The 57,380-nt window shown below is 37.3% G+C and carries 57 protein-coding genes, 2 tRNA genes and 2 rRNA genes; 60 read left to right on the top strand and 1 reads right to left on the bottom strand.

Going from position 1 to position 57,380, the window contains the following annotated elements; all coding sequences use genetic code 11:
• The 13 genes from WQ54_RS14015 to rsmI form a co-directional block, all read left to right on the top strand.
• A 23S ribosomal RNA gene (locus tag WQ54_RS14015) occupies positions 1–230 on the top strand; the annotation flags it as partial.
• A 79-nt stretch (positions 231–309) separates the two neighbouring features.
• A 5S ribosomal RNA gene (gene rrf, locus WQ54_RS14010) occupies positions 310–425 on the top strand.
• Positions 426–591: 166 nt separating this feature from the next.
• Positions 592–810 carry a sigma factor G inhibitor Gin gene (locus WQ54_RS14005; RefSeq protein ID WP_046517540.1) on the top strand — a complete coding sequence of 73 codons (219 nt, stop codon included), beginning with the start codon at positions 592–594 and terminating at the stop codon, positions 808–810.
• Between the two features lie 148 nt (positions 811–958).
• Positions 959–2,395 carry an aminotransferase class I/II-fold pyridoxal phosphate-dependent enzyme gene (locus WQ54_RS14000; RefSeq protein WP_046517539.1) on the top strand — a complete coding sequence of 479 codons (1,437 nt, stop codon included), beginning with the start codon at positions 959–961 and terminating at the stop codon, positions 2,393–2,395.
• 5 nt (positions 2,396–2,400) lie between these two features.
• On the top strand, positions 2,401–3,030 hold the full coding sequence (gene tmk, locus WQ54_RS13995) for a dTMP kinase (protein WP_046517538.1): 630 nt from the start codon (positions 2,401–2,403) through the stop codon (positions 3,028–3,030).
• Positions 3,031–3,112: 82 nt separating this feature from the next.
• On the top strand, positions 3,113–3,442 hold the full coding sequence (locus tag WQ54_RS13990; RefSeq protein WP_046517537.1) for a cyclic-di-AMP receptor: 330 nt from the start codon (positions 3,113–3,115) through the stop codon (positions 3,440–3,442).
• Between the two features lie 49 nt (positions 3,443–3,491).
• Entirely contained in the window at positions 3,492–3,932 is a 441-nt protein-coding gene (locus WQ54_RS13985) for a YaaR family protein (protein ID WP_046517536.1), read from the top strand.
• 16 nt (positions 3,933–3,948) lie between these two features.
• Entirely contained in the window at positions 3,949–4,941 is a 993-nt protein-coding gene (holB, locus tag WQ54_RS13980) for a DNA polymerase III subunit delta' (protein ID WP_046517535.1), read from the top strand.
• A 2-nt stretch (positions 4,942–4,943) separates the two neighbouring features.
• On the top strand, positions 4,944–5,771 hold the full coding sequence (locus WQ54_RS13975) for a stage 0 sporulation family protein (protein ID WP_046517534.1): 828 nt from the start codon (positions 4,944–4,946) through the stop codon (positions 5,769–5,771).
• A 13-nt stretch (positions 5,772–5,784) separates the two neighbouring features.
• The gene (gene yabA, locus WQ54_RS13970; RefSeq protein WP_046517533.1) at positions 5,785–6,156 is read left to right on the top strand and encodes a DNA replication initiation control protein YabA; all 372 of its coding nucleotides are present in this window, start codon (positions 5,785–5,787) and stop codon (positions 6,154–6,156) included.
• Positions 6,157–6,370: 214 nt separating this feature from the next.
• Complete coding sequence (locus WQ54_RS13965; RefSeq protein ID WP_046517532.1) at positions 6,371–7,132, top strand: tRNA1(Val) (adenine(37)-N6)-methyltransferase; 762 nt, start codon at positions 6,371–6,373, stop codon at positions 7,130–7,132.
• Positions 7,133–7,144: 12 nt separating this feature from the next.
• The gene (locus tag WQ54_RS13960) at positions 7,145–7,417 is read left to right on the top strand and encodes a GIY-YIG nuclease family protein (protein ID WP_046517531.1); all 273 of its coding nucleotides are present in this window, start codon (positions 7,145–7,147) and stop codon (positions 7,415–7,417) included.
• Positions 7,418–7,424: 7 nt separating this feature from the next.
• Positions 7,425–8,306, top strand: coding sequence for a 16S rRNA (cytidine(1402)-2'-O)-methyltransferase (gene rsmI / locus WQ54_RS13955; protein ID WP_046517530.1), 882 nt, complete (start codon positions 7,425–7,427; stop codon positions 8,304–8,306).
• 38 nt (positions 8,307–8,344) lie between these two features.
• On the opposite strand, the gene WQ54_RS13950 is transcribed toward rsmI, so the two are convergent.
• Complete coding sequence (locus tag WQ54_RS13950; RefSeq protein ID WP_046517529.1) at positions 8,345–8,626, bottom strand: AbrB/MazE/SpoVT family DNA-binding domain-containing protein; 282 nt, start codon at positions 8,624–8,626, stop codon at positions 8,345–8,347.
• 669 nt (positions 8,627–9,295) lie between these two features.
• On the opposite strand from WQ54_RS13950, the gene metG reads away from it, so the two are divergent.
• From metG to lysS, 47 genes are all read left to right on the top strand, one after another.
• Positions 9,296–11,281, top strand: a complete 1,986-nt coding sequence (gene metG, locus WQ54_RS13945; RefSeq protein ID WP_046517528.1) for a methionine--tRNA ligase — start codon at positions 9,296–9,298, stop codon at positions 11,279–11,281.
• A 162-nt stretch (positions 11,282–11,443) separates the two neighbouring features.
• On the top strand, positions 11,444–12,214 hold the full coding sequence (locus tag WQ54_RS13940; RefSeq protein ID WP_046517527.1) for a TatD family hydrolase: 771 nt from the start codon (positions 11,444–11,446) through the stop codon (positions 12,212–12,214).
• Positions 12,215–12,456: 242 nt separating this feature from the next.
• Positions 12,457–13,650 carry a G5 and 3D domain-containing protein gene (locus WQ54_RS35290; protein WP_046517526.1) on the top strand — a complete coding sequence of 398 codons (1,194 nt, stop codon included), beginning with the start codon at positions 12,457–12,459 and terminating at the stop codon, positions 13,648–13,650.
• 167 nt (positions 13,651–13,817) lie between these two features.
• Positions 13,818–14,375: a ribonuclease M5 gene (rnmV, locus tag WQ54_RS13930; protein WP_046517525.1), complete on the top strand. Its 558-nt coding sequence runs from the start codon at positions 13,818–13,820 to the stop codon at positions 14,373–14,375.
• Positions 14,375–15,259 carry a 16S rRNA (adenine(1518)-N(6)/adenine(1519)-N(6))-dimethyltransferase RsmA gene (rsmA, locus tag WQ54_RS13925; RefSeq protein WP_046517524.1) on the top strand — a complete coding sequence of 295 codons (885 nt, stop codon included), beginning with the start codon at positions 14,375–14,377 and terminating at the stop codon, positions 15,257–15,259. The genes rnmV and rsmA overlap by 1 nt, the downstream gene beginning before the upstream one ends.
• A 237-nt stretch (positions 15,260–15,496) precedes the next feature.
• Positions 15,497–16,375, top strand: coding sequence for a sporulation peptidase YabG (gene yabG / locus WQ54_RS13920; RefSeq protein ID WP_046517523.1), 879 nt, complete (start codon positions 15,497–15,499; stop codon positions 16,373–16,375).
• Positions 16,376–16,760: 385 nt separating this feature from the next.
• Positions 16,761–17,030 carry a biofilm formation stimulator Veg gene (veg, locus tag WQ54_RS13915; protein WP_046517522.1) on the top strand — a complete coding sequence of 90 codons (270 nt, stop codon included), beginning with the start codon at positions 16,761–16,763 and terminating at the stop codon, positions 17,028–17,030.
• Between the two features lie 146 nt (positions 17,031–17,176).
• Complete coding sequence (locus WQ54_RS13910; protein WP_046517521.1) at positions 17,177–17,365, top strand: small, acid-soluble spore protein, alpha/beta type; 189 nt, start codon at positions 17,177–17,179, stop codon at positions 17,363–17,365.
• Positions 17,366–17,830: 465 nt separating this feature from the next.
• On the top strand, positions 17,831–18,700 hold the full coding sequence (gene ispE, locus WQ54_RS13905) for a 4-(cytidine 5'-diphospho)-2-C-methyl-D-erythritol kinase (RefSeq protein ID WP_046517520.1): 870 nt from the start codon (positions 17,831–17,833) through the stop codon (positions 18,698–18,700).
• A 59-nt stretch (positions 18,701–18,759) separates the two neighbouring features.
• Positions 18,760–19,605: a pur operon repressor gene (purR, locus tag WQ54_RS13900; protein ID WP_046517519.1), complete on the top strand. Its 846-nt coding sequence runs from the start codon at positions 18,760–18,762 to the stop codon at positions 19,603–19,605.
• Position 19,606: 1 nt separating this feature from the next.
• On the top strand, positions 19,607–19,981 hold the full coding sequence (locus tag WQ54_RS13895) for a RidA family protein (RefSeq protein ID WP_046517518.1): 375 nt from the start codon (positions 19,607–19,609) through the stop codon (positions 19,979–19,981).
• A gap of 261 nt (positions 19,982–20,242) precedes the next feature.
• Positions 20,243–20,533, top strand: coding sequence for a septation regulator SpoVG (gene spoVG, locus WQ54_RS13890; protein ID WP_046517517.1), 291 nt, complete (start codon positions 20,243–20,245; stop codon positions 20,531–20,533).
• Positions 20,534–20,774: 241 nt separating this feature from the next.
• The gene (gene glmU / locus WQ54_RS13885; RefSeq protein ID WP_046517516.1) at positions 20,775–22,151 is read left to right on the top strand and encodes a bifunctional UDP-N-acetylglucosamine diphosphorylase/glucosamine-1-phosphate N-acetyltransferase GlmU; all 1,377 of its coding nucleotides are present in this window, start codon (positions 20,775–20,777) and stop codon (positions 22,149–22,151) included.
• 19 nt (positions 22,152–22,170) lie between these two features.
• The gene (locus WQ54_RS13880) at positions 22,171–23,124 is read left to right on the top strand and encodes a ribose-phosphate diphosphokinase (protein WP_046517515.1); all 954 of its coding nucleotides are present in this window, start codon (positions 22,171–22,173) and stop codon (positions 23,122–23,124) included.
• 426 nt (positions 23,125–23,550) lie between these two features.
• Positions 23,551–24,177 (top strand): 50S ribosomal protein L25/general stress protein Ctc, encoded by a 627-nt coding sequence (locus tag WQ54_RS13870; protein WP_046517513.1) that lies wholly within the window; start codon positions 23,551–23,553, stop codon positions 24,175–24,177.
• Positions 24,178–24,410: 233 nt separating this feature from the next.
• Complete coding sequence (gene pth, locus WQ54_RS13865; RefSeq protein ID WP_046517512.1) at positions 24,411–24,968, top strand: aminoacyl-tRNA hydrolase; 558 nt, start codon at positions 24,411–24,413, stop codon at positions 24,966–24,968.
• 98 nt (positions 24,969–25,066) lie between these two features.
• Positions 25,067–25,297: an anti-sigma-F factor Fin family protein gene (locus WQ54_RS13860; RefSeq protein WP_046517511.1), complete on the top strand. Its 231-nt coding sequence runs from the start codon at positions 25,067–25,069 to the stop codon at positions 25,295–25,297.
• Positions 25,298–25,432: 135 nt separating this feature from the next.
• The gene (gene mfd, locus WQ54_RS13855; RefSeq protein WP_046517510.1) at positions 25,433–28,966 is read left to right on the top strand and encodes a transcription-repair coupling factor; all 3,534 of its coding nucleotides are present in this window, start codon (positions 25,433–25,435) and stop codon (positions 28,964–28,966) included.
• A 270-nt stretch (positions 28,967–29,236) separates the two neighbouring features.
• The gene (gene spoVT, locus WQ54_RS13850; RefSeq protein ID WP_046517509.1) at positions 29,237–29,773 is read left to right on the top strand and encodes a stage V sporulation protein T; all 537 of its coding nucleotides are present in this window, start codon (positions 29,237–29,239) and stop codon (positions 29,771–29,773) included.
• 202 nt (positions 29,774–29,975) lie between these two features.
• Positions 29,976–31,553, top strand: a complete 1,578-nt coding sequence (locus tag WQ54_RS13845) for a polysaccharide biosynthesis protein (RefSeq protein WP_046517508.1) — start codon at positions 29,976–29,978, stop codon at positions 31,551–31,553.
• 14 nt (positions 31,554–31,567) lie between these two features.
• Positions 31,568–33,037, top strand: a complete 1,470-nt coding sequence (gene mazG, locus WQ54_RS13840) for a nucleoside triphosphate pyrophosphohydrolase (protein ID WP_046517507.1) — start codon at positions 31,568–31,570, stop codon at positions 33,035–33,037.
• 2 nt (positions 33,038–33,039) lie between these two features.
• Complete coding sequence (locus tag WQ54_RS13835; protein ID WP_046517506.1) at positions 33,040–33,303, top strand: RNA-binding S4 domain-containing protein; 264 nt, start codon at positions 33,040–33,042, stop codon at positions 33,301–33,303.
• Positions 33,304–33,788: 485 nt separating this feature from the next.
• Entirely contained in the window at positions 33,789–34,100 is a 312-nt protein-coding gene (gene yabP, locus WQ54_RS13830) for a sporulation protein YabP (RefSeq protein WP_046517505.1), read from the top strand.
• The gene (gene yabQ, locus WQ54_RS13825; protein WP_046517504.1) at positions 34,097–34,732 is read left to right on the top strand and encodes a spore cortex biosynthesis protein YabQ; all 636 of its coding nucleotides are present in this window, start codon (positions 34,097–34,099) and stop codon (positions 34,730–34,732) included. The genes yabP and yabQ overlap by 4 nt, the downstream gene beginning before the upstream one ends.
• A gap of 11 nt (positions 34,733–34,743) precedes the next feature.
• Positions 34,744–35,112: a septum formation initiator family protein gene (locus tag WQ54_RS13820; protein WP_046517503.1), complete on the top strand. Its 369-nt coding sequence runs from the start codon at positions 34,744–34,746 to the stop codon at positions 35,110–35,112.
• A gap of 87 nt (positions 35,113–35,199) precedes the next feature.
• On the top strand, positions 35,200–35,652 hold the full coding sequence (locus WQ54_RS13815) for a S1 domain-containing RNA-binding protein (RefSeq protein WP_046517502.1): 453 nt from the start codon (positions 35,200–35,202) through the stop codon (positions 35,650–35,652).
• Positions 35,653–35,828: 176 nt separating this feature from the next.
• A tRNA-Met gene (locus WQ54_RS13810) sits at positions 35,829–35,905 on the top strand.
• Positions 35,906–35,997: 92 nt separating this feature from the next.
• Positions 35,998–36,069 (top strand) — tRNA-Glu (locus tag WQ54_RS13805).
• Positions 36,070–36,428: 359 nt separating this feature from the next.
• Positions 36,429–38,912 (top strand): stage II sporulation protein E, encoded by a 2,484-nt coding sequence (gene spoIIE / locus WQ54_RS13800; protein WP_046517501.1) that lies wholly within the window; start codon positions 36,429–36,431, stop codon positions 38,910–38,912.
• A gap of 109 nt (positions 38,913–39,021) precedes the next feature.
• Entirely contained in the window at positions 39,022–39,759 is a 738-nt protein-coding gene (locus tag WQ54_RS13795) for a VWA domain-containing protein (RefSeq protein ID WP_046517500.1), read from the top strand.
• The gene (locus tag WQ54_RS13790) at positions 39,725–40,768 is read left to right on the top strand and encodes a protein kinase family protein (protein WP_231597531.1); all 1,044 of its coding nucleotides are present in this window, start codon (positions 39,725–39,727) and stop codon (positions 40,766–40,768) included. The genes WQ54_RS13795 and WQ54_RS13790 overlap by 35 nt, the downstream gene beginning before the upstream one ends.
• Before the next feature lie 141 nt (positions 40,769–40,909).
• Positions 40,910–42,295, top strand: a complete 1,386-nt coding sequence (tilS, locus tag WQ54_RS13785) for a tRNA lysidine(34) synthetase TilS (protein WP_231597530.1) — start codon at positions 40,910–40,912, stop codon at positions 42,293–42,295.
• Between the two features lie 22 nt (positions 42,296–42,317).
• Positions 42,318–42,854, top strand: a complete 537-nt coding sequence (gene hpt, locus WQ54_RS13780; RefSeq protein ID WP_046517497.1) for a hypoxanthine phosphoribosyltransferase — start codon at positions 42,318–42,320, stop codon at positions 42,852–42,854.
• Between the two features lie 106 nt (positions 42,855–42,960).
• On the top strand, positions 42,961–44,895 hold the full coding sequence (gene ftsH, locus WQ54_RS13775) for an ATP-dependent zinc metalloprotease FtsH (protein ID WP_046517496.1): 1,935 nt from the start codon (positions 42,961–42,963) through the stop codon (positions 44,893–44,895).
• Between the two features lie 315 nt (positions 44,896–45,210).
• On the top strand, positions 45,211–46,002 hold the full coding sequence (locus tag WQ54_RS13770) for a type III pantothenate kinase (RefSeq protein WP_046517494.1): 792 nt from the start codon (positions 45,211–45,213) through the stop codon (positions 46,000–46,002).
• A gap of 49 nt (positions 46,003–46,051) precedes the next feature.
• Positions 46,052–46,927: an Hsp33 family molecular chaperone HslO gene (gene hslO, locus WQ54_RS13765; protein ID WP_046517492.1), complete on the top strand. Its 876-nt coding sequence runs from the start codon at positions 46,052–46,054 to the stop codon at positions 46,925–46,927.
• A 24-nt stretch (positions 46,928–46,951) separates the two neighbouring features.
• The gene (locus WQ54_RS13760; protein WP_046517490.1) at positions 46,952–47,866 is read left to right on the top strand and encodes a peptidyl-prolyl cis-trans isomerase; all 915 of its coding nucleotides are present in this window, start codon (positions 46,952–46,954) and stop codon (positions 47,864–47,866) included.
• Between the two features lie 94 nt (positions 47,867–47,960).
• Positions 47,961–48,884: a cysteine synthase A gene (gene cysK, locus WQ54_RS13755; RefSeq protein ID WP_046517488.1), complete on the top strand. Its 924-nt coding sequence runs from the start codon at positions 47,961–47,963 to the stop codon at positions 48,882–48,884.
• Positions 48,885–49,082: 198 nt separating this feature from the next.
• A complete protein-coding gene (locus tag WQ54_RS13750; protein WP_046517486.1) occupies positions 49,083–50,498 on the top strand; it encodes an anthranilate synthase component I family protein in 1,416 nt (471 codons plus the stop codon).
• Between the two features lie 11 nt (positions 50,499–50,509).
• Positions 50,510–51,094 (top strand): aminodeoxychorismate/anthranilate synthase component II, encoded by a 585-nt coding sequence (pabA, locus tag WQ54_RS13745; protein WP_046517483.1) that lies wholly within the window; start codon positions 50,510–50,512, stop codon positions 51,092–51,094.
• Positions 51,095–51,099: 5 nt separating this feature from the next.
• Positions 51,100–51,960 (top strand): aminodeoxychorismate lyase, encoded by an 861-nt coding sequence (gene pabC / locus WQ54_RS13740; protein WP_046517481.1) that lies wholly within the window; start codon positions 51,100–51,102, stop codon positions 51,958–51,960.
• Between the two features lie 23 nt (positions 51,961–51,983).
• Positions 51,984–52,817, top strand: a complete 834-nt coding sequence (gene folP, locus WQ54_RS13735; protein ID WP_046517542.1) for a dihydropteroate synthase — start codon at positions 51,984–51,986, stop codon at positions 52,815–52,817.
• Position 52,818: 1 nt separating this feature from the next.
• Entirely contained in the window at positions 52,819–53,181 is a 363-nt protein-coding gene (gene folB / locus WQ54_RS13730; RefSeq protein WP_046517541.1) for a dihydroneopterin aldolase, read from the top strand.
• Entirely contained in the window at positions 53,178–53,705 is a 528-nt protein-coding gene (gene folK / locus WQ54_RS13725; RefSeq protein ID WP_046517479.1) for a 2-amino-4-hydroxy-6-hydroxymethyldihydropteridine diphosphokinase, read from the top strand. Before folB ends, folK begins: the two co-directional genes overlap by 4 nt.
• Entirely contained in the window at positions 53,657–53,875 is a 219-nt protein-coding gene (locus tag WQ54_RS13720) for a helix-turn-helix domain-containing protein (RefSeq protein WP_046517477.1), read from the top strand. Before folK ends, WQ54_RS13720 begins: the two co-directional genes overlap by 49 nt.
• Positions 53,876–53,886: 11 nt before the next feature.
• Positions 53,887–54,888, top strand: coding sequence for a tRNA dihydrouridine synthase DusB (dusB, locus tag WQ54_RS13715; protein ID WP_046517475.1), 1,002 nt, complete (start codon positions 53,887–53,889; stop codon positions 54,886–54,888).
• Between the two features lie 95 nt (positions 54,889–54,983).
• Positions 54,984–56,483, top strand: coding sequence for a lysine--tRNA ligase (lysS, locus tag WQ54_RS13710; protein ID WP_046517473.1), 1,500 nt, complete (start codon positions 54,984–54,986; stop codon positions 56,481–56,483).
• Positions 56,484–57,380: the final 897 nt, after the last annotated feature.

Here is a 57,380-nt window from a genome sequence, read left to right as displayed (position 1 = left end):
ATGGACGCACCGCTGGTGTACCAGTTGTCTTGCCAAAGGCATAGCTGGGTAGCTATGTGCGGAAGGGATAAGTGCTGAAAGCATCTAAGCATGAAGCCCCCCTCAAGATGAGATTTCCCTGTTACTTTGTAACGTAAGATCCCTGAAAGATGATCAGGTTGATAGGTCAGAGGTGGAAGCGCGGTGACGTGTGGAGCTGACTGATACTAATCGATCGAGGACTTAACCTAATACAAATGCGTATGCTCAGTAAATGAATTGAAAAATCGTTATCTAGTTTTGAAGGAACATGCCTTCAAACTTAATATATCTGGTGGCGATGGCGAAGAGGTCACACCCGTTCCCATGCCGAACACGGAAGTTAAGCTCTTCAGCGCCGATGGTAGTTGGGGGTCTCCCCCTGTGAGAGTAGGACGTTGCCAGGTAAGAAGAGAAAAGATCAGTAGAGATACTGGTCTTTTTTATATTTAAAATCAAAGGTTTATTTAAAGACAAACACAAAACAATTAAAAAAACATAAGGTATTAAATACAAGATTAACGAAATTCTAAATTGTGTATACAATAGGTGATTCTGGGCAAACTTAAAAGTATGGAGGTGGAGAAAGTGAATTCTAATAGAATACCAAATTCCGAAGGAGAAACATGTATAATTTGCGATGTGGAAAAAAGTGCAGGAATTCATCTCTATACGAGTTTCATTTGTGTAGACTGTGAAAAAGAAATGACAAGTACACAACCATCTGATCCGAAATACACCTATTTTTTAGAAAAGTTAAGAAGGATAAAAAACTCGCCACTTTATTCATAGTATTGTATAAAAACATAGTATTAAAAGAAGCTGACATGTATCAGCTTTTTTTTATGAAAAAATAAGGTGATAAATGATAATTTTGTTACTCAAGAACTTAAGTATTGCTATAATTATTTTATATTAATTAAAGGACGTTGATAAATATATGGAAACACCCCTCTTTACCGCATTGATGCAGCATACAAAGAGGAGCCCAATGTCCTTTCATGTTCCAGGACATAAAAATGGGACGATCTTTATGGACAAAGCTAAGCAGGTCTATCAGGGGATTTTACCATTGGATGTTACAGAGCTTACTGGCTTAGATGATCTGCACCATCCTAAAGAAGCAATCCGCCATGCTCAGGAGCTTACAGCTTCCTTATATGGCGTTCAAAATACATACTTCTTAGTAAATGGGACAACAGTTGGTAATTTAGCGATGATTTTAGCTTGTTGCGGTAAAAATGACATTGTGCTAGTTCAACGAAATTCACATAAATCAATTCTAAATGGAATTCAATTAGCAGGAGCTAATCCAGTTTTTTTATCGCCAAAGGTAGATGAAGATTATCAAGTGCCTTCTTATATTGAGCTAGAGACAATAAGAGAGGCAATCGCTTGTTATCCGAGGGCAAAGGCATTAATCTTAACGAATCCAAATTATTATGGGCTAGCTATAGATTTAACTGAAATCATTCGATATGCACATGACCACAACATACCCGTCCTAGTGGATGAGGCGCATGGTCCACATTTTATAGCAGGCGATCTATTTCCTGTCTCTGCTGTCCGTTCTGGTGCAGATATCGTTGTTCACTCTGCTCATAAAACATTGCCGGCAATGACAATGGGTTCTTATCTGCATTTTAATAGTAAGATAGTTGATAAAGAAAAACTATTTTATTACTTATCACTCTTGCAAAGCAGCAGCCCATCCTACCCAATTATGGCATCTTTGGACTTAGCAAGGGCTTATCTGGAAAAAATAAAGAGTGAAGAAAGACAACATGATATTTTGCAAGTGATCGCAGACTTTCATGAGCAAATAAACTCTATTAATGAAATAAACATTGTTACATCAAGAGATCAACTTGTTAGAACTGATCCTTTAAAGCTTACTATAAGGGCGGCAAATGGATTAACTGGTTATGAGCTTCAGGACTACTTAGAATCAAAACAGATCTATACCGAACTTGCTGATCCTGCAAACGTGCTTTTTATTTTACCCCTTGCCTATGATAAATTAATAATAAAGCATCTAGATAAGATCAAAAGAAGATTTCCTACTCCCTCTCATCCGATAAAACAACTGGTTCATATGAGTAATCGTCAGACTAAAAGGATTCAACCTATAGAAAAATCATATTCATACTTAAAAACATGTAAAAAGAGAGTGGTAACCTTAAGTGAAGCTATAGGCCATTATGCAGCTGAGGCCATTATTCCTTATCCACCAGGAATACCTTTTATTATGATTGGTGAAAGAGTTACGAATGACTTAATCGAACAATTAAAGGAACTAATGGAGACCGGCGCAACGATTCAGGGAGATGATCATATTCAACAAGGGAAGATTGCTGTATTCATGAAAGGAAGCTGAGTATATTGAAGGGAAAGTTTTTTACGTTTGAAGGTCCAGAAGGAGCAGGAAAGACTACTGTATTGGAAATATTAATGAAGGATTTGGAAAAATCCAGTATTGAGGCTGTTTTTACAAGGGAGCCTGGTGGGATCAATATCGCAGAAAAGATACGTGAAGTCATTTTAAATAAGGAACATACAGAAATGGATTCAAGAACTGAAGCCCTTCTCTATGCAGCTGCCAGAAGACAGCATCTAGTAGAGAGGGTTATACCTTCAATAAATAAAGGCAAACATGTATTTTGTGACCGATTTATTGATAGTTCCTTAGCCTATCAAGGATATGCCAGAGGTTTAGGAATCGATGAAGTTTTTTCTATAAATGAATTTGCGATTAATGGTTTTTTACCGGATGTTACCTTTTATTTTAAAATTGATCCAAAAGCAGGTCTTCAAAGGATCGCAAATAATGCAGAACGAGAGAAAAATCGCCTCGATATGGAAGACTTATCCTTTCATTATAAGGTTCAAGAAGGATATCAGCAAGTTATCGAGAAATTTCAAGATAGGATCATTATTATTAACGCTGATAAACCAGTTGAAGAGGTTGCAGCTGAAATTAAAGGGATATTAAAGAAACACATTGATCTATAATGTTCTGTGAACAGTAAATTACCATTAAACATGCAATGAATCACATTGGTTAAACATGTTACAATATAAGGGGGATTTCATAATGAAATTAATAATTGTTGTTGTACAGGATCAGGATAGCAATAAGCTTTTAAATGCTCTAATGGAGCACAATTTCCGTGTAACTAAATTGTCTAGTACAGGAGGATTCCTTAAATCTGGCAATACGACCTTTATGATAGGGACAGAGGATATAAGGGTTGATAAGGCTTTGCAGATTATCAAGGATAATTGTAAATCGAGAGATCAGCTTGTTGCACCAGTTTCACCAATGGGAGGAAATGCGGATTCGTTCATCCCTTATCCTGTTGAGGTAGAGGTTGGCGGGGCAACTGTATTCGTCCTTCCTGTAGAGCAATTTCATCACTTCTAATAAATAGTAGTTCTAACAGATATGGTGATCTTTCGCCATGGAGGTTTCTATGAAAATCAGTTCAGACATACGTACAGTTATGGATAAACGAGATATAGAACAGAAAACATCAATAAATTCTCCAAAGGGTTTTCAGGATTTAGTCATGAAGCAGGATAATAAGCTTCAGCTTGAACAATTAAATAAGTTACTTATTAACCTTGAAGACGCAGGTCGCAGATTATCAAGATCAAGAAATTTTAGCGAACTTGCAAAATATAAATTATTGATTAAGAAGTTTATCCACGAGGCCGTCAAGTATGGAATGACGATGAAACAGACAAGAAGCTGGGATTATAATGGAAATAGCAGGTCATTAAAAATCATAGAACAAATTGATCAGTCACTCGTTGAATTAGCTGACGAAGTCGTTAACAAGGAAAGCTCAACGATTGATATCCTTGCAAAAATAGGTGAGATAAAAGGATTATTGATTAACCTTTATACGTAGAGAGTGATGGAGAGCAATGGTGAAAAATTGGCAAGAGCTCGCGTCGTATCAGCCGCGTGTTATGAAGTTACTAGCAAATAGTATACAAAAGAATCGATTAGCACATGCCTATTTATTTGAGGGGAAAAAGGGAACGGGTAAAAAAGAGATAGGATTTTTGCTTGCCAAAAGTTTCTTTTGTGAAAATCTCCAAGGCTTTGAACCATGCGAGAAATGTAGAAATTGTAAAAGGATTCAATCTGGAAATCACCCTGATGTTCATCTAGTTGAGCCTGATGGACTTTCGATTAAGAAAGGGCAGATTCAGGCATTGCAAGAGGAGTTTTCTAAATCAGGTGTTGAATCGAATAAAAAACTTTATATGATTATTCATGCTGATAAAATGACTGTAAATGCTGCAAATAGCTTATTAAAGTTTTTAGAAGAACCGAATGCGAATACAATTGCTCTTTTAATAACTGAGCAGTATCATAGAATGTTGAATACGATTTTATCCCGTTGTCAGTTGTTATCATTTCAACCATTACAGCCTAAATCTATTGAGGAAACACTAACTCAAAGCGGGATTCCTAAGCAATTTGCGGCACTCGCTTCACAGTTAACAAACGATAAAGAGGCTGCAATGGAGATTGCACAAGATGATTGGTTTGCGCAGGCTAGATTGAAAGTGATAAAATTATATGAAATGGTATCAGATCGAAATGGACAGGCACCTATATTTGTTCATACAGAGTGGATGAACCATTTTAATGATAAGGAAAAGCAAGAAACAGGTTTAGACTTGTTATTATATATATATAAAGATGTTTTATCGGTCCAATTAGGAATAGACGAACAAGTAATTTTTCAAGACATAATTCAGCAATTAAAGCAGCATGCCCTTCAAATGACACAAAGAAGTGTGACTGAGAAGATGACTTCTATTTTAGAGGCTAAAAAAAGGCTTCATGCCAATGTGAGTCCACAATTAATGATGGAGCAATTGGTGTTAACATTGCAGGAGGGATAAGTTTGTATGATGTTGTAGGTGTTCGTTTCAAAAAAGCGGGCAAAATCTATTATTTCGACCCAAACGGTCTTCATATAGAAAAAGACGACTTTGTTATTGTTGAAACCATTCGTGGAATAGAATATGGGAAAGTCGTACTAAATAATAAAAAAGTTGAGGAGAATGATATTGTACTGCCGTTAAAAAAGGTCATTCGACTTGCTGATGAGAAAGATAAATTAATGGTTCAGGAAAATCAAGAGGCTGCAGAAGAAGCATATCATGTATGCCAAAAGAAAGTTTCTGAGCATGGTTTAGATATGAAATTAGTAGATGTTGAATATACATTCGACCGTAATAAGGTGATCTTTTATTTCACAGCAGATGGACGCGTTGATTTTCGTGAATTAGTTAAGGATTTAGCAGCTATTTTTAAAACGAGAATTGAGCTCCGACAAATTGGCGTTCGGGATGAAGCCAAAATGCTGGGCGGTATAGGACCTTGTGGCCGTATGTTATGCTGTTCTACATTTTTAGGCGATTTTGAGCCTGTCTCTATTAAAATGGCAAAGGATCAAAACTTATCGTTAAATCCTACGAAAATTTCCGGTCTTTGCGGTCGTTTAATGTGCTGCTTAAAGTACGAAAATGATGATTATGAGTCTGCAAAGGAACTTTTACCAGACATCGGCGAAATGATCGGTACGCCTAAGGGGCTTGGAAAAGTTGTTGGATTAAATATATTAGAGCAAATTATACAGGTTGACCTGGTTGAACAAGAACGCGTGGTAGAATACACTTGGGATGAATTGCAGAAAGAAGGCGTAGTTCCAATGCAATCCACAGATTGATGAGGTGGAACAAGTGGATAAAAAAGAGATATTTGAGTCTGTCAGCAGTATGGAGGAACAGATAGGATCTTTATATACTCAATTGGGTGAATTGAAACAGCATTTAGGCGATCTTATTGAAGAGAACCAGCATTTGAAAATCGAAAATGAGAATCTACGCCGAAGATTAGACTCAACAATAACAAGTGCAAATGCTGAAAAAATAAAGAAACCGAAATCGAAGGAAAAAAAGGAAACAAAGCAAAATCAAATTGATATAGGTGAAGGATATGATAATCTAGCAAGATTGTATCAAGAAGGCTTTCATATTTGTAATTTGCATTATGGCAGCCTTCGGAAGGATGGAGATTGCTTATTTTGCTTATCATTCCTAAATAAGAAGTAAAAATGGCTGGCTCATAATCATTTGCCCCTCTCAAAAAACACTAAGAGAGGGATAATATCTTTTGATTATGTGTCAGTTTTTTTATGCTTTATAGGGATAGAAAGGCATTCGTGTATTTCTTACGAAGGAAAGTATTTAAATATAGTTTTTGTGTCTAGCTCGCTTTAGGCTGATCATGGCCCTTGAGCTTTTCTTATAAAGGAGTCATATATTTATGGTTAAATTAATAGGTGATGAACGACTGGATTATTTGTTAGCCGAGGATCTTAGAATTATACAGAGTCCAACGGTCTTTTCATTTTCTCTAGATGCTGTCTTACTATCTAGATTCGCTTATATGCCAATTAAAAAGGGAAATATCCTTGATTTATGTACAGGAAACGGAATTATCCCATTAATACTTAGTACAAGAACAAATGGTAAGATTACTGGAGTTGAGATACAAGAGCGACTTTATGATATGGCAATGAGGAGTATTGCCTATAATAATTTGGAGCAACAAATTAACATGATTCATGGGGATCTTAAAGAGATGCCGAAGCAGTTAGGATATGGAAAATATGATGTCGTGACGTGTAATCCTCCTTATTTTGCAACACCTCACAAAGGAAATCAGAACCCAAATGAATATCTTGCGATTGCGCGACACGAGATTCTATGTACGTTAGAAGATGTAATCCGTGTAAGTAGTCAGCTTGTGAAACAAGGTGGTAAAATAGCGCTAGTCCATAGACCGGGCAGACTGGCTGACATTATTGAACAGATGAGGAAACATCGGGTTGAACCGAAACGAATTCAACTTGTTTACCCTAAACAAGGGAAAGAAGCAAATACTTTGCTAATTGAGGGGATTAAAGATGGCCATGCGGATTTAAAGCTGTTGCCTCCTGTATTTGTTTATAATCATGATAATGAATACACAAAAGAGATAAAGACAATATTATATGGAGATAAGCAGGAGGATATGCAAGCCTAATAAGGAGTTTTTATGGAAAATACAAATCACTATTTTTATGTCCTTGAATGTAATGATGGTAGTTATTATGCCGGATATACAGTGGATTTGAAGCAACGTGTAAAAAAACATAATGATGGTAGAGGTGCCAAATATACAAGAGGGAGAACACCTGTTAAACTATTGTATTCGGAAATGTATGAAACAAAGAGTGAAGCTTTAAAAAAAGAAATTTCCTTTAAAAAGCTGCCTAGAAAAGCAAAGGAGAAATACATAAACGAATATAGATCTAATACAGAAGGGTGAAGGGAGCATGTTACAACAACAAAAAAGTTTTCATCATGAAGAAAAAGAATTAGGGGATTTATATCTTGTTCCAACGCCAATTGGAAATTTAGAGGATATGACATTTCGTGCTATAAAGGTGCTTAAAGAAGTCGATTTAATTGCTGCTGAAGACACCCGCCAAACCAAAAAGCTTTGCAATCACTTTGATATCAATACACCTATATTTAGTTATCATGAGCATAATAAAGAAACAAGCGGCAATCGAGTACTTGAATTGTTACAGCAAAAGAAAAACATTGCACTAGTAAGTGATGCAGGGATGCCGACCATTTCGGACCCAGGCAGTGAATTAGTAAAACAAGTCCTTGCTTCAGGTGGAAGTGTCATTCCACTCCCTGGTGCAAATGCAGCTTTAACAGCTCTGATTGCCTCAGGAATTACTCCTCAGCCATTTTATTTTTTTGGGTTTTTAGATCGACAAAAAAAAGAAAAAAAACAGCAGCTTGAACAGCTGCGCGGACGAATGGAAACCATTATTTTATATGAATCACCACACCGCTTAAAAGAAACATTACAGTTAATAGCAGATTATTTAGGCAATCGTTCGATATGTATATCAAGAGAATTAACTAAGAAATTTGAAGAATTTATTAGGGGAACAGTAAATGAAGTTATAAAATGGTCAGAAGAAAATGAAATTCGTGGTGAGTTTTGTATCATCATTGAAGGGGCTCATGAAGACGTACATATTGAAAAAGAAGATGTATGGTGGAGCCATTTGAGTTTAAAAGATCATGTGGATCATTATATCAAACAAGATATGTCCTCAAAAGAAGCAATAAAACGAGTTTCCGGTGAAAGAAATATTCAGAAACGCGAGGTTTATCAAGCGTATCACATAGATTAAAAGGCTGTCAGTGACAGCCTTTTTCCAATCTATTCTAATTATTTTTGAACAAGCTGGCGTTGAAGTTCTGCTAAGATTTGTTCTGCACCTTCGCGGCTAAGTACTAGTTTTCCGTTTGCAAGAGCTAAGTTATCATCAGAAACTTCACCAGTGATTTGGCAAGTCATATTTGGTTTATATTTCTTTAAAATGATCTTTTCATCGTCAACGTAAATTTCTAACGCATCTTTCTCAGCAATACCTAATGTACGGCGTAGTTCAATAGGAATAACAACACGGCCTAATTCATCAACTTTACGTACAATACCAGTAGATTTCATAATTAATCTCCTCTCAATTTTGACATATTCTATGTTTTTTATTTATACTTCGTCAATATTCGACAAAAACTGATTTGCTTTTTAAGCATATCAGTGTTTCCAATAAACGTCAATCATTTTATTTATTTTTCCATGTAAAAAAATAGATGTTGTAGTAAAAACCTTATGAGAACAGAGTTTCTAGTATTGTCTACCCTCAAAACATGGTAATAAAACCTTATATTGGAAGTTTAAATAGGGAGTGAAATCAGTTTTTTTAATTGAAAAGAAAAGGGAGATATTCGACAAGAGCCTGCGAAAATTCGACAAATTTCCATCATTGATCTTAAAAGGCATGTCGAATAACAGAAATCTAAAAACTTTAGGTATATATTCTTGATATTAGGGGCTAAGATGGTATCATAAAAGAGTATGAAAAAATCAAAAATGGATAGGTTAGTTAATGCTTGTCATTATGAAAGTTGTCCATGTTCATAATTATCTTCCATAACGCTCTCGTCCTTAGGGGCGAGAGCGTTTTTTAAAGTAAGATGAAGAATTTAGACAAGAGATTCTTTGTTTAGGTTCTCCATATATCATAACTTAGTTTGAGCATGAGAGTATTTTAAGTGAAAGCTAGAAAATTCTGGGATTAATCCGTTTTTTAACGTTTTAGAGGAGGTATACATAATGGAGAATAATCAAAAAACATTTTATATTACAACACCTATTTATTATCCAAGTGGAAAGCTGCATATAGGACATGCCTATACGACAGTGGCAGGGGATGCGATGGCCCGTTATAAACGGATGCGCGGATATGATGTCATGTATTTGACAGGTGTTGATGAGCATGGCCAAAAAATTCAACGTAAAGCAGAGGAAAGCAATGTAACTCCTCAAGAGTATGTAGATAATATTGTAATAGGGATTAAAGATCTTTGGAGTAAGATGGATATTTCCTACGATGATTTTATTAGAACCACTCAGGACCGTCATAAAGTTGTTGTTGAAAAAATCTTTTCACAGCTTGTTGAACAGGGGGACATTTATTTAGATGAATACGAAGGATGGTATTCTGTTCCTGATGAAACCTATTATACTGAGCTTCAGCTCGTTGATCCTATCATTGAAAATGGAAAAATAGTCGGTGGGAAGAGCCCTGATAGCGGTCATCCCGTTGAACTAGTAAAAGAAGAATCCTATTTCTTCAGAATGGGGAAATATGTTGACAGACTATTAGCCTTTTATGAAGAAAATCCTGAGTTTATCCAACCTGAGTCTAGAAAAAATGAAATGATTAATAACTTTATTAAGCCTGGTCTTGAAGATTTAGCTGTTTCACGTACAACGTTTGATTGGGGTATAAAAGTTCCTGGAGATCCAAAGCATGTTATTTATGTTTGGATAGACGCATTATCTAACTATATTACAGCCCTTGGTTTTGGTACAGAAAATGACGAGAAATATAAAAAGTATTGGCCTGCCGATGTCCATATTGTTGGGAAGGAAATTGTCCGTTTCCACACTATTTACTGGCCGATCATGTTAATGGCATTAGATTTGCCTCTGCCGAAGAGAGTATTTGCTCATGGCTGGCTTTTAATGAAGGATGGAAAAATGTCCAAATCGAAAGGAAATGTTGTTGATCCTGTAACCTTGATTGATCGATATGGGTTAGATGCCCTTCGTTATTACTTATTAAGAGAGGTTCCCTTCGGTTCTGATGGCGTTTTTACTCCAGAAGGGTTTATTGATCGTGTAAATTACGACTTAGCTAATGATTTAGGGAATTTATTAAATCGAACAGTAGCCATGATCGAAAAATACTTTGATGGTGAAGTGCCAAAATATAGTGATGCACAGACAGAATTTGATGAGCAGCTTGCAGTATTTTCGCAAAATACAGTGAAAAAGTATGAGGAAGCAATGGAAAAAATGGAATTTTCAATTGCACTTTCATCTTTATGGCAATTTATTAGCCGAACAAATAAATATATAGATGAAACACAACCATGGGTACTGGCAAAAGAAGAAGCTAATCGTGATAAGTTAGCTTCCGTAATGGTTCATCTTGCTGAATCATTACGAATTACAGCGGTATTATTGAAGCCATTTTTAACAGAAACACCAAATAAGATTTTCCATCAGCTTGGAATTAACGATGATAACCTTCAAGCTTGGGACAGTATAACAAGCTTTGGAACGATCAATCAATCTCAAGTTAATAAACAGTCGCCAATTTTCCCTCGTCTTGAAGTTGTGGAAGAGGTCCAATATATAAAAGAGCAAATGAAAGGATCTGTTCCTGTACAAGAGGAGAAAAAAGAAACACAAGTACCACCTATGGAAGATGAAATCATGATTGATGATTTTATGAAGGTAGATCTTCGCGTAGCAGAGGTACTGCATGCAGAGCCAGTTAAAAAGGCAGACCGCCTTTTAAAACTTCAGCTGGATTTAGGATACGAAAAACGACAAGTTGTTTCTGGTATTGCAAAATATTATAAGCCTGAGGATTTAATTGGTAAAAAGGTCATTTGTGTTGTCAATCTTAAGCCGGTAAAACTTCGTGGTGAACTTTCTCAAGGAATGATCTTAGCCGGATCTCAAGATGATGTCCTGTCAGTTGCAACGGTAGATGCTAGTCTGCCGAATGGGTCAAGAGTAAAATAACAACGAAGTGCTAATCCCTTGTTCAGTGGTAAAAAAAGGGGTTTACCCTTAGTTTTAACGATAGAAACATATAATCTTTTATAAAAATAGGAGGGGTGTTCCACGTGTAACATTTTGTAGAACACCCCTTTGATTTGTCGAATTGAAAGGAAGAGGTAAATTATGCTATTTGATACCCACGCTCATTTAAATGCAGTTCAATACGAAGAAGATATAGTAGAGGTCATTCAACGAGCAAAAGATGAAAACGTAACACATATAGTGGTTGTTGGATTTGACAAAGATACGATAACAAAAGCAATGGAATTAACAGAACAATATGAGATGATATATGCAGCAATAGGGTGGCATCCAGTAGATGCAGTTGATATGACAGATGAGGATTTAGCTTGGATTAAAGAATTGACCTCACATCCAAAAGTTGTTGCTATAGGTGAGATGGGACTGGATTATTATTGGGACAAATCCCCGAAAGATGTGCAGAAGGAAGTATTTCGCAAGCAAATTCAATTAGCGAAAGAAGTACAGCTTCCAATTATTATTCATAATCGTGATGCTACAGAGGATGTTGTGAAAATCTTAAAAGAAGAAAAAGCTAGTGAAGTAGGCGGCATTATGCACTGCTTTACAGGCAGTCTTGAGATTGCGAAGCAGTGTATGGAAATGAACTTCTATATTTCGTATGGCGGACCTGTAACATTTAAGAATGCGAAAAAGCCAAAGGAAGTTGTGAAGGAGATTCCAATGGAGCGCCTTCTAATCGAAACAGATTGCCCTTATTTAACACCACATCCTTTTAGAGGCAAGCGTAATGAGCCAAGCTATGTAAAATATGTTGCTGAACAAATTGCTGAGCTCAGAGGAATAAGTTATGAAGAAGTTGCGGAAAAAACTTCCGACAATGCCAAAAAATTATTCGGCATAACTCGATAACGAAACTTGTCGAGTTATGGAGTAGCTTGTCCAACTTGATAAGAAATCTTAAAAGTTCTACATGTCTCATCTCCTTCATAGTATAACCTTGTCGATAACTCTTTCTTCACATTCGCCTCATTTTTACTCATAATTAAGAATACGTTGGAAAAATGAGACAACGTCGAAAGGGTTGACAAGATGAAAGATACTCTATATAATCCACGAGGAAGAAGGAGGCGTTTTTCATTTTCATTCAAAACATGAAAAAGCTGTTTTCCGAAAGATCAATAAAAAGCAAGATTGTCCTTTCTACTGCTAGTATGCTAGTTTTAGGATCAGGTGTCGCATATGGTACATATGAGGGATCGAAAGAAACTGTCGCATTGAATGTGAACGGAAAAGAAGAAAAAATACGTACCCACGCAGATACAGTCGGTGCATTATTACAAGAATTAGATATAGATTATAGACAAGAAGATCACATTTCACCTGCAGCAAGTAAGCGGATAGAAGAAAACATGAAGATCGACTATGAAGCTTCCAAGCCCGTTAAACTTGCAATTGGCGAAAAGCGAAGGACAATTTGGACTACAGCTGATACAGTAAAGGAACTCATTGAACAAGAAAATTTAGATGTCACAGAGCATGATAAAATCGAACCAGCATTAGATACGAAGCTTGAAAAGAACTTGTCATTAACAATTGATAAAGCATTCAAACTTGCACTAAATGTTGGCGAACAAAAACAACAAGTTTGGACTACTTCGACTACTGTCGCTGACTTTTTAAAGGAACACAACATAAAATTGAATAAATTAGATGAAGTCAAGCCGGCTCTTACGGAACAAATTAATCCTAAGAGTACCATAACGGTTACACGTATAGAAAAAGTCACCGATGTAGTGGAAGAACCAATTGCCTTTAACGTCATTACCAAGAAAGATAGCAGCCTTGAAAAAGGGGAACAAAAAGTCATTGAATCTGGTAAAGAAGGCAAGCAGAAGAAGCACTTTGAAGTCGTTATTAAAAATGGAAAAGAATTTTCTAGGAAGCTATTAAAAACAGAAACCGTTGCAGACAGTGAAGCTAGAGTTGTTGCATTAGGAACGAAGGCTGTTCAACCTGTAAGTACTGCTACCGTTTCACGCGGCAATGATTCTGTTGCGAAAGAGTTTTATGTAAGATCAACAGCTTATACGGCCTATTGTAGTGGTTGTTCCGGTACCACTGCTACAGGAATTAATTTACGAGCAAATCCTAATGCTAAAATTATCGCTGTTGACCCAAGTGTCATCCCTTTAGGTACAAAAGTGTATGTCGAGGGCTATGGATATGCAGTTGCTGCTGACACAGGTTCAGCTATTAAAGGCAATAAAATCGACGTGTTCTTATCATCGAAATCAGCTGCCTATCGATGGGGTTCGAAAAGAGTAAAAATTAAAATTCTAAATTAAACGATGACAGAGGGTTTTTATCCCTCTGTTTTTTTGCGTTATAATGGAGGGTATACTTTGCTTATAAGATAAAGTAAAAACGAAAGAACCGGCTTACAGGCTTTCATTTGGATTCAATATATTAGACGAGATCGCTTTATGAAAAGTTTCAGGTTTTGGAGGAAAAAATGAAAATAAAAGAAATTATTGTGGTTGAAGGGAAAGATGATACGACAGCTATTAAGAGAGCAGTTGATGCGGACACAATTGAAACAAATGGTTCTTCAATTGGCGAGTCGGTTATCGAGCAAGTTAAGCTTGCCCAACAAACGAGAGGTGTCATTATCTTTACTGATCCGGATTTTCCGGGAGAAAAAATAAGGAAGACAATAGCCGAGAAGGTTCCTGGCTGTAAGCATGCTTTTTTACCAAAAGAGGAAGCAAGACCTAAAAACGGAAAAGGGATTGGGGTAGAGCATGCATCTGTCACATCCATTCGAAATGCTTTGCAGTCAGTTAAGGAAGAAATGGATGAATTCACGAGTGAAATCGTTTTTGATGATTTATTAGATGCAGGTCTTATTGGCGGAGATAAAGCTCGGGCGAGACGTGAAAAATTAGGTGTATTATTAAAGATAGGCTATACAAATGGAAAGCAGCTTCATAAAAGACTGGAAATGTTTCAAATCAGCAGAGATGATTACATAAAAGCAGTAATAAAGATCCTACAGGAGGAAAATAATTGATGATGAAGGATATTGCCACACCCGTTAGAACAAAAGCGATATTAGAAAAATACGGTTTTTCCTTTAAAAAAAGCTTAGGACAAAACTTTCTAATTGAACCGAATGTTTTAACTAGGATTGTTGATCATGCAGATGTATCAGAAAAAACCGGCGTCATTGAAATTGGACCAGGTATCGGTGCGTTAACTGAGCAGCTTGCAAGAAGAGCCAAGAAGGTCGTTGCTTTTGAAATTGATGCACGGCTGCTGCCAATCTTAAATGAAACATTAGCTCCTTATTCTAATGTTTCAATTATCCATCAAGATGTGTTAGAAGCTAATTTAAAGGAAGCAGTGAAGGAGTACTTTAATGACTGTGAGGAAATTATGGTTGTAGCCAATCTTCCTTATTATGTCACGACACCGATCATTATGAAGCTGTTAGAGGAAAAACTGCCGCTTAAAGGAATCGTCGTTATGCTGCAAAAAGAGGTGGCAGAGCGAATCTCAGCCAAACCATCAACAAAGGAATATGGCTCGTTATCTATCGCAGTGCAATACTATACCGATGCTAAAACCGTGATGACTGTCCCTAAGACCGTTTTTGTTCCGCAGCCTAATGTTGATTCGGCGATCATTCGTTTATTAGTAAGGGATGAACCCATTGTAAATGTAAAGAACGAAGCATTCTTTTTTGAAATTGTACGTGCCAGCTTTGCGCAAAGAAGGAAAACGCTACTTAATAACCTAGTTCACTTTTTACCAAATGGCAAAGAATTAAAGCCGATCATTGAAGAAACGCTGGCACAGGTTGAAATCGATGGCAAAAGAAGAGGAGAATCTCTTTCGATCAATGAATTTGCGAAATTAAGTGATGCATTAGATCATATGCTAAATAAAGCTTAATGCTTTCATATTCAATTTACTCTTAAGGCATAGTTTACGCTGTATGTAGATTATGCCTTTTCGTGTGTTTTTTTAGGTGACATATCACCAATTAACGAAACCATCATAGGCTAGAAAAGGATACTTTTTTAAAAGAAGTTGATAATCCTACAATAACCGTGTTTGCCTCCTTGAGCGCTTTTTCAATGGAGCTGAGCAAGGTGCTTGTGCTTTTCTTAAAAATTGGAGTGATCAAATATGCAGGTGAAAATTGGAGATGTTGTAGCAAGAAAATCCTATCAGCTTGACCTGTTATTTCGAGTAATTGACTTAAAAACATCTGCTACTGGAGAGCAGATTGCAACTTTATATGGTGATGAAGTTAGATTAATAGCTGATGCACAATGCAGTGATCTTGTCATCGTGGATGAGTTAGAGAAAAACAGCCGGAAGCAAAAGGAAAAGGAATTGATTGAGCAGTCCTATTATTTATTTCGCCAAGATTATCAGCTGTTAAGAGAGAAACAGGAATATTACGCAACATCCAGTTATAGCCACAATGAGGAATTTTTTCATATACCCGGGAGAGTCCTTCATGTTGATGGAGATCCTCTCTATTTGCAAAAATGTTTAGCCCTATATGAAAAGATCGGTGTCCCGGTAAATGGCGTTCATGTAAGTGAAAAGGAAATGCCAGAGAAAATTACAGGTCTTCTTGATAGTTATCGTCCTGATATTTTAGTGGTAACAGGCCATGATGCTTATTCAAAGCATAAAGGAAATATAGATGATTTAAATGCTTACCGCCATTCAAAAGAGTTCGTTCAAACCGTCCGCAACGCCCGTAAAAAAGTTTCCCACCTTGACCAACTCGTTATATTTGCAGGAGCATGTCAATCCCATTTTGAATCCTTAATCAGGGCAGGAGCTAATTTTGCCAGCTCCCCATCAAGAGTAAACATCCATGCCTTAGACCCTGTTTACATTGTCGCTAAAATAAGCTTTACTCCGTTCGTTGAACGGATTAATGTTTGGGATGTTCTTCGCAACACGTTAACTAGAGAAAAGGGACTTGGCGGTGTTGAAACAAGGGGAGTGCTTAGGACAGGAATGCCATTCAGAAAACATAATCAATAAATGTTGCCGCTTATCGATATAAGTGGCTCTTTCTATAGAAAAAAGCTTAACTGGCAGGGAAAAAATATCTCCTTTTTTTGATAAAATTCATCTTTTTTAATCGTGATATTACTTTTTCCAATCTTTGTTTTTTCTTTTTAGAAACTCCAAATTACTGAACGAATTCCTATCTTTACGGCTTAAAAATGAACAATATAAATAAGAAATAAAAAAATATTCATTTTTACACATAAAATTGATATTCTCGGAACAAACTACCTGTGAGGAAACAAGAATTTTGTTGAAAATAATTTATTGACAGTTGGGAAAAGTTATTGATATAATTTTAATTTTGTTTGACTTACATAGGCAAAAGCTGTATAATTACATTAGTGAGGTGGATGCAATGGGAAAAACTCTAACGGATATTAAAAAGTCCTTGGATGGTAATCTTGGCAGACGACTAACTTTGAGAGCAAACGGTGGTCGTAGAAAAACGATAGAACGCTGTGGTGTACTTGCAGAAACCTATCCATCTGTCTTTGTTATTGAGCTTGATCAAGATGAAAATTCGTTTGAACGTGTATCTTACAGCTATGCTGATGTATTGACCGAAACAGTGCAATTAACATTTTTTGAAGATACAACTGGTTCATTTGCAGTTAGTGGACAGTAGACAGAAATTGTTTACTGTTTTTTCTTTTGTCTTTTTTAGGAGCGATTCCCTACATAAATCAATTAATAATTGTAAATAATAAAAAATGCCACAGTTCAATTCTCTTCTTTTATCCATATTTATCCTTTGAAAGGATGTGTCGTGTTATGGGCAGACGTCGTGGAATTATGTCTGAAAGCTTTAAATACGAAATAGCAAAGGACTTAGGGTTTTACGATACAGTGAAAGAAGAAGGATGGGGAGCAATTCGTTCACGTGACGCAGGGAATATGGTTAAGCGTGCAATTGAAATAGCTGAGTCACAGCTGGCTCAACATCATTGTGGTCAAAAGTAATGAAGTATTAGGGTTGACTGGAAAGCTTTATCACCTCGTGTTTTGAGGACGGAGCTTCTACAGTCAGCCCTTTGTCTATAGATAAAACTTTTATATTTTGTTTCGAAGGACTGGTTGCAGCGCCTAGTTCCTCGAGGTCAAGCTACTCAAGAGTTAAGGTAAAGAGCACCTGTATTCTTGAGCATCTTATGCTTGTCGGGCCAGAGCAAGGCTCCTCCGCATTAGTAAGGATAACTAAGAATAAGCTTATGAATTTAGTTTTTGTGTCTAGCTGCAGCGCCTAGCTCCTCGAGTCATAAGCTACTCAAGAATTGAAGGTAAAGAGCACCTTCTATTCTTGAGCATCTTATGCTTCGGAGCTGAACAAGGCGCTTACGCTTTTCTTTATGTCGAAAAAAGAAATACTATGCCTGCTTTTGTGGTACAATGTTGATACAATTTCAGATCGTTAAAGTAGGTGAATACATGCGTGTGTTAGAAAAAGCACCAGCGAAGATAAATTTATCATTGGACGTCCTTTTTAAACGTAAGGATGGTTTTCATGAAGTGAAAATGATTATGACGACAATCGATTTAGCTGATCGGGTAGAGCTCGTTTCTTTGCCATATGATGAAATTCGAATTATTTCTCATAATCGGTTTGTTCCAGATGATCACCGTAATTTGGCTTATCAAGCAGCTAAATTGTTAAAGGAACGTTATGGAATCCGCAAAGGTGTGTCAATATCGATTACAAAAACGATTCCGGTAGCAGCAGGATTAGCGGGGGGCAGCAGTGACGCAGCGGCAACTTTACGAGGATTAAATCGCTTATGGAACTTAGGTTTATCCATAGATGAGTTAGCAAGACTGGGAGCAGAAATTGGTTCAGATGTATCGTTCTGTGTTTATGGCGGAACTGCATTAGCTACAGGCCGAGGGGAAATTATCCATCATATCGATCCGCCGCCACATTGCTGGGTTGTACTTGCGAAGCCGACAATTGGAGTTTCGACAGCTGATGTTTATAAAAATTTAAACATAGATTCGATAAAGCATCCTGATGTTGAAGGAATGATTGAGGCCATTAAAGCTGGTGACTATGACCAGATCTGCAGACTAATGGGAAATGTATTAGAAAGTGTAACGTTACATATGTATCCTGAAGTAGCAAATATTAAAGATCAAATGAAGCGTTTTGGTGCAGATGCTGTTCTTATGAGTGGCAGCGGTCCGACTGTTTTTGGTCTTGTGCAATATGAATCACGCTTGCCAAGGGTTTATAATGGACTTCGAGGGTTTTGTGACCAAGTGTTTGCAGTCCGTATGCTGGGAGAACGAAACAGCCTTGATTAAATACGGATATTAAGTTATATTTACTATAATAATATTCGGATTTTGGAGGTTACCATTTCATGAAATTTCGTCGTAGTGGTCGTCTTGTGGATATGACAAACTATTTGCTTCATCATCCACATTCGTTAGTGCCATTAACTTATTTTTCAGAGAAGTATCAATCAGCTAAATCATCCATAAGCGAAGACTTGACGATTATTAAAGAGACTTTTGAGCAACATGGAATCGGAACATTACTCACTGTACCTGGTGCGGCTGGCGGTGTAAAGTTTATCCCGCAGGTCGAGGAGAATGAGGCAAAACAATTTATAGACGAGCTTTGTGAATTAATGGCTAAACCAGAAAGGCTTCTTCCAGGAGGTTATCTATATTTAACTGATATCCTCGGCGACCCCTCGATTGTTAATCAGCTGGGGAGATTATTTGCAACCGTTTTTAGTAACCGGAAAATTGATGTCGTGATGACTGTTGCGACAAAAGGGATCCCGTTAGCTTATGCTGTTGCTGCCCAACTTGATGTACCGGTTGTAATCGTAAGAAAAGATAGTAAAGTAACTGAGGGTTCGACAGTAAGCATTAACTATGTTTCAGGATCATCTAAGCGTATTCAAACGATGCTGCTTGCTAAGCGGAGCTTAAAGGAAGGCTCTAATGTGTTAATTATTGATGACTTTATGAAGGCTGGAGGCACGATTAACGGGATGATCAGCCTGCTGGAAGAGTTCCAAGCTAAGGTTGCAGGAATCGGTGTTCTTGTGGAAACTGAGGGAGTAGAAGAAAGACTGGTCGATGAATACATTTCTCTCGTGAAACTTACCGATGTAGATACGCGTGAAAAACATATCCAAGTAAAACCTGGGACTTATTTTCAATTTATAAAAGAAAAGAAGAGTGGAGAGGATTAATATGAAAATTGTCAGCACTAATCAAGCACCTGCCGCAATCGGACCATATTCGCAAGGGATTATTGTTAATAATTTATTCTATAGCTCAGGACAGATTCCGTTAACTGCTGAAGGAGAAATGGTAACAGGGGATATTTCGGAACAAACGCATCAAGTATTTAAAAACTTAAAAGCTGTTCTTGATGAGGCAGGGTCATCTCTTGAATCAGTGGTAAAGGCAACAGTATTTCTTAAAGATATGAATTCATTTTCTGCATTTAATGAAGTATATGGTCAATATTTCTCAGAGCATAAGCCAGCTCGCTCTTGTGTAGAGGTAGCACGTTTGCCAAAAGATGCTTTAGTTGAAATAGAAGTAATTTCCTTAATTAAATAATTCCTTTTACGGGCTGTCTATCAGCCCTTTTTATATTTTATAAGCGGGCTAAAGCAGTACATTGATGTTTTTGGCATACGGTAATGAGCGAAAATCAACAGGCAAGTTTACTAGAGAAACATCTTATTCCCCCATTAATCACTTTCCGCCCTCCCACCTTATCTAAATTTTAAAAAAATTTTCAAAAAATGCAGGAATATATAAAAGAACGTTGAAATAATAACTTAAGTTTTTCATATGGGGGAAAAGGTGGTGAACAGGATGGAAGTTACAGACGTAAGATTACGCCGCGTAAATACCGAAGGACGTATGAGAGCAATTGCATCGATCACACTTGATCATGAATTTGTTGTTCATGATATCCGTGTTATTGATGGAAATAACGGTCTCTTCGTTGCGATGCCAAGTAAGCGAACTCCAGATGGAGAGTTCAGAGATATTGCACACCCTATTAATTCTAATACACGCGGAAAAATTCAAGACGCTGTATTAGCAGAGTATCACCGTTTAGGTGAGTTAGAAGTAGAATTTGAAGAAGCAGGTGCTTCTTAAAATATGAAAAAGGACTTTGCAGATAAATGCAAAGTCCTTTTTTTATTCACAAAGTCATTTATCATATTAAAGGGAACGTGCGAAAAAATATTATTATGATAAAATTAGAAATATCATGTACTTTTATTTGCTATCTTGAAATACGAGTTATTTTGAGATATATTTTTTTATGGATAAAAAGGTACTAGACATTTAATAGTTCAATAAAAAAAGGTTAAATATAAAAATGGAGGCCTAGTAAATGGAAAATCGCTACGCAGTTATTTTAGCTGCAGGACAAGGCACACGGATGAAATCTTCATTATATAAAGTTCTGCATCCTGTATGCGGAAAACCTATGGTACAACATGTTTTAGACCAAGTATCTAAATTAGATTTAGCAAAAATTGTTACTGTTGTTGGACATGGTGCTGAAAAAGTAAAATCGGAGCTTGGAGACGCAAGTGAATACGCGTTGCAAAGTGAACAGCTAGGAACTGCTCATGCTGTTATGCAGGCGGCATCTTACCTTAAGAATGAAGAGGGAACAACAATTGTCATCTGTGGTGATACACCTCTTATTACTTCAGACACAATGGCAGCATTATTATCTCATCATAACGAAACAAAAGCAAAGGCTACGATTCTAACTGCAAAGGCTGATGATCCAACAGGATATGGACGCATTGTTCGTAATGAAGAGGGAACGGTAGAAAAAATAGTTGAGCATAAAGATGCATCAGAAGCGGAAAGGGAAATTCCTGAAATTAATACTGGTACATATTGCTTTGATAATAAGGAATTATTTAAAGCATTATCTCATGTATCAAATGATAATGTGCAAGGGGAATACTATCTTCCAGATGTAATTGAAATCCTTAAAAAAGAAGGAAAAATCGTTTCAGCTTATCAAACTGCTTCTTTTGATGAAACGTTAGGAGTAAACGATCGTATTGCGTTATCACAAGCGGAAAAAATTATGAAGCAACGCATCAATAAGGAGCATATGAGAAACGGTGTAACCCTTATTGATCCAGATCATACCTATATTTCTGCTGATGCTGTTATTGGAAGTGATACCGTTATCTATCCGGGAACTATGATTCTTGGTGAAACAGTTATAGGAGAAAACTGCCTAATCGGGCCGAATACAGAAATTAAAAATTGCACGGTGCAAAATGAAACGACTATCCGTCAATCTGTTGCACATGATAGTCATATCGGCAATAGTGTTAATATTGGGCCTTTCGCTCATATTCGCCCTTCTTCTACAATCTCTGATGAAGTGAAAATCGGCAATTTTGTTGAAATTAAAAAGTCGACAATGGGTAAAGGCAGTAAAGCATCACACTTAAGCTATATTGGCGATGCAGAGGTTGGTTCAGATGTTAACCTTGGCTGCGGATCTATTACGGTAAACTATGACGGAAAAAATAAGTTTTTAACAAAGATTGAAGATGGAGCATTTATTGGATGTAATTCAAATTTAATAGCACCAGTAACAATTGGCAAAGGTGCATATGTTGCAGCGGGATCAACAGTAACTGATGATGTACCAGAGAAAGCATTAACAGTTGCACGTTCAAGACAAGTAAATAAAGAGAATTATGTCGATCGAATAAAAAATAAAAATTCCTAATGGAGGTTTTCACTTTACCATGTCTAATCGCTATGGAGATTCAAATTTAAAAATATTTACTCTCAACTCTAATCCAGCTTTAGCAAAAGAAATTGCTGATATTGTTGGTGTGGATTTAGGGAAGAGTTCTGTTACTCGCTTTAGTGATGGGGAAATCCAAATTAATATTGAAGAAAGTATTCGCGGTTGTGATGTTTATGTCATCCAATCAACAAGCGGCCCTGTTAATGAACATTTAATGGAGCTTTTGATCATGATTGATGCCTTGAAGCGTGCATCTGCCAAAACCATTAATATTGTTATTCCTTATTACGGATATGCAAGACAAGATCGAAAAGCAAGAGCCAGGGAGCCTATTACAGCTAAGCTTGTTGCGAATCTCATTGAAACAGCAGGTTCAACCCGTGTCATTACATTAGACCTGCATGCTCCACAAATTCAAGGCTTCTTTGATATCCCAATTGATCACCTTATGGGAGTGCCGATTTTAGGAGAATATTTCCTTGGAAAAAATCTAGATGATATTGTCATCGTTTCCCCAGATCATGGCGGTGTAACAAGAGCTCGTAAATTAGCAGATAAGCTAAAAGCTCCAATTGCGATTATTGACAAAAGACGTCCAAGACCGAATGTTGTGGAAGTTATGAATATTATTGGTAATATCGAAGGCAAAACAGCTATTTTAATTGATGATATTATTGACACAGCTGGAACGATTACGCTTGCAGCAAACGCACTTGTCGAAAATGGTGCTAAGGAAGTATTTGCATGCTGTACACATCCTGTATTATCTGGTCCAGCTATTGAACGGATTAACAATTCTAAAATTAAAGAATTAGTTGTGACAAATTCAATTGCATTACCGAAAGAGAAACGAATCGATAAATTAGTTGAGCTATCTGTTGCTCCATTAATTGGTGAAGCCATTATCCGCGTTCATGAAAAACAATCTGTAAGTTTACTTTTTGATTAAAAAATACAAGGTGTCTTTTATAAAGGGAGCTTATTTTTAGAAGGGGCAACCCGTTTAAGAATAAGCTTCTTTTTGTTTGCTAAAAAACATTTAAATTTTTTATATAGTTTCTAGCTTCAAGCTCCATCGGCGAAGCGCTGAACTTGCAAGTAAGTAACAAGAGATAAAGACGTCGCATATTTCTATTTGCCTTATGCTTATCGTTTTGAGCATTCTTATTTTCAGGGGAACATAAAATTATCTGCATTTGGAAAAGCACATGGACTTCCGTCTTATTTGGCCCAGTCTGTTCAAGGCGGGCATGTGTGCTTTTATTCCTAAGGCAAGGCATAACTAAATCGCTTCCGCTCAAAAAAGTATGTTTATACCTTCCGAGTTATGGGTAAACAATATATATGGATGATAATTCGTTAGGAAGGTGTATTTATGACAACATTACAAGCGATAAAGCGAACTGAATTCACAAACTCTGCGAAAAGGAAGATTCGTGAATCAGGTCAAATTCCCGCGATTATTTATGGGAAACAAATCGAAAGTAAGCCAGTTGCTTTAGATAGCATCGAACTGATTAAAACATTGAGGGAAGAAGGGAAGAATACCATTCTCCATCTTGATGTAGATGGTAGTTCCCATGCAGTTATGCTTTATGATGTTCAAACAGATCCATTAAGAAATGAAATTGTCCATGCGGATTTCCATGTAGTGGACATGCATGCAGATGTGCAAGTTGACGTTCCTGTACATTTAACAGGTGAAGCACAAGGAGTGAAGGATGGCGGTGTCTTACAGCAGTCTTTCCACGAACTGACTATTACTGCGAAGCCGGGAGATATTCCACAAACTATTGAAGTTGATATAACAAATCTTGGTGTAAACGATACAATCTTAATCAAGGACCTTCCAAAGAGCAATGATTATACTTTTGTTCAGGATGAAGAGACAGCGATTGCATCAATTCTTCCTCCTAAACAAGAAGAAGAAATAGATACCGGTGAAGAACAAGAGCCTGGAACTCCTGAAAATGAGGAAGGCCGAGAAGAAAGCCAAGAATAAGAAAGCTATAGATGACAAATTTGAACGATAGTGTCAGCCTTCTGTGTAAGCACTAAGAGATCTTCTCCTAGTAGCTTTAGGGAGGCTGGCACTTTCCTTTTTGGCTTAGACTTTTATGTTATTGTTACTATATGAGGAAGAATTGTAAATAAAATAACATGTAAAAGTATGACGATAAGTATATAATATAATCATATGCATATAAGTTGAGTTGTATTGGAGGGTTTCTAGAGATGAAACTCATAATTGGATTGGGTAATCCTGGGAAACAGTATGAACAAACAAGACATAATGTAGGTTTTATGGTTGTTGATAAGCTTTCGAAGGAATTATCGATCCCGCTTGACCGCCACAAGTTTAACGGATTATACGGAATGGGACATATTTCAGGGGAGAAAATCATATTATTAAAACCACTTACATATATGAATTTATCAGGGGAGTGCATTCGGCCTTTGATGGATTATTATGATATTGATAATGACGAGATCGTTGTTATTTACGATGACCTTGATCTTCCAGTTGGAAAAATTAGATTGAGGACAAAGGGAAGTGCCGGGGGTCATAACGGCATTAAATCGATGATTTTGCATTTAGCCACACAAGAGTTTAATCGGATCCGAATAGGGATTGACCGACCACAAAATGGTATGAAAATAACCGATTATGTATTAGGCCGGTTTACCGATGAGGAGACACAGGGGATCAATGAAGCGATTGATCGATCTTCAAATGCTTGTGAAAGATGGTTATCCACTTCTTTTACTCAAATTATGAATGAGTTTAATTAATCATTAAAAATGCCAGCCATCTGGCTAGCAAATCATGTATATCAAGCCTCTAAAAGGTACATACTATCAGTAAAATATACCTTTTTCAGGAGGCAATTATGGCTCTGCATTATCATTGTAGACACTGTGGTGTAAAGGTAGGAAGTATTGATAAAATGACTGTTTCTAGTGAACAGCTGGGCTTTGATCATTTAACTGATGAAGAACGTCAAGAGATGATAACCTATCAACAAAATGGTGATATACAAATAAAAACGATTTGCGAGGATTGTCACGATGCACTAAATCGATATCCAGAATTTCATCAATATGAGAGTTTTATTCAGTAAGAGCTTTGGGTTCAGCCCCAAAGCATTTTTCTGTTTAGCTTTTCACCATTGTTCAAAGCGGCAATCCAAATCTATTTAAAAAACAAACAAGCCAAAAAGATAAATCTATGAATTTACCTGAGAGGAGGGCTGAGCTTGTATAGTTTGCAGCAATACTTTAATCATACGGATGATTTTAAGACCATTGTTTCTGGGATTCAGGAAGGGTTGAATGAACAGCTTGTAGCTGGTTTATCTGGTTCAGCTAGAACTGTTTTTACTGCAGCACTTTATAATGAATTAAAGAAATCCATTTTAATTGTTACTCATAATCTTTATCAAGCTCAAAAGTTATATGAAGATCTCGTTCATCTTTTAAACGATGATATGGTTTATCTTTACCCTGTTAATGATTTAATTGCTTCTGAGATTGCAATAGCCAGTCCAGAGCTAAAAGCACAAAGAATTGAGGTTCTAAATAGGCTTGCGGAAGGAAAACAATCCATCATTGTTGCTCCTGTTGCAGGTGTAAGGCGTTTGCTTCCACCTAAAGATATTTGGGAAGAATATCAGTTAAAGATGACTTTAGGACAAGATATTGATCTTGATGAGGTCATTCAGACGTTTATTTCCTTGGGGTATGAACGTGCAGATATGGTTAGCACACCAGGAGAATTCAGTGTACGAGGCGGAATTATAGATATCTATCCGTTGACAGAGGAGAATGCCGTTCGTATTGAACTATTTGATACTGAGATTGATTCGATTCGTTCGTTTAATATAGATGACCAACGTTCTCTCCATATGTTAAAGGAAATCTCAATCGGACCTGCAATTGAAATGATCGTGGATGAGCAGTCTAAGAATAGAGGCATCCAAGCAGTTGAAGCAGGCTTAGCAAAAACTCTTAAAAAGATGAAGAATGAAAAGCAAAAAGAATTGCTGCTTGAGAACATTCAGTATGATTTAGAACGTTTAAGAAATGATCAATTTAGTCAGGATATCTTTAAATATTCATCCCTCTTCTATGAGAGGGCTGCTAGTTTAGTAGATTATTTCCCTGCAGATTCTATTGTTATTCTTGATGAAATAAGCAGAATTCACGAGACCTATGATCAATTGGATAGGGAAGAAGCTGAGTGGTTTACAAGCTTGCTTGAAGACGGGAAGATCTTTCAGGATGTGAAACTATCTCACTCCTATGTAGATGTAATGACAAAAAAGAAACATCCACTTGTCTATCTTTCATTATTTTTAAGACATGTACCACATACAAGCCCGCAAAATATCTTGAATTTATCATGTAAGCAAATGCAAAACTTCCACGGGCAAATGAATGTATTAAAAAATGAGCTTGAACGCTGGCAGAAATCGAATTATGCTGTTGTCTTTTTAGGTGTTAATGAAGAACGGACAAAAAAATTAGAGCAGGTTTTAGAAGATTATGATATAAATGCCCAGATCCTTAGAGAGATGGAATCCTTTAAAAGCGGGAAAATCTATATCATGCAAGGGGATCTTCAAACAGGCTTTGAACTTCCAATGCAAAAGCTTGCTGTCATAACAGAAGAAGAGCTTTTTAAAAAACGTGTGAAAAAGCAGGTCAGAAGACAAAAGCTTTCAAATGCTGAGAGAATAAAAAGCTACTCTGAGTTAGAAATTGGTGACTATGTTGTTCACGTGAACCATGGTATTGGTAAATATCTTGGAATTGAAACACTTGAAATTAATGGAATTCATAAAGACTATTTAAACATTAAATATCAAGGCAGTGACCAGTTATATGTACCGGTTGAACAAATTGACCAGGTGCAAAAATATGTAGGTTCTGAAGGCAAAGAACCTAAGATTTATAAGCTTGGCGGCAGCGATTGGCGCAGGGTTAAAAAGAAAGTTGAGTCCTCTGTCCAAGATATTGCCGATGATTTAATTAAACTCTATGCAGAGCGTGAAGCCAGTGAAGGGTTTGCCTTTTCCCCTGATGGAGAAATGCAGAAGGAATTTGAACTGGCTTTTCCATATCAAGAAACAGAGGATCAATTGCGATCCATTCAAGAAATTAAAAAAGATATGGAGCGTATTCGTCCAATGGATCGACTTCTTTGCGGAGATGTTGGTTATGGGAAAACAGAGGTTGCTATAAGAGCAGCGTTTAAGGCTATTGCTGATGGAAAGCAGATCGCACTATTAGTTCCGACAACGATTTTGGCTCAGCAGCACTATGAAACGGTTAGAGAGAGATTTCAGGATTATCCGATAAACGTTGGGCTTCTCAGTCGATTTAGAACGCGGAAGGAAATTACTGAAACGAAAAAGGGCTTAAAAAACGGAACCGTGGACATGGTGATTGGAACACATCGCTTATTATCAAAGGATGTGCAATATAAGGACTTAGGCCTGCTTATTATCGATGAAGAACAGCGTTTTGGTGTGACACATAAAGAAAAGATTAAACAGTTGAAAACAAATGTCGATGTCCTTACATTGACTGCGACACCGATCCCAAGGACTTTGCATATGTCCATGTTGGGGGTCCGTGATTTATCCGTTATTGAGACACCGCCTGAGAACCGCTTTCCTGTGCAAACCTATGTTGTCGAGTACAATGGTGCCCTTGTAAGAGAGGCAATTGAACGGGAAATGGCACGTGGCGGTCAAGTGTTCTTTTTATATAACCGAGTCGAGGATATCGAAAGGAAAGCAGAGGAAATTTCTATGCTTGTACCTGATGCCAGGGTTACATATGCACATGGAAAGATGACTGAAAATGAACTTGAGTCTGTTATGCTTAATTTCCTTGGAGGGGAATACGATGTTCTAGTAAGCACGACGATTATTGAGACTGGTGTAGATATACCAAATGTTAATACACTTATTGTTAATGACGCAGATAAGATGGGATTATCTCAGCTTTATCAGCTGAGAGGCAGGGTAGGCCGTTCAAATCGGGTGGCATACGCTTATTTTACTCATAGGAAAGACAAAGTTTTAACAGAAGTAGCCGAAAAAAGGCTTCAAGCGATTAAGGAATTTACCGAACTTGGCTCTGGATTTAAAATTGCGATGCGTGACCTTTCAATAAGAGGAGCGGGAAATTTACTGGGAGCCCAGCAGCATGGCTTTATTGATTCAGTTGGTTTTGACCTTTATTCCCAAATGTTAAAAGAAGCTATTGAAGAACGGCAAACAGATAAACCGAAGGAAAAAACAATTGATGTTGAAATTGATCTCCAAGTGGATGCTTATATACCACAGGGATATATCTCAGATGGACGTCAAAAAATCGATATGTATAAACGCTTTAGATCAATTGCTTCTCTGCAGGAATTAGAAGAGCTCCAGGAGGAAATGATTGACCGCTTTGGTGAATACCCTGTTGAAGTAGATTATTTATTCCAAATAGCTAAAATTAAGGTGTTTGCGATTCAAGAAAGTGTTGAACATATTAAGCAAGAAAAGGAAGTTATTACCTTACTCATTGAAGAGGAAGCAAGTAATAAGATTGATGGCCATCGACTTTTCGAATTAAGCAATAAGTATAATCGAATTGTTGGTTTAGGCATGGAAGGAAGCAGATTAAAGCTTACAGTTGCTACAAAAGGGCTTGATACGCAAAGATGGTTAGATATTATCACGGAGTTATTAAATGGGCTGGCGTCAGTGAAAAAAGAAGAAATTCCTTTAAATTAGGTTTAACATTGAAAAATTTAGGCGAGGCTTATTAGTTGTCAATTTACGAAAAATGTTAAAAAATCACTTTCATCATGTATATTACATCACTTGTGAAGGATACTAATTTCAACAAATGGTGATTGTTACATAAAGAGAAAGCTCCTGTCAAAAGTTCTTCATTAAAGTTTCAGGAGGTAAGAGTTGTTACATACATCTCACCTTTAAAGTAACAGGAATCCAAACAATCACTCTTTTTCCTATCATCCGATGAAAGTGAGGCAGCATAAGATGAAAGCAACTGGTATTGTTCGTCGTATTGATGATTTAGGTCGAGTAGTTATTCCAAAGGAAATTCGCAGAACACTTCGAATTCGTGAAGGAGATCCATTAGAAATCTTTGTGGATCGGGATGGTGAAGTGATTCTAAAGAAATATTCACCAATAAGCGAATTAAGTGACTTTTCTAAGGAATACGCAGATGCCCTATACGATAGTTTGGGCCATCCAGTTTTAATCTGTGATCGAGACACATTTATTGCCGTAGCCGGCGGTTCCAAAAAGGAATACTTAAATAAAAACATTAGCGACGTAGTTGAGCAAGCCATGGAAGAAAGAAGCTCCGTTTTACAAACTGAAGGTGGAGAAACGCAGCTTGTTGAGGGTCTTAGCGAGGATATAAAATCATATACAATTGGACCAATAGTCGCAAATGGTGATCCAATTGGAGCTGTCATTATTTTTTCTAAAGAACAGTCAATTGGTGAAGTTGAGCATAAGGCTGTAGAGACTGCTGCAGGATTTTTAGCGCGTCAAATGGAACAATAAGGGTGTAAAACGGAAAAAGGCAGCATACATGCTGCCTTTTTTTATTTACGAAGCGCTTCTCAGGAAGTTGCTGCTTCTCACCTTGCATGCAATAGGAAGAATTATTTCTTTAATCTATTGGTTTCATTCTTAGGCTAATACTTTTCAAGGCTCGTCAGCTTTACTATAATCAAGCTTAGAGGATTTTTGAGAGGAGTAAGGCATGAAAGTCCAGAAAAATACGGTGAATCTGGCCATACAAGGAGCACTTATCCTTACAATTGCTGGATTAGTAACAAAAATTTTAAGTGCAGCATACCGTGTTCCATTTCAAAATATAGTCGGGGATATCGGTTTTTATATTTATCAACAGGTATATCCATTTTATGGTATGAGTGTAATCCTTGCTACATCAGGATTTCCTGTGGTTATTTCGAAGGTAATGACGGATTGTGGGTATGGGAAATCGATGCAAATTCGTTCAAAGATTATGACGATTACTTTCTTTTATCTATCTATAGTCGGCATTATCCTATCTGTTTTTTTATACATATTTTCTGATGAAATAGCCCGTTTTATGGGAGACCTGCATCTTACAAAGCTTATTCAAATATCAGCCATCTCGTTTCTTGTTGTTCCCCTTGTCTCAAGTTTTAGAGGCTACTATCAATCAGAGCAAAATATGAATCCTACAGCTGTTTCGCAAGTTGTTGAACAAGGAATAAGAGTTTCTTTTATATTAGCAAGTTCCTATTTCATGGTCAGGGCTGGTTATAATTTATATGAAGTAGGTTTTGGTGCTTTAGCAGGCTCCATTATTGGGAGCCTGGCTGCGTTGATAATGCTAGCCATTACTTGGAGAAGAGAGCATCACGGAATGATCAGGTGGAATGTTTCTGCACCTATACAAACCAGGAAAGTACTCTTATCTCTAATGAAGTCTACCTGGACTATTGGGTTGAGCAGTCTGCTGCTTATTTTGATTCAGCTAATTGATGCTCTTAATTTATATTCTCTATTAGTTGATGGAGGAATGGGAAAGGTTTTAGCGAAGGAAACAAAGGGCATATATGATCGTGGGCAACCGCTGATTCAGCTGGGGACCGTTGTTGCGACATCTCTTGCTCTATCACTTGTTCCCGTTATTGCTAGTGCAAAGGTGCAAAACAACTTTGCATTTATACATGAAAAGCTGAATCTTTCTTTGAAGCTATGCATTGTTGTTGCAGCAGGTGCATCAGCGGGTTTAATTGCGATTATAAAACCGACGAATGTTATGCTTTTTACAAATACTTCAGGCTCAATGGTCTTAATGGTTTTAAGTGTTTCCATATTGTTTACCTCTTTATGCCTAACTATGTTTGCGATATTACAGGGATTAGGCTATACCTTTTTTCCAGCATTGTCGGTCATAGTTGGTGTAGGGATTAAATATGGGTTAAATATGTATCTGATTCCAATGTATGGGGTAATCGGAGCGGCAATCTCAACAGTCATTTCTTACGGAGTTGTCGTATTGATCACGATTTTATATATGATAATAAAAGGATATTCTTTTAAAGGGAATAAGAGTTTAGGTAAGATCAGTCTTGCGATTGTCATCATGGTTAGCTTGTTAATGATTTTCCTAAAAACTGCGGGCATGATTTATAACTTAGAGAATCGTCTGTTCGCTAGTATAGCATCGCTCAGCGGGGTATTAATCGGAGGTTGTATTTACGGGTGGTCAATTTTTAAATTAAAAGTATTTACAAATAATGAGCTTCAAAATATTCCGATTCTAAAAAAACTTGTAAAATGAAATGGGGACCTTAGATGGCTAAGAAAATCACAATTGTTGGGTTAGGTGCAGGAGATTTAAATCAATTGCCCTTTGGTGTTTACCAACTAATTACAAAATCCAAACACTTATTTTTACGTACAAAAGAGCATCCCATTATTGCCGAATTAAATAATGAATTCCACTATGAAGCGTTTGATTCTATTTATGAAGAGAATGATGATTTTGATGTCGTGTATACAAAAATTGCCGAAACCTTACTAGAACATGCAATAGATAAGGATATTGTGTATGCCGTTCCAGGGCATCCGCTTGTTGCAGAGAAAACCGTGCAGCTTCTATTAAGTGACGGAAGAGAAAAGGGTTATACAATTGTTGTACAAGGTGGACAAAGCTTTATAGATTCGACTTTTCAAGCATTAGAAATTGATCCGATTGAAGGTTTTCAGCTTGTAGATGCCTTAACATTAAAGAGCGAACAGCTTCAATTAAATGGACATGTTGTCATTACTCAAGTTTATGATCAAATGGTAGCATCAAATGTAAAGCTCACCTTAATGGAACAGCTTCCCGATGATTATCGAGTGACGATTGTAACGGCTGCTGGAAGCCATCAACAGCTTATTAAAGAGGTTCCGTTGTATGAACTAGATCGTGAAACAAGTGTCAATAACTTAACGAGTGTTTATGTTCCGCCTGTAAAAAATAACGAACTTCTATATCATCAATTTACTAGCTTCAGGCAAATTGTTGCCGAGCTGCGCGGACCAGATGGCTGCCCATGGGATAAAGAGCAAACACATCACTCTTTAAAAAAATATTTAATTGAAGAGTGCTATGAACTATTAGAGGCAATTGAAGAAGAAGATATTGATCATATGATTGAAGAACTAGGTGATGTTCTCCTGCAGGTTGTCCTTCATGCCCAAATCGGTGAAGACGATGGGATGTTCTCAATTGATGATGTCATTAAAGCAGTTGCAGAAAAAATGGTTCGCAGACACCCGCATGTTTTTGGAGAAACAGTTGTTCAAGACACGAATGAAGTGTTGGCAAACTGGGACGAGATTAAGCAAAAAGAAAAAGATTTTTCAAACAGAACATCCATTCTTGATTCGGTATCATCAGCGCTTCCTGCCCTTTCCAAAGCCTATCATTTACAGAAAAAGGCTGCTAAGATTGGATTTGACTGGCCAACAGTTGATGAAACCTGGGAAAAGGTAAAAGAGGAAATAAAAGAATTTGAAGACGAGCTAAAATCCAGAACAAATGAACAATACATCATGAAGGAGTTTGGCGATGTTTTATTTGCGTTAATCAATGTAGGAAGGCATTATCATATTGAACCTGAGGAAGCACTGGCTTCAACAAATAAAAAATTTTATGATCGTTTTCGCTACATAGAGAAGAAGGCAGAGGAACATAACATGAAGCTTCAGGACATGTCCTTAGAAGAAATGGATCAATTTTGGAATGAGGCCAAGAAAATAGATAAAGAGGGATGAAGATGAGATTAGACAAATTTTTAAAAGTATCAAGAATCATTAAACGAAGAACATTAGCAAAAGAAATTGCCGATCAAGGACGAATTTCAATTAATGGAACTCCTGGAAAGGCAAGCTCCAATGTGAAAATAGGGGATGAACTGCTCATCCGTTTTGGCCAGAAATTAATGACGGTTGAAATTACTGATTTGAAAGAAACAACAAGGAAAGAAGAGGCTGCAAATCTATACCGTATTGTTAAGGAAGAGAAGGTAGAGCAGGAATAGATTTTAGGGACTAGGGTAGCTTTTCTGCATTTCGAATTGTCCATCTGTTACGTCTTGTTTCTCAAGTCAAAAAACCATTAGGAATTGGAGGCAAAGATCGTCTTCTATTCCTAAGTATCTTATGCTTCTCTGGCCTAATCAGTCGCTACCGTTTTTTTAATTCCAGCTGCGGCGCCTAGACCCTCGAGTTCACAAGCCAATCAGGAATGGAAGGTAGAAAACACCTTCTATTCCTAATCGTCTTGTGCTTGTAGGAGCTGATCAAGGCGCCTCCGCATTTTCGAATTGTCTAGCTGCGGCGCCTAGCTCCTTGAGTCATAAGCCACTTAGGAATTGAAGATAAAAAACGTCTTCTATTCCTAAGTATCTTATGCTTGTCGGAACTGATCAAGGCGCTCCGCATTTCTTTATAGCTTGTTCTAAATCGGATTGTTTTTACATACAAATGTAAAAGAAATCCTTTATTTAGAATGCGGAGGTTGAACATGAATCAATATTATGATAACAATTCATCTGTTCATAAAGGTGCGATTCAAGAGCATGATGTGATCATGCGGGGAAGGAAATTGTTAGAAATTACTGGTGTTAAACAGGTAGAGAGCTTTGACAGTGAGGAATTTCTATTGGATACTGTCATGGGTGCGTTAGCGATCCGTGGGCAGAACCTTCAGATGAAAAATCTTGATGTTGATAAAGGCGTTGTTTCCATTAAAGGCAGCAGAATTTTTGATTTGGTTTATTTGGACGAACAGCATGGGGAGAAAGCTAAAGGACTCTTTAGCAAGTTATTTAAATGAGTTTGACAACACAGTTCTATACTATGTTGGCAATGGCTGGTATGGGTGGATGGCTCGGTTTGGCTCTCGATACCTATGGCCGCTTTTTAAAGCGGCCCATGAGAGCCAGATGGGTTGTTTTTATAAATGACTTTTTATTTTGGGTCGTACAGGGACTTATCCTTTTTTATCTGTTGCTGCTTGTTAATGAAGGGGAAATGCGAATTTATATCTTCCTGGCTGTTTTATGCGGATATGCTGCCTATCAGAGTTTATTTAAAAGCATGTATTTGCGTATTCTTGAGCTATTAATAAAGACAAGCTTAAGCATTTATCGCTTTTTGATAAGAGTTGGCCAACTTATGATTGTAAAACCGATTGTGGGGTTAGTACATTTGCTCATAGTGATCTTACTTGGAACGGTGAACTTTTTATGGAGATTAACAAAATGGGCTTTTCAATTTTTATATTCGTTCGTTAAACTTTTATTAGCACCAGTAAGGTTTCTTTTTCGCATTTTATGGAGGTTTACTCCATTTCCTATCAGGAATTTCCTTGCAAAGATTATTCGATTCTTAGCAGGATTTATGAAGAAATTCCAGAATATAGCTAATAACATAAAAGCGTGGTGGCTGCGGAGAAAGAAAAAGTAAGGAGGAGAAAGATGAGTCTCGAAAGAACAAGGAAAATTACGGAACTACAATCACAATATATGCAGCAGCAAGAGAGACAACAGCAACTTTCGAAACGTCGGAAAAGAGGCTTGTTCAGAAGGTTGGCTCTGTTAGGACTATTGGCTGTCATTTCTTCTGTTGTAATGATCACCACCATTTATAATCAACAAAGTACCATTGATGAAAAATTGGCCGAACAGCAAAAACTTGAAAAAAAACTGAGCGGATTAAAACAAGAAGAGAAGATTTTAAGAGAAGAAATTGTCAAGCTTAATGATGATGAGTATATCGCAAAAATTGCACGAAGAGACTATTTCTTATCTGATGAGAATGAAATCATCTTTAACATAAAAGATTAGCCTTGTTGACACTCGATTTTTTATTTATGTATAATATAATAAAGGTTCGAATGATTTTTTATCTGTTTAAGGAGGAGCATTATTTTTATGTCGATTGAAGTTGGCAGCAAGTTACAGGGTAAAGTGACGGGCATTACTAATTTTGGAGCGTTTGTTGAGCTACCAGGAGGCTCTACAGGTCTCGTACACATCAGTGAAGTTGCCGATAATTATGTGAAGGATATTAATGATCACTTAAAAGTCGGAGATGAAGTTACAGTTAAAGTAATAAATGTTGAGAATGACGGTAAGATTGGTTTATCTATTAAAAAAGCGATAGATCGCCCAGAGCGCCCAGAACGTCCAGAACGCCCAAGAAACTCAGATCGTCCAAGGCAATCAGATCGCCCGAGACAAAGAGGAAATGATTTCCGCAATAATAACAAGGAAAGCTTTGAACAAAAGATGAGTCGTTTCTTAAAAGACAGTGAAGATCGGTTATCTTCATTAAAACGCAATACAGAATCAAAACGCGGTGGTCGAGGAGCTAGAAGAGGATAGCTTGCTGCCTTCATATAAATGTTGCCGTAAAAGGAAGACATCTTATTGATGTTTTCCTTTTTTTAACAGCTGCCAATAGTCAGAAGATTATGTAAAAAAAATTTATATTGACGTATATTTAATTCGAATGTATTATATATCTTGTGCCTTAGAAATGGACAACTTTTAAAAAATATGGCGGTGTAGCTCAGCTGGCTAGAGCGTACGGTTCATACCCGTGAGGTCGTGGGTTCGATTCCCTCCGCCGCTACCATATTAGAAGCAAGAAATTGGAGGTAAGAAGTTAGATAAATGCTTTTATTTCAAGCATCATTTCTCTAACCTCTCAAATCCAACATTTAAAACGGCCCGTTGGTCAAGCGGTTAAGACACCGCCCTTTCACGGCGGTAACACGGGTTCGAATCCCGTACGGGTCATATAGAAAACTAGTTGATTAGATCAACTAGTTTTTTTGTCGTTTTAGGAGAATAACTTCTCCGCACTAGTGAGAGGACATCGGCAACAGGTACTGCGGCATATTTTACCGACAGGATCGGTTTTCCAAAGCTTTTCTGCCTTTCTTTCTCCTTTTACTTACATATTCCTAGCCGTTTTCTTCTCGTTTTTTACCTTTTTGACGAAAGACCTTAGAAAAAGTTTCACATCACTTAGATATTTGTCGCATTCATCAAAAACAGTCGAACTGTTTTTGGAATATCATTCCTTCTTTTGACAAAATCTTGTCCAAGCGTCCTATATAATTACAAGCAACAATCAATTAGTGGGGGAATGAACGATGGAAAAAGTGGAAAGAAGGTTAATGGAGCCGATTTCGGATTTGGGAATGGTAAAAACCCAGCAAGTGTTTAATCGATTCTTTCATCGATTCTCTTCTAAATTACAAGTATTCCTCTTGCATAGAGGTCTTGTATATGTATTAATAGGGTTTTTATTAGGACGAGCTATTATTCTATCGGAGGTATTGCCTTTTGCATTGCCATTCTTTGGTGCAGTGTTCCTAATGAAAAGAGATAAGGCATTATTAGCCGGTTTCTCCCTAATAGCAGGAGGAATGACTGTTTCTTTTGAAGTGTCCTTCATTATTTTAGCATCAATCATTGGTTTCCTTGTGATCAATCGTCTATCTGCATATGTCTTTAAGGATCAATTAAAGATTCTCCCCTTTGTCGTTTTTGGGACGGTCGCGTTAACAAGAGTTGTCTTCTCATTTGCTACCAAATCCACTCTAACATTATATGACTATATGATGGCAGGCGTTGAATCTGGATTATCCTTTATCCTAACTTTAATATTTCTTCAAAGTATTCCACTCATATCTGCCAGAAAATATAAACAATCATTAAAGATTGAAGAGATTATTTGCATTATGATTCTCCTGGCTTCTGTGATGACAGGTCTTGTCGGCGTGTCTTATCAAAATCTCCAAGCAGAGCATATTTTTTCCCGTTATATCGTTCTTCTTTTTGCCTTTATTGGCGGATCAAGCATTGGCTGTACGGTTGGAGTTGTCACCGGATTGATTTTAAGCTTGGCCAATGTCGGAAACTTATATCATATGAGCCTTCTCGCCTTTTCTGGTCTATTAGGAGGTCTATTAAGAGAAGGGCAAAAGTTAGGAACGGCAGTCGGCCTTCTGCTTGGGTCTGTGTTGATCTCTTTATATGGACAAGGGTCAGCTGATTTGATGACAACACTGATTGAGTCAATGATTGCAATCTTGTTATTCCTGCTTACACCGAAAGCCATTACAGCAAGGCTGGCAAGGCATATACCCGGGACAAGTGAGCATGCTCAGGAACAGCAACAATATGTACGGAAAATCCGTGATGTAACCGCACATCGCGTTGATCAATTTTCTCAGGTGTTCCAAGCGTTATCAGAAAGCTTTGGAACTTTTTATAGCAAGGACGTGAAAGAAGACGATCAAAGAGAAACCGATTTATTTTTAAGCAGTATTACTGAAAGCACATGTCAGCATTGTTTTAAAAAGGAAAGGTGCTGGGTACAGAACTTTGATACAACTTATGAATATATGCAGGCAATTATGCAAGAAACGAAACAAAAAACCTATCAAAACAATATTAAGTTGAAGAAGGAGTTTGCGAAACACTGTTCAAAATCTACTAAAGTGGAAGAGGCGATCGAAGAAGAAATCAATTATTTTCAAGCAAATCAAAAGCTAAAGAAGGAGGTTCAGGAAAGCAGGAGGTTAGTTGCTGAGCAACTCTTAGGAGTATCCCATGTTATGGAGGATCTATCCAGGGAAATAAAAAGAGAACGTGAGAATCATTTTGTTCAAGAGGAGCAAATTTTAGATGCTTTACAAAACTTCGGTATAGAAATTGTCAATGTAGATATATTCAGCCTTGAGCAAGGGAATGTCGATATTGAAATGAGTATTCCTTTTTGTAATGGGCATGGTGAGTGCGAAAAAATCATTGCACCAATGCTCTCTGATATTTTAGATGAATCAATTATTGTTAAACATGAAGAGTGTGCAAACTATCCAAATGGTTATTGCCATGTTTCATTTGGTTCTGCGAAGAAATTCCGGATTGAAACGGGTGTTGCCCATGCAGCGAAAGGCGGCGGTTTGGTATCAGGTGATAGCTATTCTATGATTGATTTAGGAGTAGGCAAGTTTGCTGTTGCGATTAGTGATGGAATGGGAAATGGTGAAAGAGCTCACTTTGAAAGCAATGAAACAATAAAGCTATTGCAAAAAATCCTGCAATCAGGAATAGAAGAAAAGGTTGCGATTAAAACAATCAATTCTATTTTATCACTAAGAACGACAGATGAAATTTTCTCAACGCTCGATTTAGCGATCGTAGATCTTCAAGACGGAAGCAGTAAATTTTTAAAAATAGGTTCAACACCAAGCTTTCTGAAACGAGGAGATAAAATTATTAAAATTCAAGCTAGTAATCTACCAATAGGTATTATCGAGGATTTTGACGTAGATGTTGTTGGAGAAAAGCTGAAGGCAGGAGACCTTCTGATTATGATGAGTGATGGCATCTTTGAAGGACCAAAGCATGTTGAGAATTATGATTTATGGATGAAGCGAAAAATTAGCGAAATAAAAACGGAAGATCCTCAGGAAGTTGCAGACCTAATAATGGAAGAGGTGATTAGAACAAGATCCGGCAAAATTGAAGATGATATGACAGTTGTTGTATCAGCGATTGAGCATAATACACCGAAATGGGCAAGCATTCCTGTTTCAAAATATGAATCGAAGGAGAAAATCGGTTAGGAAGGAAATGGGGTATAAAAAATGACTCTTCTGGCGAGTATGGTAACAAGTTTTCATATACGATCTAGGCGATATATGAAAAAATTTACGTCTCTCTAGGAGGGTAATTATGGCAAAGGGTCATTTAAAACAAATCTTATTAATTACTGACGGTTGTTCTAATCATGGGGAAGATCCCATTGCAATAGCAGCATTAGCTCACGAGCAAGGGATAACTGTAAATGTCATAGGTGTTGTTGAAGAGAATGTGATTGATCAAGAGGCTATGCAAGAAATAGAAGGAATCGCAATGTCAGGAGGTGGCGTTCACCAAATTGTCTATGCTCACCAGTTATCGCATACAGTTCAAATGGTAACGAGAAAAGCTATGACGCAAACGCTCCAAGGGGTTGTCAATAAAGAACTGCAGCAAATTCTTGGCAAACATACATCAATGGAAGAACTTCCACCTGAAAAACGGGGCGAGGTTATGGAGGTTGTTGATGAACTGGGTGAAACAGTAAGTCTGGAAATTCTTATTTTAGTTGATACAAGTGCAAGTATGAAGCCGAAGCTCCCTACGGTTAAGGAGGCATTGCTAGATCTATCTATTAGTTTGAATTCGAGAATGGGAGATAATCAATTTTCCGTTTCAGTATTTCCTGGGAAAAAAGATGAGGTTGAACAGGTACTTGATTGGACACCGAATCTGCAGTCACTTTCTTCTATTTTCCCTAAACTGTCGACAGGAGGTATTACACCGACAGGTCCAGCGATACGTGATGCGATTCAACAGTTTAAACAGAAACGTTCCTTAAGAAGTTTATTACGGAATGAAGAAGATTACTATGATGAATCAGGCATGTAACCTTTCTTCTGGAACGGTTGTTAATGGCAAGTGGAACGGGGAGCGATATACGATTATAAGGCTGCTTGGACAAGGTGCAACAGGCAATGTATACTTAGCTGATAGTAGAAAAGGTAAAGTCGCTCTTAAACTTAGTGAAAATAATATGGCGATTACTTCAGAAGTAAACGTGCTAAAGCGATTTTCTAAGGTCCAAGGTACTTCTCTTGGGCCTTCTTTGCTTGATGTGGATGATTGGAGAATCGATCACGGAAAAATCCTTCCATTTTATGTGATGGAATATGTTCAAGGAAATAATTTTCTTGAATTTATTAAAGGGAGAGGAATTGAATGGGTTGATGTATTGGTCCTTCAGCTTTTATCGAATTTGGAAAGGCTTCATCAACAAGGCTGGATTTTTGGCGATCTAAAACCAGAAAATCTGTTAATTTCAGGTCCTCCGCCAAGAATAAGATGCATCGATGTTGGTGGGACGACACAACAAGGAAGGGCGATTAAAGAGTTTACAGAATTCTTTGACCGTGGGTACTGGGGATTTGGCACCCGTAAAGCAGAGCCGTCATATGACCTTTTTTCTGTAGCGATGATTGTAATTAATGCTGCTTATCCAAAGCGATTTACTAGAAAGAGTGAAGGTGATGGAAGAGCACAGCTGTTTGATGTCATTGATCACCATCCATTTTTGCAAAAACATAAGCAGGTTTTACAAAAGGCTCTTTTGGGAAAATACATGAATGCAACTGAAATGAAGAGAGACTTAGTTCATTTACTCTCAACAGAAACGAGCAAAGAGAAGCCGAAAACGAAAACATATCGTACTCAGGTGAAGCCTCATAGTTATGCAAAGAGCCAAGCGGCAAAAAAGAGTGCTTCCCAAGTGAAGCAAACAAGAAAACAGGCCAAGCAAACAAAAAAACGGAAAAAAATGAGCGGTGTTTTTGAAACAATTGTGATTCTGATAGGTGTGTTTTTAATCTATTCACTTTATGTTTATCATTATTTAATGTAAAACGCACTGTAAAATTGTTCAAAAAATATGGTGAATATGTGAACGCATTCTTCTCCTTTGTTATTGCCTAAGAAATAATGGTAGGATAGAGTTAGGAAAGGAAAGAATTAGAAGGTAATGTTAAAAAAAGAGGGAAGAAACGTGGAAAACTTTTATGCCCTTATTCAAAAACATCAATTGATTGAAAAGGGGTCAACCATTGTCGTTGGTGTATCGGGGGGACCTGATTCCCTGGCGTTGCTGCATTTACTTAATAAACAAAGGCAACATTGGAATATTGAGTTAGTCGCTGCGCATATCGATCACATGTTTAGAGGCGAACAATCAAAAGAGGAAATGCTGTTTGTGCAGGATTTTTGTAAGCAGCATCAAATATTATGTGAAACAAAGCAAAGTGATGTAACCTCATATGCTGAGGTCCATCACTTAAGCTCACAGGTTGCTGCAAGAGAATGCCGATATGAGTTCTATAAGGAAGTTTTAGATAAGTATCAGTCTAGGTGTTTGGCACTTGGTCATCATGGGGACGACCAAGTTGAAACAATCTTAATGAGATTGGTACGGGGAAGTACGGGGGAGGCACTTGCAGGGATTCGTGTAAAACGCAAATTTCACAATGGATACATCATAAGGCCTTTGCTTGGACAAACAAAAGAACAAATTCTATCGTATTGCAGGGAACAGCACTTAATGCCAAGATTCGATCCAAGTAATGAAAAGACGGATTATACTAGAAATCGTTTCAGAAAACATATATTACCTTATTTAAAAAGAGAAAATCCATTGGTTCATGAAAGATTTCAATATTTTAGTGAAACCTTATTGGAGGATGAAACGTATTTAAAGGAATTAACAAAGCAACAATTGAATACAGTATTGAAAAGAAAAGAAAAGTCATGGGTGGAAATGGATATCGATAGGTTTAAAAGCCTACCTTTGCCTTTACAAAGAAGAGGGATTCAACTAATATTAAACTATCTATACGTAAATATTCCAGCTTCTCTTTCTTCAATACATATTGAGAGTTTATTGAGACTGCTCTCACAAGGTCACCCTTCAGGCTCACTTGATTACCCAGGCGGTTTAAAAGTGATTAAATCCTATCAAACATGTTTGTTTACTTTTGAGCAAGAGGAAGGTAAGGACTATTGTATTCAACTTGATATCCCTTCCGTTGTTAATCTCCCAAACGGGTTTCAAATCACGTGTGAATTGGTAAAGGGTAATAACGAATCACTAATTGGTAATGAATTGTTTTTATTAAAAGAGGAATCGGTAGTTAAACCGCTCATTGTTCGCACAAGGAAACAGGGAGATAAAATCAAGTTAAAAGGCATGAATGGCAGGAAAAAGGTTAAAGATATATTTATTGATGCAAAGATTCCATTACATAACCGAAATTCATGGCCGATTGTAGAAGATGGGAATGGGGACATCCTTTGGCTGCCTGGCTTAAAAAAGTCAATTTACGAGGCCAATCCGGCAAACGGGGATGACTATATAGTATTGCATTATAAAGAGCTATGAACTTCTAGGGGGCACACATTTAATGAGACAAGATATCGAAGAAATTTTAGTAACTGAAGAACAAATTCAGGAAAAAGTAAAGGAGTTAGGTAAGGTCCTAACGGAAGAGTACAAAGATCGTTTTCCTCTTGCAATTGGCGTTCTAAAAGGTGCTATGCCGTTTATGGGTGATCTTTTAAAGAATATTGATACATATCTGGAAATGGACTTCATGGATGTTTCAAGCTATGGTTCATCAACTGTCTCTTCAGGAGAAGTGAAAATTATCAAGGATTTGGATACTTCTGTTGAAGGAAGAGATATCTTAATTATAGAAGATATTATAGACAGCGGTTTAACTTTAAGTTATTTAGTGAAATTATTCCGTTATCGCAAAGCAAAATCAATAAAGATTGTCACATTGCTTGATAAACCAACTGGCAGAAAAGCCGATATTGAGGCTGATTATGTAGGTTTTGTTGTTCCGGATGCTTTTGTAGTGGGATATGGACTTGATTACAGTGAAAAATATCGAAATCTCCCATATATAGGCATTTTAAAGCCGGAAATTTATCAATAAAACTTTTAAGTAATTCCTGTACTTAGCGTAGTCTAATTTGTTGTGTTACCATGATTTTCTATGATACTATTTAATATAGCGTGTTTACTGTGGGAGGAGGTAAGGAATGAATCGGATCTTCCGTAATACCATATTTTATTTACTAATCTTTTTAGTCATAATTGGGGTTGTTAGCTTCTTTACAGGTGCCAATCCTAAAACGGAACAAATAACGTACAATGAGTTCATTTCTGAATTAGACAAAGGGAATGTCACAGAAATGACTGTACAGCCGGTTCGTGGTGTATTTGAAGTAAGAGGTAAGATGGAGGGTTATAAAGAAGATCAAACCTTCTTGACATATATACCAACTGAACAAGGGTTAAATCGAGTTGATAAAGCTGCTGAGGCGAATAATGTTGACCAGTTGAATGTTGCTCCAGCTGAAGAAACAAGTGGTTGGGTTACATTTTTCACATCCATTATCCCATTTGTTATTATCTTTATTTTATTCTTCTTCCTGCTAAACCAAGCTCAGGGCGGCGGCAGCCGAGTGATGAATTTTGGTAAAAGTAAAGCTAAGCTGTATAGCGAAGAAAAGAAGAAGGTTAAATTTAAGGATGTTGCAGGTGCAGATGAAGAAAAGCAAGAGCTGGTCGAGGTTGTTGAGTTCCTAAAAGACCCTCGTAAATTTGCAGAATTAGGGGCTAGAATCCCAAAAGGTGTCTTGCTTGTGGGACCTCCAGGAACTGGTAAAACCTTACTTGCAAGAGCAGTTGCTGGTGAAGCTGGCGTGCCATTCTTCTCTATTAGTGGTTCTGATTTCGTAGAAATGTTCGTTGGTGTCGGTGCATCACGTGTTCGTGATTTATTCGAAAATGCCAAAAAGAATGCTCCATGTATCATCTTCATCGATGAGATTGATGCAGTTGGACGCCAGCGTGGCGCTGGATTGGGTGGAGGCCATGATGAGCGTGAGCAAACACTTAACCAATTGCTCGTAGAAATGGATGGCTTTGGTGCTAATGAAGGAATTATTATCATTGCGGCTACTAACCGCCCTGATATCCTGGATCCGGCATTATTACGTCCAGGTCGTTTTGACCGACAAATCACGGTTGACCGCCCAGATGTTACAGGCCGTGAAGCTGTCTTAAAAGTACATGCTCGAAATAAGCCTCTGGATGAATCTGTAGATTTAAAAGCAATTGCTGCCCGTACTCCTGGTTTCTCTGGAGCTGATTTAGAGAACTTATTAAACGAAGCTGCATTAGTTGCTGCCAGACAAGATAAAAAGAAAATTGATAACACCGATCTTGATGAAGCGACAGACCGCGTTATTGCAGGTCCAGCTAAAAAGAGCCGTGTTATTTCTAAGAAAGAGCGTAATATCGTGGCATATCACGAAGCAGGGCATACGATCATCGGTGTAGTGCTTGATGAAGCTGATATGGTACATAAAGTAACCATTGTGCCTCGCGGTCAAGCTGGCGGATATGCAGTTATGCTTCCAAAAGAAGATAGATATTTTATGACAAAACCAGAGCTTTTAGATAAAATTACCGGCTTGCTTGGCGGACGCGTTGCTGAAGAAATTATCTTTGGTGAAGTAAGTACTGGAGCTCATAATGATTTCCAAAGAGCAACCAGCATCGCAAGAAAAATGGTTACTGAATATGGTATGAGTGAAAAGCTTGGACCATTGCAATTCGGGCAATCACAAGGCGGTCAAGTGTTCTTAGGACGCGATCTTCATAATGAACAAAACTACAGTGATGCCATTGCACATGAGATTGACTTAGAAATTCAACGCTTTATTAAAGATAGCTATGAGCGTGCTCGTCAAATCTTAACGGAAAATCGAGATAAGCTTGAATTGGTTGCACAAACCTTATTAGAGGTCGAAACACTTGATGCAGCGCAAATTCAAAGTCTTGTTGAACATGGTAAATTACCTGATCGTCCAATTGCAGCAGCTGAAAAAAATCAGGATGCTAAAGCAGAGGATGTTAAAGTAAATATTCAACCAAAAAAAGATGAAGACGATACTTCTAAACATTAATAGTGAAAAAATAGATCGATGGCTAATTTAACTTGTCATCGATCTTTTTTAATGGAAAAACACTAACTGAATTTAACATGAGTTCTAATCAGGACGCTCACATTTTTCTTTAATCGTTACGAAATATAATTTTTTGTACATAGTTTTTGTGTTTTGCACCAGTCCATAGGCACTCAGGAATTGAGGAAGGAATGTCCTTTATTCCTGAGCGTCTTATTTTCCCTATGCTGAGCAAGGCACTTACACTTTTCTTATGATAAAATAAACTCAAAATATGTAAACTAGTAATAGATCAAATATAAAGTGGTGATACAAATGATTCTTGTATTGGATGTAGGGAATACGAATACAGTTTTAGGGGTATATAATCAGGATTTGCTAAAGCATCATTGGAGAATAGAAACAAGCCGAAATAAAACGGAAGATGAATTTGGCATGATTATAAAAAATCTTTTTGAACATGAGGGACTTTCTTTTAAAGAGATAGAGGGAATTATCATTTCATCTGTTGTACCGCCAATCATGTTTGCTTTAGAAAGAATGTGTATGAAGTATTTTAATTTAAAACCATTGGTTGTTGGTCCTGGAATAAAAACGGGATTAAATATAAAATACGAAAATCCTCGTGAAGTAGGGGCAGACCGAATTGTAAATGCTGTAGCGGGCATTCAGGATTATGGCAGTCCACTCATTATTGTCGATTTTGGAACGGCAACTACCTATTGTTATATCAATGAACAGCGTCAATATATGGGAGGGGCAATTGCTCCTGGCATTAATATTTCAACAGAGGCTCTTTACTCAAGAGCTGCAAAACTTCCAAGAATTGAAATTACCCGACCTGATAATATAATTGGTAAAAATACAGTAAGTGCGATGCAATCTGGTATTTTATACGGATATGTAGGACAAGTAGAGGGAATTGTAAAAAGGATAAAGGAACAAGCAAAGGAAGTGCCAAAGGTTATAGCAACGGGTGGTCTAGCTTCTTTAATTGCTAAGGAATCTGAGTGTATTGATATAGTAGACCCATTCTTGACCTTAAGGGGACTCCAGCTAATCTATGAACGAAATACACTAAAGGAATTAGGTACAGAATACCGTTAACTTACATATTGAACGGGTCTTTACTTATAAGGAAAAGGGAGTATAACAAATGGACTATCTTATAAAGGCATTGGCTTATAATGACCAAGTGAGAGCATATGCTGCAAGAACAACAGAGACGATTACTGAAGCACAAAAAAGACATCATACATGGCCGACAGCTTCAGCAGCCCTTGGAAGAACAATGACTGCAGGAGTCATGATGGGATCGATGCTGAAGGGGAATGCCAAGCTTACAATAAAAATAGAGGGTGGCGGACCAATCGGCATCATTTTAGTTGACAGCAACTCTAAGGGAGAAGTACGCGGATATGTAACGAATCCGCAAACACATTTTGATTTAAATGAACATGGCAAGCTTGATGTCAGAAGAGCAGTTGGTACAGAAGGAAGTTTGACCGTTGTAAAGGATCTTGGCCTAAAGGAAAACTTTTCTGGTCAAGTGCCAATCGTTTCGGGAGAGCTTGGTGAGGATTTCACTTATTATTTGGTAACATCTGAACAGATACCTTCTTCAGTAGGAGTTGGGGTATTGGTTAACCCTGATAATACAATTTTGGCTTCAGGCGGATTCATTATTCAGCTATTGCCGGGAACAGATGATGAAACCATTACAAAGATTGAAGAAAGACTAAGCAAGATTGACCCGATTTCAAAATTAATACAACGAGGTTTATCTCCTGAGGAAATTCTAGAAGAAGTGCTAGGAAAAGGAAACGTCAAAATATTAGAAAAGCAACCTGTAGCATTTAAATGTCAATGTTCAAAGGAAAGAATTGAAAATGCGATTATTAGCTTAGGTGAAGAAGAGATTCAAGCCATGATTGATGAGGAGGGACAGGCTGAGGCTCAGTGTCATTTCTGTAATGAAGTCTATTTGCTGTCGAGAGAGGATTTGGAAGAATTAAAAAAGGCAGCTAAATAATTCGTTTGAGCAGGGCAGTAGGAGATGGGTAAAGTGAGCGGGAAGACATTATGGAGTATTATTTTTGGTTTAGTGATTATTAATTGTTTTACGGTTGGCTATTTTCTTTCGAAGAATCAAGGAGTCATCCCTGTCTCAAATGTTCCTCAAACTAGTGAAACAATTGCCACAATTGGGGATACATCCATTACAAGGGATCAATGGATGGCTGAGCTTGAAGCCCGCTACGGGAAGGAAACGCTCAAGGAATTAATAAATATCCAGGTTGTAGAGGAACTTGCAAAGAAGTACGATATTTCGGTATCAAATGAGGTTATTGACCGAGAATTAGCTGTTTATAAGTCAATGTATAACTCTTTGGACAAAGAACAATTTGGAAACGAAGAAAATTGGAGAGACCAAATTCGATACAGCATCTTGCTTGAAGAGATCCTGACAAGGGATGTATCGGTTTCTGAAAAAGAAATGAATGATTTCTATGAAAATAATAAAGATTTATACAACATAGATGAATCCTATCATTTATCACATATAATTGTGAAAACCGAAAATGAAGCAAACCAAATTATAGAAGAGTTAAATGGCGGATCCAGTTTTGAAGCACTCGCTTTAGAAAAATCAATAGATGAATTTACTGCAAATTCTGGCGGTGATATTGGGTTTATCTCAAGAAATAATGAGTATGTTCCGGCTTCTTATCTTGAGGCAGCACCAAACCTTGATGAAGGTGAATGGAGCGAGCCAATTCAGGTTGATACAGGCTACGCAGTTCTTTTCCTTCATGAAAAATTTGAAGGAAAGATATACAGTTATGAAGATGTAAAGGGGCAAATCCGCAGGCAAATTGCATTGGAACAGATGGAAGGAACTGTATCTGTCGATCCTTTATGGGAAGAATTGGGTGTCACTTGGTTTTATGGAGAAAAATCAGAAAAATAGTTCAAATAGCATAAAAAGTTTTGACAATTTTGATATTAATTGATATATTTACTTATAAATCCAATAAAATTACTCGGGATAGGGGAGAAGAATGATGACACGCGTAGCAAACTCTATACATGAATTAATTGGTCAAACTCCAATCGTCAAGTTAAATAGACTTGTTGATGACAACAGTGCAGATGTGTATTTAAAACTTGAATATTTTAATCCGGGCAGCAGTGTAAAGGATCGTATCGGTCTTGCAATGATTGAAGCTGCAGAAAAAAGCGGCAAATTAAATGCTGGAGATACCATCATTGAGCCAACAAGTGGTAATACAGGTATTGGACTAGCTATGGTTGCTGCTGCAAAGGGACTAAAAGCTATTTTAGTTATGCCAGATACAATGAGTTTAGAGCGCAGAAATCTACTTCGTGCTTATGGAGCTGAGCTTGTTCTTACACCTGGATCCGAAGGTATGGGCGGGGCAATCCGTAAGGCAGGGGAACTAGCTGAAGAGCACGGTTACTTTATGCCGCAACAATTTAAAAATGAGGCAAATCCAGAAATTCATCGCCAAACAACAGGTAAGGAAATCGTCGAACAAATGGGAGACCAATTAGATGCTTTCGTATCAGGAATTGGTACAGGCGGTACAATTACTGGAGCTGGATCTGTATTAAAAGAAAAGTATCCATCCATCAAAATTTATGCAGTGGAACCTACAGATTCTCCTGTTTTATCAGGCGGGAAACCTGGTCCTCATAAAATCCAAGGTATCGGTGCTGGGTTTGTTCCAGATGTATTAAATACAACTATTTATGATGAAGTTGTTACAGTTAAAAATGAAGAAGCATTTGAAACGGCTAGAAGAGCAGGAAGAGAAGAAGGAATCCTAGGCGGAATTTCAGCTGGAGCAGCTATCTTCGCAGCATTGGAAGTAGCGAAGAAGCTTGGTAAAGGCAAAAAAGTATTGGCGGTTATTCCAGATAATGGTGAGCGTTACTTGAGTACTCCATTATATCAATATGATTGATCTTATCTAACAGTGATAGATTAAAAGAGGTTTGACGTAAAGTCGACCTCTTTTCAGTTTATAAAAGGATTTTTATCATTTTTTTTGGAATGTATGATAAAGATGTTCTTTTTGAGAAAAAATTAAATTAATTTCCTTGTGGTTTCTCCGCAACATTTATGTAAAATGAAAGTAAGAGTTTTAAAGGAGAGATTAGTCATGCAGCAACTAAGAACATCGCTAAGCATCAGTATTGATTATGATCGTGATTTTTTCAAACAGTATAAATACTTGGCAGGGGAAGAAGAACAGCATGCTTTCTTGGAAAGTGGTCGTGGCGGCAGGTACAGTATTGCCGGGTTAAAGCCAGTTGCTTCAGTTAAGGGTAAAAATCATTTGCTCTTTATCACGGATGAACGAGGGACTGAGGTTCTGCAAGGGGATCCGCTTGATCTATTTCATTCTTGGTTTCAAATATACCAGACGGAAACCAACCCGGAACTGCCTGATTTTCAAGGTGGAGCAATAGGATTTGTTAGCTATGATTATGTAAGGTATTTTGAAAAATTACCTGATTTGGCAGCTGATGATTTAGAAACACCCGATCTGTATTTTTTGCTTTTCGATGATGTTGCTGTGTTTGACCATCATACATCTAAGCTTTGGTTGATTACACATTACTATCAGGAGCATGAAGTCGATAGTGCACAAAAGAAGTTGCGAGTGATGCAAGAAAAGTGGACATGCAGCCCGAACCTATGTCAATATAAAAATAGACTACAGGAAGCAATATCGGCTGAGCCTATCATGTTCTCGAAGGAATCCTTTAAGATGGCTGTTGAAAATATCAAACAATATATAGCAGCAGGAGATGTCTTTCAGGTCAACCTTTCGCTAAGACAGCATGTTCATTTAGAAAATCATCCGATTGAGATCTATGAAACCTTGAGAAAGGTAAATCCTTCTCCATACATGGCTTATTTGCATTTTCCAGAGTTTCAAATTGTGAGCGGATCACCAGAATTACTTGTTAAAAAACAAGGGAAAGCTGTAAGTACCCGCCCAATTGCCGGGACAAGGTCCAGAGGCAAAAATGAAGAAGAGGATATAAAGCTTGCAAATGAATTAATTGAGAATGAAAAAGAGCGTGCAGAGCATGTAATGCTAGTTGACCTTGAAAGAAATGATTTAGGTCGTGTCTGTGAATATGGTTCGGTACATGTTAATGAATTTATGGTCATTGAAAAGTACTCACATGTGATGCATATCGTTTCAAATGTACAAGGGAAACTAAAAGAATCAGCTAATTATGCAGATGTGATTAAATCAACCTTTCCTGGGGGCACTATAACTGGAGCACCTAAAGTGAGAACAATGGAAATCATTGAAGAGCTTGAACCGACAAGGCGTGGTATATATACTGGTTCTATAGGCTGGATAGGTTTTGATGGAAACATGGAGCTTAATATTGTGATTCGTACTTTATTTGCCAAAGATGGCTATGGGTATGTTCAATCTGGAGCAGGTATTGTCATTGATTCTAATCCGGATTATGAATATAAAGAGTCTTTAAAAAAGGCTAAAGCAATGATTAGGGCAATTGAGCTGAGTAAAGAAGAGAAAATAAGAGACTGAGGTGAGTTCAGATGATTTTAATGATCGATAATTATGATTCATTCACATTTAATTTAGTGCAATACTTAGGAGAGCTTGGAGAAGAACTTGTTGTAAAACGAAACGATGAAATTACGATTTCAGAAATTGAAGAGTTAAACCCGCAATTTCTAATGATTTCTCCTGGACCATGCAGCCCGAATGAAGCGGGAATAAGCATGGAAGCTATTAAGTATTTTGCTGGAAAGATCCCAATATTTGGTGTGTGTCTTGGGCATCAATCCATTGCACAGGTCTTTGGCGGGGATGTTGTACGTGCTGAACGGTTAATGCACGGAAAAACATCACAAATCCATCACAATGGAGAAACGATTTTTAAAGACATGGAAAATCCATTTACTGCTACTCGTTATCATTCGTTAATTGTAAAAAACGAGACGATTCCTGATTGCTTAGAGGTAACAGCGTGGACTGATGAAAATGAAATTATGGCCATCCGCCATAAATCATTGCCGATTGAGGGTGTTCAATTTCATCCTGAATCAATTATGACGTCATTTGGAAAAGATTTATTAAAGAATTTTATCAATCAGTATAAATTAATTGAAAAGAGTTAATAAACGTGTATATTTATTCCCAATCACAGTTTATAAAAGATACAGAAGCCACGATTTCTCCATTTGATCATGGCTTTCTTTATGGTCTAGGAGCCTTTGAAACGTTTCGCGTTTATAAAGGCTTCCCCTTCCTTCTCCACGATCATTTAAAAAGACTGCAGCATGCCTTAAATGATTTAGGGATTTCTTATAAGGTTGATGCGGATGAAGTGTTTGAAATCCTTCAGAAGCTCCTTCAGTTAAATCATCTCGAAAATGAAGATGTCACGGTCCGTTTAAATATTTCTGCAGGAATCGGTGAGGTTGGCAAGCTGCTCCAGCCCTATGATCAACCGACTGTTCTTTGCTTTTTAAGAAAGGCTCCGCCGATTGAAAGCATCGAAAAACATGCATCGATTTTAAAATTGCGCAGAAATACACCTGAAGGAACAGAGCGCCGAAAGTCACACCATTATTTAAATAATATTTTGGGAAAACGGGAATTGAGAAATAGTCCTGATGTAGAAGGGATTTTCTTAACGGAAAGAGGATATGTTGCAGAGGGCATTGTTTCGAATATTTTTTGGGTAAAGGATCAAGTTGTCTACACCCCTTCAATAGATACAGGGATTTTAAATGGGATTACAAGGCAATTTGTCATAAAATGCTTGGAAAACCTTGGGGTGAAAATTGTTGAAGGTTATTACTTAAAAAAGGATATGCTAGATGCAAATGAAGTGTTTATAACCAATTCCTCTCAGGAAGTTGTTCCTATTAAAATGGTGGACGGGCATCTGTTTCTGGGAAAAGGTGGAACAGTTGTGCAAAAGTTAACGGAGTTATATCGTTCTTATCGGACGAAACTATTAAGTATAGACGAGATATAAAGGTTGGATGAAGAATGAAATTAATGACGCAACAACAATTGATTGAATGTGGGAAATACACTCTCCATTATGGCGAAAAGACACAGATCATGGGGATTTTAAATACAACTCCGGATTCTTTTTCAGATGGAGGAAAGTATGTAGACCTGGATAAGGCTATTTCTCATGCGAAGGAAATGATTGAAAACGGTGCAGATATCATTGATATCGGCGGAGAATCTACACGGCCCGGGTACCAGCCTGTATCAGTAGAGGAAGAAATTGAGCGGACAGCTCCTGTTATCCGAGAACTTGCAAAAGAAATAGATGTTCCTGTTTCGATTGACACCTATAAAGCAGAGGTTGCCAAGCAAGCGGTAGAAGCAGGTGCAACCATCATTAATGACATATGGGGTGCAAAGGCCGATCCTGACATGGCAAAGGTTGCTGCTGATTATAACGTTCCAATTATCCTTATGCACAACCGTCATAATCGTGATTATAACAAATTAATTCCTGATATGATTGCTGACTTAATGGAGTCTGTTACAATTGTAAAGAATGCAGGAGTTAGCGATGATAAAATTATCTTAGATCCTGGAATTGGTTTTGCCAAAACAATGAAAGATAATTTGCTCGTAATGAGACATTTGGATGCTTTCGTCGAACTTGGCTATCCGGTATTATTAGGTACATCTAGAAAATCATTTATCGGGCATGTTTTAGATCTTCCGCCAACGGAACGAATGGAAGGAACAGGTGCAACCGTATGCTTAGGAATTGAAAAAGGTTGCCAAATCATTCGTATTCATGATGTGTTAGAGATGGCGAGAATGGCAAAAATGATGGATGCAATGCTTGGAAAAGGGGGCAACTAACATCGATAAAATTTTTGTGAACGGTATGGAGTTTTATGGATACCATGGTGTTTTAAAGGAAGAAAATAAAATTGGCCAAAGATTTAGAGTTGATTTAACGGTTGAAGTAGATTTAAAAAATGCTGGAGAAACAGATGAATTAGAGCATACCGTCAATTATGCCTCACTGTATACATGCTGTAAAAAGATTGTCGAGGGTAAACCTTATAAGCTTGTCGAAGCTGTTGCCGAGCAAATTGCCAAGGAAGTATTAACGAAATTTCATCTGGTTCAAAACTGTACGGTAAAATTGATAAAGCCAGATCCGCCAATACCTGGTCATTATAAAGAAGTAGCCGTCGAAATTAAGAGGGGAAGGAAATGAGCGTAGAAGCGTATATAGCCCTTGGGTCGAATATGGGAAACCGAGAGGAACACTTAAAAGAAGCCATTCAAACACTGCACCTCCACCCATCCATAACTGTAGAAAAAATTTCCTCTATTTATGAAACAGATCCAATTGGCTTCACAGATCAAGATGAATTTTTAAATATGGTTATTAAGATAAACACTGATTTATCAGCATTTGAACTATTAAATGTACTGCAGGAAATTGAAATAACACATGACCGAAAACGTGAAGTAAAATGGGGTCCTCGAACTTTAGACCTTGACATTTTGCTTTATAATCATGAAAATATTGAAGCAGAACAACTTATTGTTCCACACCCTAGAATGCATGAACGTGCCTTTGTATTAATTCCATTATCAGAATTAGACAGGAACATCCGCATTCCATTGATGAAAGAATCACTTTTGACTATCATAGATCAATTACAAGATAAAGAAGGAGTCCGAATATGGAAGCAGAAAAATGGGGTAGACGTATTCGCGCTTTTAGAAAGTTAAAAGGCTTTACCCAAGAGAGTTTTGCAAAGGATCTTGGAGTATCTGTTTCAGTCTTAGGAGAAATAGAAAGAGGCAATCGTGAACCCAACAAACAATTTATAGAGGAAGTAGCAAAAGCTCTAAATATTAGTGTTGAAGAGCTGACCCCAAATGAATCAATGAAAAGATAGGAGGTTAGAGAATGTTCAAAATCGGAGATATTCAATTAAAAAATAGAGTTGTGCTTGCTCCCATGGCAGGTGTGTGTAATTCTGCATTTCGCTTAACAGTAAAAGAATTTGGTGCTGGATTAGTTTGTGCGGAAATGGTCAGTGATAAAGCGATTTTATATAAAAATGCCAAAACAATGGGTATGCTTTATATTGATGAGCGTGAGAAACCTTTAAGTTTGCAAATCTTTGGCGGTGAAAAAGAAACGTTAGTAGAGGCTGCTAGATTTGTTGATCAAAACACAACGGCAGATATTATTGATATAAACATGGGTTGTCCGGTACCAAAGATCACGAAATGTGATGCTGGTGCGAAGTGGTTATTAAACCCGAATAAAATCTATGACATGGTTTCAGCTGTAGTAGAGGCTGTTGAGAAACCTGTAACTGTTAAAATGCGTATGGGCTGGGATGAGGAGCATATTTATGCTGTGAAAAATGCTCAAGCTGTAGAGCGCGCAGGAGGAAAAGCTGTAGCCTTACATGGTCGTACTCGAGTACAAATGTATGAAGGAACAGCAAATTGGGATATCATTAAAGAAGTAAAGGAATCGGTTAATATCCCGATTATCGGAAACGGTGATGTAACGACACCTCAAGATGCTAAGCGCATGCTTGATGAAACAGGTGTAGACGGGGTTATGATTGGACGTGCTGCACTAGGAAACCCATGGATGATTTATCGTACTGTTAAGTATTTAGAGACTGGTGAATTAATGGATGAGCCAGGTGTACGTGAAAAAATTGAGGTATGTAAGCTGCACTTAGATCGTTTAATTGCCCTAAAAAATGAGAATGTGGCTGTTCGTGAAATGAGAAAACATGCTGCTTGGTATCTAAAAGGTATTAGAGGAAATGCAAAAGTAAGAAACGATGTTAATCTAATGAACACTAGAGATGAGCTTGTTGCACTTCTGGATGAGTTTGTTTTAGAGATTGAAGCAAAACAAGAAAGTGCTAGTCAAGTAGGATAACTGTTAGGATGTTCAGGTTTTTGTTAAGTTGTTTTACTGCCAGTACTCCTGGCAGTTTTCTGCTTTTTATTTAGTAACTGATAGGAGTTGTTAATATGAGTCATGATGAATTAAATCAAGAAGAATTAAATGATCAGCTAAAGGTGAGACGCGAGAAATTACATACTTTAAGAGAAAAAGGATTAGACCCGTTTGGGAAACGCTTTGAAAGAACGCATCAAACAGCAGAGATCATTGATGCCTATAATGGATTCGAGAAAGAAGAATTAGAAGAGAAGGCTATTTCTGTTACGATTGCTGGACGTATCATGACAAAGCGTGGAAAAGGGAAAGCGGGATTTGCCCATATCCAAGATTTATCTGGTCAAATTCAAATTTATATTCGTAAGGATGCTGTTGGGGATGAGGCTTATGAAATTTTCAATACAGCAGATCTTGGCGATATTATTGGCGTAACAGGACAAGTGTTTAAGACAAAAGTAGGCGAATTATCGGTAAAAGTAAATTCTTTTGAACTTTTAACAAAAGCTTTGCGTCCTTTACCAGATAAGTTCCATGGATTAAAAGATATTGAACAACGCTATCGTCAACGGTACGTTGATTTAATCATGAGTCCGGAAAGTAAGAAAACGTTTATTACTCGTAGTAAAATTATTCAAGCAATGAGACGTTATTTAGATGATCAAGGGTATTTAGAAGTGGAAACACCAACAATGCATTCCATTCCAGGCGGTGCCTCTGCTCGTCCATTTATTACACATCACAATGCATTGGATATGCCTTTATATATGCGTATAGCGATTGAATTACACTTGAAACGACTAATTGTAGGCGGATTGGAAAAAGTCTATGAAATCGGGCGTGTTTTCAGAAATGAGGGTATATCTACACGTCATAACCCTGAATTCACTATGATTGAGCTTTATGAGGCATATGCTGATTATCAAGATATTATGGAGCTAACGGAAAATGTTATTGCCCATGTAGCAAAAGAAGTATTAGGTACAACAACCATTCAGTATGGTGAATACCAGGTAAATCTCGAACCGAAATGGACAAGACTTCATATGGTAGACGCCATAATAGAGTATACTGGTGCAGACTTCTGGAAGGAGATGTCCATAGAAGAGGCTCGTAATCTTGCAAAGGAACATAATGTGGAGATTACTGAGCATATGCAATATGGGCATATCGTTAATGAATTCTTTGAACAAAAAGTAGAGGAAAAGTTAATCCAGCCAACATTTATATACGGTCATCCTGTAGAAATCTCACCTTTGGCAAAGAAAAATGATGATGACCCTCGCTTTACTGACCGATTTGAGTTATTCATTGTTGCTCGTGAACATGCAAATGCATTTACTGAGTTAAATGATCCAATTGATCAAAAAGAGCGTTTTGAAGCACAGCTTAAAGAACGTGAACAAGGTAATGATGAGGCCCATATGATGGACGAAGACTTTATTGAAGCACTCGAATATGGAATGCCGCCTACAGGTGGTTTAGGAATCGGTATTGACCGTCTAGTTATGCTTTTAACTAATTCACCATCAATTCGTGATGTATTGTTATTCCCGCAAATGAGACACCGTTAAGAAAACAGACCAAATCGAATGATTTGGTCTGTTTTTATTTGTCATAATATGTTAAAACGGGATGTATTTAAGAATACCAATATAAATTTGATTGTTGCACTGGCTACTTTGTTGGTTTGAACAGTTACTCATCATTCTTATGGAAGCAACGGCACAGGTGAGATCTATGCAGCCAAATAGAGCTGAGGAGTACTCGGAATCACTTGCTAAAGAACTGAAGCTGTAGCGGAATTTGGCCGGAAACTTAAAATTTGAGTAAGGAGCATATATAAAAGCGTGGTGTTTTATATAAAAGCCAAGAGCATAAAGTTATCTGAATTTATCTTATTTTTCCTGGTAACAGCTATTTATTTAAATTATTGTTCATTGGAATATGCTAAAAGTTCATGAACTAAGAATGGAATGTTACCAGAAACTGAGCAAAATGTATTTGCGTTTAATTGGTCTGTTTTATGTAAATAACATAAATCTTACGTTTCTAAAATGGCATTCAGCAGAATAAATATCACCTAAACGCTTAGATGAGTTGTCTGGCGTTTTTTATTTATTATTAAAATACATCATTCCTTCTTCTTCAGATTTACTGTTAATGGACCTTTAAAATTATGTTTTGTGCATAATTTAATTTTTTTAAAAAAAATGCTTGCTAAAGGAAAAGAACGATGGTATATTTGAATACGTTGCTGCGAAACAGGCAACGAGCTTTTGAAAAATAGAATAAAAAACTTCTTGACTTTAAAGTGTGAAGTTTGTTATTATAATAAAGCTGTTTTGAAAAATGATCTTTGAAAACTAAACAAAACCAAGCGTGCCAACGTTAATTTCGATTAACAAAACAACGTACTAAACTAGTACATTTTATGAGCTATATCAACTCTTTATTGGAGAGTTTGATCC

Origin of the sequence: Bacillus sp. SA1-12, assembly GCF_000981385.1 — a bacterium.
Taxonomy (GTDB): Bacteria; Bacillota; Bacilli; order Bacillales; family Bacillaceae; genus Metabacillus.
This window is presented reverse-complemented; position numbering and strand designations above follow the sequence as displayed.

Excerpts from the sequence above, each read along its gene's own strand:
- WQ54_RS13760 (WP_046517490.1), top strand. The coding sequence starts at position 46,952 with ATGGGTAAAGTGAGCGGGAAGACATTATGGAGTATTATTTTTGGTTTA.
- veg (WP_046517522.1), top strand. The coding sequence starts at position 16,761 with ATGGGAAAAACTCTAACGGATATTAAAAAGTCCTTGGATGGTAATCTT.
- holB (WP_046517535.1), top strand. The coding sequence starts at position 3,949 with ATGGTGAAAAATTGGCAAGAGCTCGCGTCGTATCAGCCGCGTGTTATG.
- spoVT (WP_046517509.1), top strand. The coding sequence starts at position 29,237 with ATGAAAGCAACTGGTATTGTTCGTCGTATTGATGATTTAGGTCGAGTA.
- WQ54_RS13950 (WP_046517529.1), bottom strand. The coding sequence starts at position 8,626 with ATGAAATCTACTGGTATTGTACGTAAAGTTGATGAATTAGGCCGTGTT.
- WQ54_RS13965 (WP_046517532.1), top strand. The coding sequence starts at position 6,371 with ATGGTTAAATTAATAGGTGATGAACGACTGGATTATTTGTTAGCCGAG.
- yabG (WP_046517523.1), top strand. The coding sequence starts at position 15,497 with ATGCAGGTGAAAATTGGAGATGTTGTAGCAAGAAAATCCTATCAGCTT.
- rsmA (WP_046517524.1), top strand. The coding sequence starts at position 14,375 with ATGATGAAGGATATTGCCACACCCGTTAGAACAAAAGCGATATTAGAA.
- WQ54_RS13940 (WP_046517527.1), top strand. The coding sequence starts at position 11,444 with ATGCTATTTGATACCCACGCTCATTTAAATGCAGTTCAATACGAAGAA.
- spoIIE (WP_046517501.1), top strand. The coding sequence starts at position 36,429 with ATGGAAAAAGTGGAAAGAAGGTTAATGGAGCCGATTTCGGATTTGGGA.
- WQ54_RS13770 (WP_046517494.1), top strand. The coding sequence starts at position 45,211 with ATGATTCTTGTATTGGATGTAGGGAATACGAATACAGTTTTAGGGGTA.
- WQ54_RS13860 (WP_046517511.1), top strand. The coding sequence starts at position 25,067 with ATGGCTCTGCATTATCATTGTAGACACTGTGGTGTAAAGGTAGGAAGT.
- dusB (WP_046517475.1), top strand. The coding sequence starts at position 53,887 with ATGTTCAAAATCGGAGATATTCAATTAAAAAATAGAGTTGTGCTTGCT.
- lysS (WP_046517473.1), top strand. The coding sequence starts at position 54,984 with ATGAGTCATGATGAATTAAATCAAGAAGAATTAAATGATCAGCTAAAG.
- WQ54_RS13795 (WP_046517500.1), top strand. The coding sequence starts at position 39,022 with ATGGCAAAGGGTCATTTAAAACAAATCTTATTAATTACTGACGGTTGT.
- WQ54_RS14000 (WP_046517539.1), top strand. The coding sequence starts at position 959 with ATGGAAACACCCCTCTTTACCGCATTGATGCAGCATACAAAGAGGAGC.
- hpt (WP_046517497.1), top strand. The coding sequence starts at position 42,318 with ATGAGACAAGATATCGAAGAAATTTTAGTAACTGAAGAACAAATTCAG.
- yabQ (WP_046517504.1), top strand. The coding sequence starts at position 34,097 with ATGAGTTTGACAACACAGTTCTATACTATGTTGGCAATGGCTGGTATG.
- WQ54_RS13895 (WP_046517518.1), top strand. The coding sequence starts at position 19,607 with ATGAAAATTGTCAGCACTAATCAAGCACCTGCCGCAATCGGACCATAT.
- yabP (WP_046517505.1), top strand. The coding sequence starts at position 33,789 with ATGAATCAATATTATGATAACAATTCATCTGTTCATAAAGGTGCGATT.
- WQ54_RS13880 (WP_046517515.1), top strand. The coding sequence starts at position 22,171 with ATGTCTAATCGCTATGGAGATTCAAATTTAAAAATATTTACTCTCAAC.
- WQ54_RS13910 (WP_046517521.1), top strand. The coding sequence starts at position 17,177 with ATGGGCAGACGTCGTGGAATTATGTCTGAAAGCTTTAAATACGAAATA.
- WQ54_RS14005 (WP_046517540.1), top strand. The coding sequence starts at position 592 with ATGGAGGTGGAGAAAGTGAATTCTAATAGAATACCAAATTCCGAAGGA.
- WQ54_RS13750 (WP_046517486.1), top strand. The coding sequence starts at position 49,083 with ATGCAGCAACTAAGAACATCGCTAAGCATCAGTATTGATTATGATCGT.
- ispE (WP_046517520.1), top strand. The coding sequence starts at position 17,831 with ATGCGTGTGTTAGAAAAAGCACCAGCGAAGATAAATTTATCATTGGAC.
- WQ54_RS13815 (WP_046517502.1), top strand. The coding sequence starts at position 35,200 with ATGTCGATTGAAGTTGGCAGCAAGTTACAGGGTAAAGTGACGGGCATT.
- pabA (WP_046517483.1), top strand. The coding sequence starts at position 50,510 with ATGATTTTAATGATCGATAATTATGATTCATTCACATTTAATTTAGTG.
- rsmI (WP_046517530.1), top strand. The coding sequence starts at position 7,425 with ATGTTACAACAACAAAAAAGTTTTCATCATGAAGAAAAAGAATTAGGG.
- hslO (WP_046517492.1), top strand. The coding sequence starts at position 46,052 with ATGGACTATCTTATAAAGGCATTGGCTTATAATGACCAAGTGAGAGCA.
- WQ54_RS13870 (WP_046517513.1), top strand. The coding sequence starts at position 23,551 with ATGACAACATTACAAGCGATAAAGCGAACTGAATTCACAAACTCTGCG.
- WQ54_RS13990 (WP_046517537.1), top strand. The coding sequence starts at position 3,113 with ATGAAATTAATAATTGTTGTTGTACAGGATCAGGATAGCAATAAGCTT.
- pth (WP_046517512.1), top strand. The coding sequence starts at position 24,411 with ATGAAACTCATAATTGGATTGGGTAATCCTGGGAAACAGTATGAACAA.
- WQ54_RS13985 (WP_046517536.1), top strand. The coding sequence starts at position 3,492 with ATGAAAATCAGTTCAGACATACGTACAGTTATGGATAAACGAGATATA.
- purR (WP_046517519.1), top strand. The coding sequence starts at position 18,760 with ATGAAATTTCGTCGTAGTGGTCGTCTTGTGGATATGACAAACTATTTG.
- folK (WP_046517479.1), top strand. The coding sequence starts at position 53,178 with ATGAGCGTAGAAGCGTATATAGCCCTTGGGTCGAATATGGGAAACCGA.
- rnmV (WP_046517525.1), top strand. The coding sequence starts at position 13,818 with ATGAAAATAAAAGAAATTATTGTGGTTGAAGGGAAAGATGATACGACA.
- WQ54_RS13720 (WP_046517477.1), top strand. The coding sequence starts at position 53,657 with ATGGAAGCAGAAAAATGGGGTAGACGTATTCGCGCTTTTAGAAAGTTA.
- WQ54_RS13960 (WP_046517531.1), top strand. The coding sequence starts at position 7,145 with ATGGAAAATACAAATCACTATTTTTATGTCCTTGAATGTAATGATGGT.
- metG (WP_046517528.1), top strand. The coding sequence starts at position 9,296 with ATGGAGAATAATCAAAAAACATTTTATATTACAACACCTATTTATTAT.
- glmU (WP_046517516.1), top strand. The coding sequence starts at position 20,775 with ATGGAAAATCGCTACGCAGTTATTTTAGCTGCAGGACAAGGCACACGG.
- WQ54_RS13845 (WP_046517508.1), top strand. The coding sequence starts at position 29,976 with ATGAAAGTCCAGAAAAATACGGTGAATCTGGCCATACAAGGAGCACTT.
- WQ54_RS13790 (WP_231597531.1), top strand. The coding sequence starts at position 39,725 with ATGAAGAAGATTACTATGATGAATCAGGCATGTAACCTTTCTTCTGGA.
- cysK (WP_046517488.1), top strand. The coding sequence starts at position 47,961 with ATGACACGCGTAGCAAACTCTATACATGAATTAATTGGTCAAACTCCA.
- spoVG (WP_046517517.1), top strand. The coding sequence starts at position 20,243 with ATGGAAGTTACAGACGTAAGATTACGCCGCGTAAATACCGAAGGACGT.
- WQ54_RS13820 (WP_046517503.1), top strand. The coding sequence starts at position 34,744 with ATGAGTCTCGAAAGAACAAGGAAAATTACGGAACTACAATCACAATAT.
- mazG (WP_046517507.1), top strand. The coding sequence starts at position 31,568 with ATGGCTAAGAAAATCACAATTGTTGGGTTAGGTGCAGGAGATTTAAAT.
- folP (WP_046517542.1), top strand. The coding sequence starts at position 51,984 with ATGACGCAACAACAATTGATTGAATGTGGGAAATACACTCTCCATTAT.
- ftsH (WP_046517496.1), top strand. The coding sequence starts at position 42,961 with ATGAATCGGATCTTCCGTAATACCATATTTTATTTACTAATCTTTTTA.
- WQ54_RS13835 (WP_046517506.1), top strand. The coding sequence starts at position 33,040 with ATGAGATTAGACAAATTTTTAAAAGTATCAAGAATCATTAAACGAAGA.
- WQ54_RS35290 (WP_046517526.1), top strand. The coding sequence starts at position 12,457 with ATGAAAAAGCTGTTTTCCGAAAGATCAATAAAAAGCAAGATTGTCCTT.